General features: G+C 68.9%; 50 protein-coding genes (1 of these 50 only partly in view). 36 read left to right on the top strand and 14 right to left on the bottom strand.

Annotation, left to right across the window (positions count from 1 at the left end):
* Positions 1–204 carry the 3' end of a cytochrome d ubiquinol oxidase subunit II gene (gene cydB / locus AC1DR7_RS11895; protein WP_457318467.1) on the top strand. The gene continues 810 nt to the left of window position 1, outside the view, so 204 of the gene's 1,014 nt are visible here — the last part of the coding sequence; its start codon lies off the left edge, out of view; it ends in the stop codon at positions 202–204.
* 613 nt (positions 205–817) lie between these two features.
* Here cydB and AC1DR7_RS11890 read toward each other — a convergent pair.
* A complete protein-coding gene (locus tag AC1DR7_RS11890) occupies positions 818–1,843 on the bottom strand; it encodes a chorismate transformation FkbO/Hyg5 family protein (protein WP_256777360.1) in 1,026 nt (341 codons plus the stop codon).
* Between the two features lie 231 nt (positions 1,844–2,074).
* Here AC1DR7_RS11890 and AC1DR7_RS11885 point away from each other — a divergent pair, with 231 nt between their 5' ends.
* The 21 genes from AC1DR7_RS11885 (at position 2,075) to AC1DR7_RS11785 (ending at position 23,162) form a co-directional block, all read left to right on the top strand.
* Positions 2,075–2,809 (top strand): beta-ketoacyl synthase chain length factor, encoded by a 735-nt coding sequence (locus tag AC1DR7_RS11885; protein ID WP_256777359.1) that lies wholly within the window; start codon positions 2,075–2,077, stop codon positions 2,807–2,809.
* Entirely contained in the window at positions 2,802–3,605 is an 804-nt protein-coding gene (locus AC1DR7_RS11880; RefSeq protein ID WP_256777358.1) for a lysophospholipid acyltransferase family protein, read from the top strand. Before AC1DR7_RS11885 ends, AC1DR7_RS11880 begins: the two co-directional genes overlap by 8 nt.
* A complete protein-coding gene (locus tag AC1DR7_RS11875) occupies positions 3,592–3,852 on the top strand; it encodes a phosphopantetheine-binding protein (protein WP_228886160.1) in 261 nt (86 codons plus the stop codon). Before AC1DR7_RS11880 ends, AC1DR7_RS11875 begins: the two co-directional genes overlap by 14 nt.
* A 19-nt stretch (positions 3,853–3,871) precedes the next feature.
* Complete coding sequence (locus tag AC1DR7_RS11870) at positions 3,872–4,129, top strand: acyl carrier protein (RefSeq protein ID WP_256777357.1); 258 nt, start codon at positions 3,872–3,874, stop codon at positions 4,127–4,129.
* A 22-nt stretch (positions 4,130–4,151) separates the two neighbouring features.
* Positions 4,152–4,703: a COG4648 family protein gene (locus AC1DR7_RS11865; RefSeq protein WP_256777356.1), complete on the top strand. Its 552-nt coding sequence runs from the start codon at positions 4,152–4,154 to the stop codon at positions 4,701–4,703.
* On the top strand, positions 4,696–6,381 hold the full coding sequence (locus tag AC1DR7_RS11860) for an ApeI family dehydratase (RefSeq protein ID WP_457319014.1): 1,686 nt from the start codon (positions 4,696–4,698) through the stop codon (positions 6,379–6,381). The genes AC1DR7_RS11865 and AC1DR7_RS11860 overlap by 8 nt, the downstream gene beginning before the upstream one ends.
* Entirely contained in the window at positions 6,374–7,162 is a 789-nt protein-coding gene (locus tag AC1DR7_RS11855; protein ID WP_457319013.1) for a glycosyltransferase family 2 protein, read from the top strand. The genes AC1DR7_RS11860 and AC1DR7_RS11855 overlap by 8 nt, the downstream gene beginning before the upstream one ends.
* Entirely contained in the window at positions 7,159–8,106 is a 948-nt protein-coding gene (locus tag AC1DR7_RS11850; RefSeq protein ID WP_256777353.1) for an LpxL/LpxP family acyltransferase, read from the top strand. The genes AC1DR7_RS11855 and AC1DR7_RS11850 overlap by 4 nt, the downstream gene beginning before the upstream one ends.
* On the top strand, positions 8,096–9,643 hold the full coding sequence (locus AC1DR7_RS11845) for an HAL/PAL/TAL family ammonia-lyase (protein ID WP_457319010.1): 1,548 nt from the start codon (positions 8,096–8,098) through the stop codon (positions 9,641–9,643). Before AC1DR7_RS11850 ends, AC1DR7_RS11845 begins: the two co-directional genes overlap by 11 nt.
* Positions 9,630–10,052, top strand: coding sequence for an acyl-CoA thioesterase (locus AC1DR7_RS11840; protein ID WP_457319009.1), 423 nt, complete (start codon positions 9,630–9,632; stop codon positions 10,050–10,052). The genes AC1DR7_RS11845 and AC1DR7_RS11840 overlap by 14 nt, the downstream gene beginning before the upstream one ends.
* Positions 10,049–10,678, top strand: coding sequence for an outer membrane lipoprotein carrier protein LolA (locus AC1DR7_RS11835; protein ID WP_457319008.1), 630 nt, complete (start codon positions 10,049–10,051; stop codon positions 10,676–10,678). The genes AC1DR7_RS11840 and AC1DR7_RS11835 overlap by 4 nt, the downstream gene beginning before the upstream one ends.
* Positions 10,656–13,040, top strand: coding sequence for an MMPL family transporter (locus AC1DR7_RS11830; RefSeq protein ID WP_457319007.1), 2,385 nt, complete (start codon positions 10,656–10,658; stop codon positions 13,038–13,040). The genes AC1DR7_RS11835 and AC1DR7_RS11830 overlap by 23 nt, the downstream gene beginning before the upstream one ends.
* Before the next feature lie 52 nt (positions 13,041–13,092).
* On the top strand, positions 13,093–14,334 hold the full coding sequence (locus AC1DR7_RS11825) for an NAD(P)/FAD-dependent oxidoreductase (RefSeq protein ID WP_478051200.1): 1,242 nt from the start codon (positions 13,093–13,095) through the stop codon (positions 14,332–14,334).
* A complete protein-coding gene (locus AC1DR7_RS11820) occupies positions 14,322–14,873 on the top strand; it encodes a DUF3261 domain-containing protein (protein ID WP_457319005.1) in 552 nt (183 codons plus the stop codon). The genes AC1DR7_RS11825 and AC1DR7_RS11820 overlap by 13 nt, the downstream gene beginning before the upstream one ends.
* A complete protein-coding gene (locus AC1DR7_RS11815) occupies positions 14,870–16,063 on the top strand; it encodes a beta-ketoacyl-[acyl-carrier-protein] synthase family protein (RefSeq protein WP_457319004.1) in 1,194 nt (397 codons plus the stop codon). Before AC1DR7_RS11820 ends, AC1DR7_RS11815 begins: the two co-directional genes overlap by 4 nt.
* A complete protein-coding gene (locus AC1DR7_RS11810; RefSeq protein WP_256777345.1) occupies positions 16,060–16,521 on the top strand; it encodes a hotdog family protein in 462 nt (153 codons plus the stop codon). Before AC1DR7_RS11815 ends, AC1DR7_RS11810 begins: the two co-directional genes overlap by 4 nt.
* Complete coding sequence (fabG, locus tag AC1DR7_RS11805) at positions 16,518–17,249, top strand: 3-oxoacyl-ACP reductase FabG (protein WP_256777344.1); 732 nt, start codon at positions 16,518–16,520, stop codon at positions 17,247–17,249. The genes AC1DR7_RS11810 and fabG overlap by 4 nt, the downstream gene beginning before the upstream one ends.
* Positions 17,249–18,490, top strand: a complete 1,242-nt coding sequence (locus AC1DR7_RS11800) for a beta-ketoacyl-ACP synthase (RefSeq protein ID WP_256777343.1) — start codon at positions 17,249–17,251, stop codon at positions 18,488–18,490. The genes fabG and AC1DR7_RS11800 overlap by 1 nt, the downstream gene beginning before the upstream one ends.
* A gap of 70 nt (positions 18,491–18,560) precedes the next feature.
* Positions 18,561–18,998: an excinuclease ATPase subunit gene (locus AC1DR7_RS11795; protein ID WP_256777342.1), complete on the top strand. Its 438-nt coding sequence runs from the start codon at positions 18,561–18,563 to the stop codon at positions 18,996–18,998.
* 563 nt (positions 18,999–19,561) lie between these two features.
* Positions 19,562–19,831 (top strand): YcgL domain-containing protein, encoded by a 270-nt coding sequence (locus AC1DR7_RS11790; RefSeq protein WP_457317817.1) that lies wholly within the window; start codon positions 19,562–19,564, stop codon positions 19,829–19,831.
* A complete protein-coding gene (locus AC1DR7_RS11785; RefSeq protein WP_457317818.1) occupies positions 19,824–23,162 on the top strand; it encodes an ankyrin repeat domain-containing protein in 3,339 nt (1,112 codons plus the stop codon). The genes AC1DR7_RS11790 and AC1DR7_RS11785 overlap by 8 nt, the downstream gene beginning before the upstream one ends.
* An 82-nt stretch (positions 23,163–23,244) precedes the next feature.
* Here AC1DR7_RS11785 and AC1DR7_RS11780 read toward each other — a convergent pair whose 3' ends face one another.
* Positions 23,245–25,050, bottom strand: coding sequence for a monovalent cation:proton antiporter-2 (CPA2) family protein (locus tag AC1DR7_RS11780; RefSeq protein ID WP_457317819.1), 1,806 nt, complete (start codon positions 25,048–25,050; stop codon positions 23,245–23,247).
* A 303-nt stretch (positions 25,051–25,353) separates the two neighbouring features.
* On the opposite strand from AC1DR7_RS11780, the gene mgtE reads away from it, so the two are divergent.
* The 3 genes from mgtE to AC1DR7_RS11765 all read left to right on the top strand — a co-directional run bounded on the left by mgtE (position 25,354) and on the right by AC1DR7_RS11765 (position 31,070).
* The gene (mgtE, locus tag AC1DR7_RS11775; protein ID WP_457317820.1) at positions 25,354–26,724 is read left to right on the top strand and encodes a magnesium transporter; all 1,371 of its coding nucleotides are present in this window, start codon (positions 25,354–25,356) and stop codon (positions 26,722–26,724) included.
* Positions 26,725–27,593: 869 nt separating this feature from the next.
* Positions 27,594–30,323 (top strand): bifunctional acetate--CoA ligase family protein/GNAT family N-acetyltransferase, encoded by a 2,730-nt coding sequence (locus AC1DR7_RS11770; RefSeq protein WP_478051089.1) that lies wholly within the window; start codon positions 27,594–27,596, stop codon positions 30,321–30,323.
* A 48-nt stretch (positions 30,324–30,371) separates the two neighbouring features.
* Entirely contained in the window at positions 30,372–31,070 is a 699-nt protein-coding gene (locus tag AC1DR7_RS11765) for an alpha/beta fold hydrolase (protein ID WP_457317822.1), read from the top strand.
* 260 nt (positions 31,071–31,330) lie between these two features.
* On the opposite strand, the gene dkgB is transcribed toward AC1DR7_RS11765, so the two are convergent.
* Positions 31,331–32,134, bottom strand: a complete 804-nt coding sequence (dkgB, locus tag AC1DR7_RS11760) for a 2,5-didehydrogluconate reductase DkgB (RefSeq protein WP_457317823.1) — start codon at positions 32,132–32,134, stop codon at positions 31,331–31,333.
* Between the two features lie 138 nt (positions 32,135–32,272).
* A complete protein-coding gene (locus tag AC1DR7_RS11755; RefSeq protein WP_457317824.1) occupies positions 32,273–33,487 on the bottom strand; it encodes an MFS transporter in 1,215 nt (404 codons plus the stop codon).
* 128 nt (positions 33,488–33,615) lie between these two features.
* Between AC1DR7_RS11755 and AC1DR7_RS11750 the strand changes: the two genes are divergently transcribed.
* Positions 33,616–34,560 carry a LysR substrate-binding domain-containing protein gene (locus tag AC1DR7_RS11750; RefSeq protein WP_478076496.1) on the top strand — a complete coding sequence of 315 codons (945 nt, stop codon included), beginning with the start codon at positions 33,616–33,618 and terminating at the stop codon, positions 34,558–34,560.
* Here the strand turns inward: AC1DR7_RS11750 and AC1DR7_RS11745 are convergent.
* Positions 34,487–36,619: a methyl-accepting chemotaxis protein gene (locus tag AC1DR7_RS11745; RefSeq protein ID WP_478051092.1), complete on the bottom strand. Its 2,133-nt coding sequence runs from the start codon at positions 36,617–36,619 to the stop codon at positions 34,487–34,489. The genes AC1DR7_RS11750 and AC1DR7_RS11745 overlap by 74 nt on opposite strands.
* Positions 36,620–36,793: 174 nt before the next feature.
* On the opposite strand from AC1DR7_RS11745, the gene AC1DR7_RS11740 reads away from it, so the two are divergent.
* Together AC1DR7_RS11740 and AC1DR7_RS11735 are read left to right on the top strand one after the other, a co-directional pair.
* Positions 36,794–37,246 carry an Rrf2 family transcriptional regulator gene (locus AC1DR7_RS11740; RefSeq protein ID WP_457317827.1) on the top strand — a complete coding sequence of 151 codons (453 nt, stop codon included), beginning with the start codon at positions 36,794–36,796 and terminating at the stop codon, positions 37,244–37,246.
* A complete protein-coding gene (locus tag AC1DR7_RS11735) occupies positions 37,236–38,141 on the top strand; it encodes an NAD(P)/FAD-dependent oxidoreductase (protein ID WP_457317828.1) in 906 nt (301 codons plus the stop codon). The genes AC1DR7_RS11740 and AC1DR7_RS11735 overlap by 11 nt, the downstream gene beginning before the upstream one ends.
* A gap of 93 nt (positions 38,142–38,234) precedes the next feature.
* Here the strand turns inward: AC1DR7_RS11735 and AC1DR7_RS11730 are convergent, their stop codons facing one another.
* Complete coding sequence (locus AC1DR7_RS11730; RefSeq protein ID WP_457317829.1) at positions 38,235–39,194, bottom strand: aldo/keto reductase; 960 nt, start codon at positions 39,192–39,194, stop codon at positions 38,235–38,237.
* Between the two features lie 171 nt (positions 39,195–39,365).
* Here AC1DR7_RS11730 and AC1DR7_RS11725 point away from each other — a divergent pair, with 171 nt between their 5' ends.
* On the top strand, positions 39,366–40,229 hold the full coding sequence (locus AC1DR7_RS11725) for a class I SAM-dependent methyltransferase (RefSeq protein ID WP_478051100.1): 864 nt from the start codon (positions 39,366–39,368) through the stop codon (positions 40,227–40,229).
* A gap of 171 nt (positions 40,230–40,400) precedes the next feature.
* Positions 40,401–40,940: a pseudouridine synthase gene (locus tag AC1DR7_RS11720; RefSeq protein WP_457317843.1), complete on the top strand. Its 540-nt coding sequence runs from the start codon at positions 40,401–40,403 to the stop codon at positions 40,938–40,940.
* A gap of 133 nt (positions 40,941–41,073) precedes the next feature.
* Here the strand turns inward: AC1DR7_RS11720 and AC1DR7_RS11715 are convergent, their stop codons facing one another.
* Together AC1DR7_RS11715 and hrpB are read right to left on the bottom strand one after the other, a co-directional pair.
* Complete coding sequence (locus AC1DR7_RS11715; RefSeq protein ID WP_256774846.1) at positions 41,074–41,463, bottom strand: hypothetical protein; 390 nt, start codon at positions 41,461–41,463, stop codon at positions 41,074–41,076.
* Between the two features lie 184 nt (positions 41,464–41,647).
* Positions 41,648–44,152 carry an ATP-dependent helicase HrpB gene (gene hrpB / locus AC1DR7_RS11710; RefSeq protein ID WP_457317830.1) on the bottom strand — a complete coding sequence of 835 codons (2,505 nt, stop codon included), beginning with the start codon at positions 44,150–44,152 and terminating at the stop codon, positions 41,648–41,650.
* A 102-nt stretch (positions 44,153–44,254) separates the two neighbouring features.
* Here hrpB and AC1DR7_RS11705 point away from each other — a divergent pair, with 102 nt between their 5' ends.
* Positions 44,255–45,070: a TatD family hydrolase gene (locus AC1DR7_RS11705; protein WP_478051093.1), complete on the top strand. Its 816-nt coding sequence runs from the start codon at positions 44,255–44,257 to the stop codon at positions 45,068–45,070.
* A 334-nt stretch (positions 45,071–45,404) separates the two neighbouring features.
* Here the strand turns inward: AC1DR7_RS11705 and AC1DR7_RS11700 are convergent, their stop codons facing one another.
* From AC1DR7_RS11700 to AC1DR7_RS11685, 4 genes are read right to left on the bottom strand one after another with little or no spacing between them, the layout of a single operon-like run.
* Positions 45,405–46,307, bottom strand: coding sequence for an NAD-dependent epimerase/dehydratase family protein (locus AC1DR7_RS11700; RefSeq protein WP_457317832.1), 903 nt, complete (start codon positions 46,305–46,307; stop codon positions 45,405–45,407).
* Positions 46,308–46,309: 2 nt separating this feature from the next.
* Positions 46,310–47,248: a 2-dehydropantoate 2-reductase gene (gene panE, locus AC1DR7_RS11695; RefSeq protein WP_457317833.1), complete on the bottom strand. Its 939-nt coding sequence runs from the start codon at positions 47,246–47,248 to the stop codon at positions 46,310–46,312.
* Positions 47,248–48,048, bottom strand: coding sequence for an ABC transporter permease (locus AC1DR7_RS11690; RefSeq protein WP_256774841.1), 801 nt, complete (start codon positions 48,046–48,048; stop codon positions 47,248–47,250). The genes panE and AC1DR7_RS11690 overlap by 1 nt, the downstream gene beginning before the upstream one ends.
* Positions 48,045–49,004, bottom strand: coding sequence for an ABC transporter ATP-binding protein (locus AC1DR7_RS11685; RefSeq protein ID WP_256774840.1), 960 nt, complete (start codon positions 49,002–49,004; stop codon positions 48,045–48,047). Before AC1DR7_RS11685 ends, AC1DR7_RS11690 begins: the two co-directional genes overlap by 4 nt.
* A gap of 104 nt (positions 49,005–49,108) precedes the next feature.
* Between AC1DR7_RS11685 and AC1DR7_RS11680 the strand changes: the two genes are divergently transcribed.
* A complete protein-coding gene (locus tag AC1DR7_RS11680) occupies positions 49,109–49,858 on the top strand; it encodes a ferredoxin--NADP reductase (RefSeq protein ID WP_256774839.1) in 750 nt (249 codons plus the stop codon).
* 47 nt (positions 49,859–49,905) lie between these two features.
* Here the strand turns inward: AC1DR7_RS11680 and AC1DR7_RS11675 are convergent, their stop codons facing one another.
* Positions 49,906–51,066, bottom strand: coding sequence for a lytic polysaccharide monooxygenase auxiliary activity family 9 protein (locus AC1DR7_RS11675; protein WP_478051096.1), 1,161 nt, complete (start codon positions 51,064–51,066; stop codon positions 49,906–49,908).
* Positions 51,067–51,325: 259 nt separating this feature from the next.
* On the opposite strand from AC1DR7_RS11675, the gene AC1DR7_RS11670 reads away from it, so the two are divergent.
* The 4 genes from AC1DR7_RS11670 (at position 51,326) to AC1DR7_RS11655 (ending at position 56,035) form a co-directional block, all read left to right on the top strand.
* Positions 51,326–52,492 carry a GGDEF domain-containing protein gene (locus tag AC1DR7_RS11670; RefSeq protein WP_478051097.1) on the top strand — a complete coding sequence of 389 codons (1,167 nt, stop codon included), beginning with the start codon at positions 51,326–51,328 and terminating at the stop codon, positions 52,490–52,492.
* A 107-nt stretch (positions 52,493–52,599) separates the two neighbouring features.
* Positions 52,600–54,111 carry an alpha/beta hydrolase gene (locus AC1DR7_RS11665; protein ID WP_478051098.1) on the top strand — a complete coding sequence of 504 codons (1,512 nt, stop codon included), beginning with the start codon at positions 52,600–52,602 and terminating at the stop codon, positions 54,109–54,111.
* Positions 54,108–54,854: an ABC transporter ATP-binding protein gene (locus AC1DR7_RS11660; protein WP_457317837.1), complete on the top strand. Its 747-nt coding sequence runs from the start codon at positions 54,108–54,110 to the stop codon at positions 54,852–54,854. Before AC1DR7_RS11665 ends, AC1DR7_RS11660 begins: the two co-directional genes overlap by 4 nt.
* Positions 54,851–56,035, top strand: coding sequence for an ABC transporter permease (locus tag AC1DR7_RS11655; RefSeq protein WP_256774834.1), 1,185 nt, complete (start codon positions 54,851–54,853; stop codon positions 56,033–56,035). Before AC1DR7_RS11660 ends, AC1DR7_RS11655 begins: the two co-directional genes overlap by 4 nt.
* Before the next feature lie 264 nt (positions 56,036–56,299).
* Here AC1DR7_RS11655 and AC1DR7_RS11650 read toward each other — a convergent pair.
* The coding region (locus AC1DR7_RS11650; RefSeq protein ID WP_478076495.1) for an energy transducer TonB at positions 56,300–56,607 on the bottom strand (308 nt) is incomplete at its 5' end.

Here is a 56,607-nt window from a genome sequence, read left to right as displayed (position 1 = left end):
CTGGGCTTCATCGGCCTGGTGCTGGGCATGTGGCCCTACCTGCTGCCGCCGAGCATGACCTTGTGGCAGGCGGCCGCGCCGGCCTCGTCGCTGGGCTTCAGCCTGATCGGGCTGGTGGTGCTGCTGCCGGTGATCCTGGGCTACACGGCCTGGTCCTACCGAGTGTTCCGCGGGAAGGTGCGGGCGGATGTGGGGTATCACTGAGGGAGCGGCAGGGGCTGCAGCCCGTCATTGATCCGCTTGGGTCGCGGGGTGCCAGCGCATGCCGGGACACGCCGTGAACCCCGCTCCGTGGTTCGGCCCAGCCGCCGGCGGCTGGACGTTCGGGCGCATGCGAGGCAGTGCCTCGCAATCGATGCGCCCTCACCCATGCGGCTCGTTCGCCGCATCCATGCGGCGCACGGTCCCGGCATGGGCTGGCACCCCCGACCTGCGGGCGCTTGGAGTCAGTGGGAACAGGCACCCGCGGAAGAAGGGTCAAGAGCAGCCGACCATGGGTCGGCTCTACCGGGGCGGGTTCCGTCTTTGAGTGGCGGTAGCGTGKTCGYCAKGCGCRCGGCCAGATGCAGACGGCTGTTGACYGTTCCATGCGCACCAGCCAGCTGTGGAGGGGCGGTGTGGGTGGGTGGGCGGGACCGTCGTGCGCCATGGATGGCGCACGCGAGCCTCCACGGATGGATTTACGGCGTGTCCCGCCMACCCACCCACACCGACCCCAATCAGCATGTGTTGAGCGTTGAAGGGTGTTGGCAGACATGCAGCCGACCAACGGTCGGCTCTACGGTCGAACCATGGTGCGTTCCGCGCAGGACGCGGCTCAGCCGTGCAGGCCTTCGATCTCGACCAGCAGTTCGGCGCGACAGACCTCGGCGTGCAACACCACGAAGGCCGGCGCGCCCGGCAGCGCGGCCATCTGCGCGGCTACCGCCGGCATGTCCTCGGCGCGACGCACGTAGACCTTCAGCACCGATCCGGCCCCCAGCGTCGGTGACAGCGACGGCCGTTGCCGGCGGGCCGCGTCCACCAGACTCTGCAGATTGGTCAACGTCTCGCGCAACTGTTCATCCACCGCCCCGGTGTGCTGGGACACATGGCCCACGATCGCTGCCGTTCCCGACTGCAGCAACGGCAAGCCCGTCGCCGCCGGCGCCAGCAGCGCCCGCGAAAAACTCGGCGACTGCGGGCCATACTGGCGTGGATAACGGAACGCGCTCACCTGGCGCGGATTTTCCAACGGCAGCCCGGCGTCGCGCCCTGCCAGCCAGTACACCTGCAGACGCCGCTCGCCGTCGAAGCGCCCGATGCACGTCGCCGCCGGCAACGCTGCCTCGTCCAGTTCGCGCAGCCCCTGCACCCGCCCCACGCAGAAGCGCCGGTACCGCTCCTGGTCGCCGTCGCCCTCGGTCACCGCATCCAGGTAATTCCACGTCCGCAGCAGGTGCGGGAATCCCGAACTGGTCAGAAAGCTACTCATTCTTGCGTAGGCATCTGCTGCGGCCGACGCGATATCCCCGTCCACTTCTTCAATTTCCAGTACCCCGAACAGCACCGTCTCGTTGTGCGACCACCGTACCCCGTCGGTCACCCCGCAGCGCACCGGCGTCGGCGAACGCCATACCTCCACCTGCGCTGGACCGTGCTCGGCCAGCGGCACCTGCAGCCAGCGCGGATCCCCGTCCAGCCGCGCATCACGCGCGCCGAAACCGAAGATCGCCAGCGTGCAGGGATCGGCCAGGGCCGCATCGCGCAACGACGCAGGCGCATAGCCCACGCTGAACAAGGCCGGTCCGGTCGGATGGGAAGCGACCGCCGGGGCCGATGCGTCGTGGATCGTGCTGCTCATTTCAGATTGTGAATGCTGCCAGTGCCAAGGGTGTCATGATAGCGTGCGCTCCTTTTTACGGCGGTGCGTTGGGATGTCCCAGCCGCGCCACCGGGAAGATCGCGTCGCCACGCGCCTGCTGCCCACTCCACCCACGGGGAAGTGTCTGCGGGTCGGGCAGGCCCTGTCCAAGGCGTCGGCGCACCCCTTTCAAGCACTGCGCCCCGGGTGCCCATCAACATGTTGGCGTGAATGATCGAGTTTTCAGTGGTGGATTGGTCGGCCTGGGCACCGGGCCTGACCTCGAAGGAAGCCTGGCAGGCCTGGTCGCAGGCACCGGCATTGCCGCAGGGCGATGACACCCCGGCGTTGTCCGAAGTGCCCGCCATGCAGCGCCGGCGCATCGAGCGGCTCGGGCGCATGGCCATCCAGGCGGCCTGCTGGTGCGAGCAACCCGATGACGGTGGCCAGGTGCCGCTGGTGTTTGCTTCCCGGCATGGCGATGTCGCCCGGTCGATGGAGCTTCTGGACAACCTGTGTGCCGATAACGGCATGTCCCCGACCGCCTTCGGCCTGTCGGTGCACAACGCCGTGGCCGCGCTGTACTCCATCGCCCGCGGCCACCGCGGCAACTACCTGGCCCTGGCCGCCGGCCGGGCCACGGTCGAGACGGCCTGCGTGGAGGCATATGGCCTGCTGGCCGACGGCGCCCCGGAAGTGCGCGTGGTCATCTACGAATCGCAGTTGCCACCGGTCTACGCCGGCTTCGCCGACGAGCCGGACCCGTACTACGCCTGGTGCTGGCGCCTGGCCAGGGCCGACCGTCCCGGCGCCCGGCTGTCGCTGAACTGGAGCGCTGCCGACGCCGACAGCCCGGCCGCCGCGCTACCGCACGGCCTGGAGGCGATGCGCTTCCTGCTTGCCGGCGATGCGAGCCTGCAGCTGGCCGCCGACGGCCAGCAGTGGACCTGGCAGCGCCATGGCTGAGCGCTGGCCGGCCCGTCTGAATCATGCCTGGCGCGTGTTCGGCACCGGCGTCAGCTTTGCCGTGTTCGGTCTGGGCGGCCTGCTGCTGGGCGGGGTGCTGTTCCCGCTGCTGTTCCTGGTCCGCAACCCGCTCCGGCGCCGCGCACTGGCCCGGCGCCTGGTCCAGCTCAGCTTCGCCAGCCACGTCGGCCTGATGCACCGTCTGGGGGTGATGACCTATGAAATCCGGGGGGCCGAGCGCCTGCAGCGCACTGGGCTGCTGATCCTGGCCAACCATCCCACCCTGATCGACGTGGTCCTGCTGATCGCCCAGCTCCCCAACGCCGACTGCGTGGTCAAGCGGGCCGTGGCCTGCAACCCGTTCATGCGCGGCCCGGTGCGGGCGGCCGGCTACGTCTCCAACGACGACGGCGCCGGGCTGATCGACGACTGCATCGCCGCCGTCCAGGCGGGCGGCAACCTGGTGATCTTCCCCGAGGGCACCCGCACGGTCCCCGGCCAGCCGCTGCGGCTGCAGCGCGGGGCGGCCAACATCGCCGTGCGCGGCCGGCTGGACATAACCCCGGTCAGGATCACCTGTACCCCGCCTACCCTGACCAAGGGCCAGAAATGGTATCGTGTGCCATCACGGCGTTTTCACGTTCAGCTGGAAGTCGGGGAAGATCTCCCGATCGCCCCGTTTCTGGTCGTAGCCGGCGACACGCCCAGGGGGGATGCCTTGGCGGCCCGACGCGTGACCGATCATCTTGCCCATTACTTTGACTTCGCTGGAGAACCAAGCCGTGCAGGCACTTGAGCACGAGATCAAGGAATTGATCATTTCATCGCTTTCACTGGAAGACATCACTCCCGAAGACATCGATCCCGCAGCACCCCTGTTTGTCGAGGGACTGGGCCTGGATTCGATTGACGCGCTTGAACTTGGTTTGGCCCTGCAGAAAAAGTACGGTGTCAGCCTGTCCGCGGATTCGGAAGAGACCCGTCGCCATTTCTCCAGCGTGCGTGCCCTGAGCGAGTTTGTCGCCGCACGCCAGCCGTCGTAACGGCGCGTCAGGATTTGCCATGACCAAGAACGAACTTTTCGATCGCATCGTCAAGATCCTCAAGGACAGCTTTGAGATCGAGCCGACGCGCATCACCCCCCAGGCCCGTCTGTACGACGACCTGGACATCGACAGCATCGACGCGGTCGACCTGATCGTGCAGCTCAAGCCGTTGCTCGGCCGCAACCTGCAGCCGGAGGCATTCAAGTCGGTGCGCACCGTGCAGGACATCGTCGACGTGGTGCACGGGCTGTTGCCCGGTCAAGCAGCCGCCTGACGGCTGCCGCAGGACACTGACCATGGTCCGGGTGCGCGTCGCGGCGTTTGCGTTGCTGTCGTTGGCATACCCGCTGGTGGTGTACCTGTCGCTGGGCCGGTTCGAGCCGCGCTGGCTCTCGCTGCTGTTGTTCGGGATGGCCGCGCTGCGCGCGCTGACCACCCGCCAGCCGGTGTGGTGGGTGGCCGCGCTGGGCACCGGCGTGCTGGCGCTGGTGGCCACCGCCTTCAACCAGGCCCTGCCGCTGAAACTGTACCCGGCGCTGGTGAACGCGGTGATGCTGGTGATCTTTGCCACCAGCCTGCGCTTCCCGCCCAGTGCGGTGGAACGCCTGGCGCGGTTGAGCGAACCGGACCTGCCGCCGTTCGCGGTGATCTATACCCGCCGTGTCACCTGGGTGTGGTGCGGTTTCTTTGTTCTCAACGGAAGTCTGGCCCTGGCCACGGCGCTGTGGGCGTCCAACCAGGTCTGGGCGCTCTACAACGGATTGTTGGCGTACGTGATGATGGGTGCTCTGTTTGGCGGGGAATGGCTGGTGCGGCGACGGGTGAAAGCGGCGCACGCCCATGGCTGACTGGATCGCACTGGACCGGCTGGCAGTGTCGCCCTTGCCCGGCCGCATCGTGGGTGAAGCGGCGCACGGCGCCGTGGGCCATCCCGAATTCAGGCAGCAGGTCCTGCGCTGGCAGCAGGCGTTCGCGCGCGCGCCGGGCAGCGACTGGGCGCTGTATTTTGATGACGCCCTGGCCTTTGCCGCCGCCCTGCTGGGCGCCTGGCATGCCGGCAAGCGCGTGTTCCTCGGGGGCGACAACCTGCCGGCCACGCTGGAAGGACTGCGCCCGCGCGTGAGCGGTTTTGCCGGTGATGTGCCCGCCCGCCATGCACCGCTGCAGCCGGACGCCGACGTGCGGACCGATGCGCCGCTGCTGCCGCTGGACGAGAACCAGCTGGAACTGGTGGTGTTCACTTCCGGCAGCACCGGCGCGCCAAGTGCGATCGTCAAGCGCATGCGCCAACTGACCCGCGAAGTGGATGCCCTGCAGGCCGCCTTCGGCGAACAGCTGGAAGGTGCGCAGGTGCATGGCACGGTGTCGCACCAGCATATCTATGGGCTGCTGTTCCGCGTGCTGTGGCCGCTGGCGGCCGGGCGCGCGATCCAGCCACGGCGGTTCTTCCACGAAGACCTGGTCAGTGCGCTGGCGCAGCAGCCCTCGGTGCTGGTGGCCACCCCGGCCCACCTCAAACGCCTGCCCGAACAACTCGACTGGTCCTCGCTCCAGGGCCAGCTGCGCGCGGTGTTTTCCTCCGGTGGCCCCTTGCCGGAAGACGCGGCGCTGCAGGTGCGTGCGCTGTTGGGCGTGGCACCGACCGAAGTCTTTGGCAGCAGCGAAACCGGCGGCATCGCCTGGCGCCGTTGGAGCGCCGACCAGCCGCAGTGGCATCCGCTGCCTGGCGTGGCCTGGCGGGTCGACGATGGCTGCCTGTCGGTGCGCTCGCCGCACCTGCACGACGAGGACTGGTGGCAGACCCAGGACCGCGTAGACGCCGATGCCGGGCGCAGCTTCCGCCTGCTCGGGCGTGCCGACCGCATCGTCAAGATCGAAGAGCGGCGGGTGTCGCTGGATGCGCTGGAACAGCAGCTGCGCCTGCATCCACACGTGCAGGACGTGCGCGTGCTGGTGCTGCCGGGCGCGCGCGAACAGCTGGCGGCCGTGGTCGTGCCACAGCCGGCCGATGTGGCCGGCTGGGACGATGCGCAGCGCCGCCGCCATGCGCAGGCGCTGGGCGCGCACTTGGCCAGCAGCCACGATGCGGTAACGCGTCCACGGCGCTGGCGCTTCGTCGACGAACTGCCGCTCAACGCGCAGGGCAAGGTCACCGCTGCGGCGCTGGCGGCGCTGTTCCGGCCGTTGTTCCCGGTGGTGCAGTGGCAACAGCGCGATGCCGACGCCGCGCGCCTGCTGTTGCCGCTGGATGCGGACCTGATCGCCTTTGACGGGCATTTCCCGCAGGCCAAGATCCTGCCAGGCGTGGTCCAGCTGGACTGGGCGATCCACTACGCGCGCGAGGTCTTCGCCATGCCGCCGCGTTTTGCGCGCATGGATGCGCTGAAATTCCAGCACGTGGCCCGGCCCGGCGATTGCCTGCAGCTCACCCTGGGCTGGGATGCGGTCAAATCGGTGCTGAGCTTCCGCTATGTCTCCGACCACGGCGTGCACGCCAGTGGCCGGGTGGTGTTCGGCGATGCATGAAGCCGCGCGACGTGGCAGGCCGGCGGCGCCGTTCACGCCACTGGTGGTGATTCCGGTCTATGACCATGAACACGCCATCGGTGCGGTCGTGCGCGGCGTACTCGCCAGCGGGCTGCCCTGCCTGCTGGTCGACGATGGCTCGCATGCCGGCTGCGCGCAGGTGCTCGATGCACTGGCCGCCGACCCTGCGGGACAGGTGGCGCTGCTGCGCCTGCCGGTCAACCAGGGCAAGGGCGGTGCGATGCTGGCCGGGTTCGCCGAGGCGGCCCGGCGCGGGCACAGTCACGTGTTGCAGATCGATGCCGACGGCCAGCACGATCCCACCGACATCCCACGCTTCGCCGCCCTGGCGCAGCAGCATCCCGATGCGGTGATCTGCGGCATTCCTGCCTATGACGACAGCGTGCCCAAGGCGCGGCTGTACGGGCGCTATGCCACCCACATCTGGGTGTGGATCAACACCTTGTCGCTGCAGATCCGCGATTCGATGTGCGGCTTCCGGCTGTATCCGCTGGCACCGGTGACGCGGCTGGTGGGCGAGGAGACCATTGGCCGGCGCATGGATTTCGACAGCGAGATCCTGGTGCGCCTGTTCTGGCGCAACGTGCCGGTGATCAGCCTGTCGACCCGGGTCACCTATCCCAGCGACGGCGTGTCGCATTTCCACGTGTGGCGCGACAACGTCCGCATCAGCCGCATGCACACCCGCCTGTTCTTCGGCATGCTCCGGCGCGCGCCGCGGCTGCTGTGGCAGCGTGCTGCCGGAACGCGCGTCGCATGACCGCGCCGGCACCGGCCAACGCGCCGCACTGGGCCGACCTGGGTGAAACCACCTCGGCGGCCGGGGTGCTGTTCCTGTGCTGGGTGCACCGCTGGTTCGGGCGCTGGCCGTTCCGCCTGTGCGTGTACCCGGTGGTGCTGTGCCATTGGCTGGGCAATCGCGTGGCGCGGCAATCCTCGCGGCAGTACCTGCAGCGGCTGCAGGCGCATACCGGCGTGCTCGGCCGCGCGCCGGGGCGCTGGACCAGCCTGAAGCATTTCGCGCTGTTCGCCGACACCCTGCTGGACAAGCTGCTCGGCCTGGGCGGGCGTTATCCGCCCAGCCACCTCCGCCTGCAGCGCGACCTGATGCTGGAAAAGATCGCGCGTCGCGAGGGCGGGTTGATCCTCACCGCGCATATCGGCTGCCTGGAACTGTGCCAGGTGCTGGCCGAACAGGTGCCCGGCTTCCGCATCACCGTGCTGGTGCACACCGCGCATGCGCAGCGTTTCAACCGGCTGATGCAGCGGCTGGATCCGCTGGCCTCGGTGGAGCTGATGCAGGTCACCGACATGGGCCCGGCCACGGCGGTGGAGCTGCAGCGCCGGGTCGGCGAGGGCGGCTTTGTGGCCATCGTCGGCGACCGCGTGCCGCTGCGTGGCGGCCGCACCGTGCCCGCGCCATTCCTCGGCCACGTGGCGCAGTTCCCGATCGGCGCGTATGTGCTGGCCTCCGCGCTGGCCTGCCCGGTCTACACGATGGCGTGCCTGCACGAGGGCAATGGCTACCGCGTGCGCTTCGAGCACTTCAGCGATCGCATCGTGCTGCCCCGCGGCTCGCGCGATGCCGCGCTGACCGCGCAGGCCGAACAGTTTGCCCGTTGGCTTGAAGTACAGGTCACCCAGGCACCCTTGGACTGGTTCAATTTCTTCCCCTTCTGGGATCAGGCATCTCATGGCAAGTAAGTCGTCCCCCATTCGCTTCGGCGATGCACCGCTGACCATCGAAGACGTGGTCGCGCTGTCCCAGCGCAAGGCCGAGGCCGTCGTCACCGATGATCCGGCCTTCACCGCGCGCATCCAGCGCGGCGCCGACTTCCTCGACCGCCTGCTGCGCGAAGACGGCGTCATCTACGGGGTGACCACCGGCTACGGCGATTCGTGCACGGTGAACATTCCGCCGGCGCTGGTGGCCGAGCTGCCGCACCATCTGTTCACCTACCACGGCTGCGGCCTGGGCCGGTTCCTGGATGAAAGCGAGACCCGCGCGGTGATCGCCGCGCGCCTGGCCTCGCTGGTGCGCGGCATGTCCGGGGTCAGCCACCCGCTGCTGCAGGGCCTGGCCACGCTGCTGCGCCATGACGTACTGCCGCTGATTCCGGCCGAAGGCTCGGTCGGTGCCAGTGGCGACCTCACCCCGCTGTCGTACGTGGCCGCCGTGCTGTGCGGCGAGCGCGAGGTGATGTACCAAGGTGCGCGGCGCGCCGCCGCCGAGGTGCTTGCCGAGATCGGCATGACCCCGCTGCGACTGCGCCCCAAGGAAGGCCTGGCGATCATGAACGGCACGGCGGTGATGACCGCGCTGGCCTGCCTGGCCTATGACCGCGCCGACTACCTGACCCGGCTGGCCACCCGCCTGACCGCCTTCAACGTGCTGGCCAGCGACGGCAACGCGCACCACTTCGATGAAATGCTGTTTGCCGCCAAGCCGCACCCGGGCCAGATGCAGATCGCCGCACGCCTGCGCGAAGACCTGCACAGCGATCGTCCACCGCGCAACGAACAGCGCCTGCAGGACCGTTACTCGCTGCGCTGCGCGCCGCACGTGATCGGGGTGGTCCAGGACGCGCTTCCGTTCTTCCGCCAGTTGATCGAAACCGAACTCAACAGCGCCAACGACAACCCGCTGATCGACGCAGAGGGCGAGCGCATCCTGCACGGCGGACACTTCTACGGTGGCCACATCGCCTTCGCGATGGACGCGCTGAAGAACACCATCGCCAACCTGGCCGACCTGCTCGACCGGCAGATGGCGCTGGTGGTGGACGCGCGCTTCAACCATGGCCTGCCGGCCAACCTGTCGGCCGCCACCGGCGAGCGTGCGGCGATCAACCACGGCCTGAAGGCGCTGCAGATCAGCGTGTCGGCGTGGACCGCCGAGGCGCTCAAGCAGACCATGCCGGCCTCGGTGTTCTCGCGTTCCACCGAATGCCACAACCAGGACAAGGTCAGCATGGGCACCATCGCCGCGCGCGACTGCCTGCGCGTGATCGAACTGACCGAACAGGTCGTCGCCGCGTTGCTGATCACCGCCCGGCAGGGCGTGGCGCTGCGCCAGCGGGTAGGCATGAACGCCACCCTGCATGGCGATCTGGACGTGATGTACCAGGATCTGTGCGCGCGCATCGCCCTGGTCGAGGAAGACCGCGCGCTGGATGGCGAATTGCGCGGCCTGCTCGACGATATCCGCGGCCAGCGCTGGGAGTTGTATGTCCAGTCCTGACCTAAGCATCGAAGTGACGTTGTCGCCGACCTTCCACGACTGCGATCCGATGCACGTGGTGTGGCACGGCAACTACTTCAAATACTTCGAGATCGCGCGCTGCGCGCTGCTGCAGCGCTACAACTACGACTACCCGCAGATGCGCGACTCCGGCTATCTCTGGCCGGTGGTGGACGCGCGGGTGAAGTACATCCGCCCGCTGCTGTACGGGCAGGCGCTGCGCGTGCGCGCCACCATCACCGAGTGGGAAAACCGGCTGAAGATCGTCTACGAGATCCTCGATGCCGACAGCGGCACGGTCCTCACCCGTGCCTACACCATCCAGGTGGCGGTGGATGCGACCACCAATGAAATGCTGTACCTGTGCCCGTCCGTGCTGTGGGACCGTCTGGGAGTGGAAGTGAAATGAATGCTGTGCTGCGCACGCTGGTCGTGCTGTTGTCGTTGCTCGTGGCGGTGCCGGCGTTGGCCGCGCCCGCTACTGCCGATGTCGATCTGGTCAAGCAGCGCGTGGCCAAGGTTGGCGTGCTGCATGGGGAGTTCACCCAGGAAAAGCAGGTCGCCGGCTTCAAGAATCCGCTGCGTTCGCAGGGCCGCTTCGTACTGGCCCAGGACCATGGCGTGATCTGGACCACGCTCAAGCCGTTCCCGTCCGAGGTGGTGGTGACCCGCGACCGCATCCTCAGCCGGCAGCGCGATGGCAGCAGCCGGGTCGAACTGGATGGCCGCCAGCAGCCGGCGATGCGCTCGGTCAACGCGATCATGTTCGCGCTGATGAGCGGCGACGCACAGGCGTTGTCGGTGCAGTTCACGGTCAAGGTCGAGGCGCTGCCCGACAACGGCTGGAGAATGCAGCTCACCCCGCGCTCGACGATGCTCGGCAAGGTGTTCACCGCGCTCACCCTGAGCGGTGACCGCTACGTGCGGCAGGTGCAGATCACCGAAGCCAACCAGGATGTCACCCGCATCCAGTTCGCCGGCATGAGCGAGACCCCGGCACAGCTGAGCGCCGATGAGGGTCGCAAGTTTGAATGAGTCGCTGCGCAACCGGCTGGGCAATGCCTTGACCCCGAACGGGCGGCTGCAGCGCGTGTGGCGCTGGCTGGCCATCGTCTGGCTGCTGGTGCTGATCGGCCTGGGTGCACAGCAATGGCACCTGTGGAAAAGCCAGTCGCGGATCGACACCGACATCCTGGCGCTGTTGCCGCAGGATGCCAACGACCGGCTGCTGTCCGACGTCACCCGGCGCATCGCCGATGCCAACGCGCGGCAGATCGTGGTGTTGCTGGGCAGCGCCGACGCGGCGCAGACCAAAGCGGCCGAACAGGCCTTCCGCGCCTCGCTGCGCGACAGCGCCGAGGGCAAGGCGCTGCTGGTGGAAAGCGGGTCGATCGAAGGCTGGTTCGAACAGGCGCGCGCCTTTTACGCGCCCTACCGCGACCGTCTGCTCACCAGCGACCAGCGCCAGCGCCTGCAGGCCCAGCCGGTCGATGGGCTGGCCGAATCGGCACTGGCGGCGCTGTACGGCCCGATGGGCGCGCCCCGGCTGACCGAATGGCGGCAGGACCCGCTGTCGCTGTGGCCGCAGTGGTGGCAGGAGCGTGCGCTGGGGTCGGGCCTGCGCGTGGGCGATGACGGCCTCCTTGAAGCCGATGGCAAGCATTGGTCGATCGTGCAGTACGACACGGTCGGCTCGGCGTTCCAGCTCGATGGCGAGCGTCATATCGACACGCTGCTGGATGCGGCGACCGCCGCAGCCGACAAGCAGGCGCCCGGGCTGGAGGTACTGCGCGCCGGCGTGCCGCTGCATGCTGAAGCGGCCGCGGTACAGGCCAACCGCGAGATCAACACGATCGGCTGGGGCTCGCTGGCCGCCGTGCTGCTGCTGGTCTGGCTGGCCTTCCGTTCGCTGCGCCCGATCCTGCTGGTGGCCGCCTCGCTGCTGATCGGCTGCGGCGTCGCGCTGGCGGTGACGGTGCTGGTGTTCGGCAAGGTGCACGTGCTGACCCTGGTGTTCGGTGCGTCGCTGGTCGGCGTGGCCGAGGACTACGGCATCCACTGGTTCGCGTCGCGCCAGGCCGAACCGGCCGACCGCCGCTGGAAGCTGTTGCGCCACCTGCTGCCCGGCCTGTGGCTGGCCCTGCTGACCAGCGCGCTGGCCTACCTGGCGCTGGGCCTGGCCCCGTTCCCCGGCCTGCGCCAGATGGCGCTGTTCTCGGTGGTCGGGCTGGCAGGCGCGTTCCTGACCGTGATCTTCTGGTTCCCCTGGCTGGATGGCGGCGAAATCCGCGCCACCGGCTTCTCGCGCTGGCTGGGCAACACGCTGGAACGCTGGCCGCGCCTGCACGGGCGCAAGGCCGTGCTGTTCCTGGGTGTGGTGGCCGTGTTCTCGGCGGTCGGCATCGCGCGGCTGGGCAGCAATGACGACCTGCGCAGCCTGCAGTCCTCGCCCAAGACCCTGATCGACCAGCAGATCCGCATCAGCCAGATGCTGGGCATGCCCAGCCCGGCGCAGTTCTATCTGGTGCAGGGCGATGACGCCGAACAGGTACTGCAGCGCGAGGAAGCGCTGGTCGAACGCCTGCGCGTGCTGTCCACCAGGAAGCAGATCGGCGGCTACCGCGCGATCAGCGACTGGCTGCCGTCACGCCAGCGCCAGCACGCCGATGCCGCACTCACCGCCAAGGTCGAGCCGCAGGTGCTCGGCAAGGTGGGCCAGGCGGTCGGCGAACCGCTGGTGCGCCCGGATTACGCGGCGCAGGACCTGGACGCCGACGCGTTCCTGGCCTCGCCGGCGGCGATGCCGTTCCGGCATCTGTGGCTGGGCAAGGTCGGTGGCGGACTGGCGTCGGTGGTGATGGTGGACGACCTGTCCCGCACCGATGCCCTGACCTTGCTGGAAGCGCAGGCCGAAGGCATCCCGGGCGTGCGCTGGGTCGATCGCACCGCCGATTTCTCCAAGCTGCTCAAGCACTACCGCAAGCTGATGAGCGTGCTGCTGCTGGTCGGCATCGTGCTGGTATTCGCGGTGCTCTACTGGCGCTACCGCGCCCAGGCGTGGCGCGTGTTCGCCCCGACCCTGGTGGCCGGCGCGCTGACCCTGGCCCTGCTGGGCCTGTTCGGCCAGCCGCTGCAGCTGTTCAATGTGCTGGCGCTGATGCTGCTGCTGGGCATGGGCATCGATTACGGCATCTTCCTGATCGAGCACCGCGGCGATGCCAGTGCGTGGCTGGCGGTGTGCGTGGGCGCGGCCAGTACCTGGCTGTCGTTCGGCCTGCTTGGCCTGTCGGCCACGCCGGCGCTGCGTGCGTTCGGGCTGACCCTGTTGTTCGGCATCGGTCTGGTGTGGATGATCTCGCCGCTGTTCCGGCCGCCGCCGCACGACGCCCCGCAGTGAGTCGCCCGCCTGTCCTTCCTTCTCCCACGTTTTCCTGATCAAGGATGTATCGATGAACCCGCAAGTGGAAACAACCGAGATCCTCGTCATCGGCGCAGGCCCGGCCGGTTCCGTTGCTGCGGCCATGCTGCGCAGGCAGGGTCGTCAGGTGCTGATGCTGGAGCGCCAGCAGTTCCCGCGTTTCTCGATCGGCGAGAGCCTGCTGCCGCAGAGCATGGAATACATCGAAGCGGCAGGCCTGCTGCAGGATGTGGTGCAGGCCGGGTTCCAGTACAAGAACGGCGCTGCCTTCGTGCGCGGCGAGGCCAGCACCGAATTCGATTTCCGCGACAAGTTCTCGCCCGGTTGGGGCACCACCTACCAGGTACAGCGCGCCGACTTCGATGACGTGCTCGCGCGCGGCGCCGAGCGCATGGGCGCCACCCTGCGCTTCGGCGATGAAGTGCTGTCGGTGCAGCCCGGTCGCCCGGCGCGGGTGCAGGTACGCCGTCCCGATGGCAGCGAGTACACCATCGACGCCGGCTTCATCCTCGACGCCAGTGGTTTCGCACGGTTGCTGCCGCGCTTGTTGAACCTGGAATCGCCGTCGAACTTCCCGGTGCGCGGGGCGATCTTCTGCCACGTGCGCGACCACATCCCGGCCGGCGCGGGCTTTGACCGCAACAAGATCCTGATCACCACCCATCCCGAACACGTGGACGTGTGGTACTGGACCATCCCCTTCTCCAATGGCTGCTGCTCGCTGGGCGTGGTCGCCGAGCCGAGCTTCTTCGAAAAATACCCCGGTACCGACCTGGAGAAACTGCAGGCGATCGTCGGCGAAGACCCCAATCTGACCCGCCTGCTCAAGAACGCCGAATGGGCGGTGCTGCCGGTGCGTACCATCACCGGCTACTCGGCCAACGTCAGCGCGCTGTGGGGCGAGGGCTATGCGCTGCTCGGCAATGCCGGCGAGTTCCTCGACCCGGTGTTTTCCTCCGGCGTCACCATCGCCTTCAAGTCCGCGCAGCTGGCCAGTGACTGCCTGGCCCGCGAACATGCCGGTGAAGCCGTGGATTGGGAGCAGGACTTCTCCATCCCGCTGCGCGCCGGGGTGAAGACCTTCCGGCGCTTCGTCGAAGCCTGGTACGCCGGCGGCTTCCAGAAGATCATCTACCACCCCGCCCAGCAGCCCGAACTGCGCCGCATGATCTCCTCGATCCTGGCCGGTTACGCGTGGGACACCAATAATCCGTACGTGGCCGATGCAACCGGTCGCCGCCTGCGGGTGCTGGAGGAACTGTGCACCGTCTGATCGCCTCCCTGCTGCTGTGCCTGCTGCTGGCGTCCTGCGCCAGCACCCGCATGCCCGCGCCCCTGGTGCAGCTGCCGACCCTGCAGTTGGCGCCGTCGGCGCTGCCGCAGCCGCTGCAGTTGCAGCAGCGCCTGCAGTTCCGCTTCGGCACCCACGAACGCGAACTGGATGCGCTGCTCGAGGCCGATGGCAGCCAGGTACGGCTGGCGGTGCAGGCAATGGGCCAGACCGGCGTGCGCATGGTCTGGGACGGCACCACGCTGGAACAGACCCGTGCGCCCTGGCTGCCACCGCAGGTGCGTGGCGAGCGCGTGCTGGACGACCTGCAGTTCGCGCTGTGGCCGGCCGCGGCGATCCGCGCGGCGCTGCCGGCCGGCTGGACGCTGGTGGACGCCGGTGGCGAGCGTCGGTTGGAGCAGGGCGGCAAGGCGTGGTTGCTGTTGGAACCGCTGCCCGACGGCCGGGTGCGCCTGCGCAACCTGGCCGAAGGCTATGAACTGGTGATTGAATCGTTGGACATGGAACAGGCACCGCCGTGAGCAGTAGCAGCCGCGCGATCTATCTGAATGAACTGGGCGTGGTCTGCGCGCTCGGCGGCGACCGCGCGCAGGTGGGTCAGGGTCTGTTCGCCGACCAGCCTGGCGGCCTGCGCGACAACGACCAGCTGATCGCCGGGCGCACCCTGGCGCTGGGCGAAGTGGCCACGCCGCTGCCGGACCTGTCCGCGCTGCCGGTGGCGCTGCGCGGGCGCAACAACGCGCTGCTGGAAGCGGCCCTGGTGCAGATCCGCCCGGCGGTGGATGCGGCGATCGCCCGTTACGGCGCGCAGCGCGTGGCGGTGATCATCGGCACCAGTACCTCGGGCATCGGCGAATCGGAAAATGCCCTGCGCTGCCACCGTGACCACGGCCAGTGGCCGGACGACTTCCATTACGCCCAACAGGAAATGGGCACCTCGGCGCGTTTCGTGCGCGAGCGCATTGGCAGCAGCGGCCCGGCGTGGACGATCTCCACCGCGTGTTCGTCCAGCGCCAAGGCGCTGATGTCGGCCGCGCGCCTGCTGCGCGCCGGGGTGGTCGATGCGGTCGTCGCCGGCGGCGCCGATTCGCTGTGCCGCTTCACCGTGGCCGGATTCAGCGCGCTGGAGTCGGTCTCGGCCGCGCGCTGCAATCCGTTTTCGGCCAACCGCAACGGCATCAATATCGGCGAGGGCGCCGCGCTGTTCCTGATGACCGCAGAACCCGGCCCGGTGCGTCTGTCCGGCTGGGGCGAGTCGTCCGACGCGCACCACATGTCCGCCCCCGATCCGCAGGCACGCGGCGCCATCGATGCGATGCAGCAGGCGCTGGACCGCGCCGGGCTGTCGGCCGCACAGGTGGACTATGTCAACCTGCACGGCACCGCCACCGGCCACAACGATGCGATGGAAAGCCAGGCCGTTGCCGCCGTACTGGGCACGCGCGTGCCAGCCAGTTCGACCAAACCGCTGACCGGGCACACCCTGGGCGCGTCCGGGGCGATCGAGGCGGCGCTGTGCTGGATGGTCCTGGCCGACAACCCGCGCCAGCAGCTGCCCACCCACTGGTGGGACGGGCAGGCCGACGCCGCGTTGCCGGCACTGGCCCTGGTCGCGCCGGGCACCCTGGCCGCGCACCCGCCGCAGCATGTGCTCAGCCACTCGTTCGCCTTCGGCGGCAGCAACGCCGTGCTGGCACTGGCACGGGCATGAGCATGCCGCTGCCGCACAACATCGATGACGTGCTCCCGCACCGCGACAGCATGCGCCTGATCGACCGGCTGCTGGACTGGCAGCCCGAGTCGATCGTGGTCGAAGTGGACGTGCCCGCGCATGGCCTGTTCACCACGCCTGAGGGCGTCCCGGCCTGGGTGGGCGTGGAATACATGGCGCAGGCGATCGCGGCCTGGGCCGGGTGCAAGGCGCGCCAGGCCGGACGCGAGCCGTCCATCGGTTTCCTGCTGGGCACCCGCCGCTACACCGCGCACCAGCCGTACTTCGCGGCGGGCACCTGCCTGCGTGTAGAGGCACAGTGCGAGCTGATGGGCGAAAATGGCCTGGGCATGTTCGCCTGCCGGATCCTGGCAGGTGCTGACGAATTGGCGGTCGCCAACGTTTCCGTGTTTGAACCACGCGATGCGATGGCCTATCTGGAGAGTGGAGAGGCATGACAGGGAATCTGACGGTGCTGGTGACCGGCGCCAGCCGGGGCATCGGCCGCGCCGTGGCGCTGCGGATCGCGCGCGACGGCTTCGACGTGGTGGTGCATTGCCGCAGCCGCATCGAGGAAGCACAGGCGGTGGTCGCCGATATCCAGGCGCTGGGCCGGCAGGCGCGCGTGCTGATGTTCGACGTGTCCGACCGCGATGCCGCGCGTACCGCGCTGGAGGCCGACGTGGAAGCACACGGCGCCTACTACGGGGTGGTGTGCAATGCGGGCATCGCCCGTGACGGCGCTTTCCCGGCGATGCCGGCCGAGGACTGGGACGCGGTGGTGCACACCAACCTGGACAGCTTCTACAACGTGCTGCACCCGCTGGTGATGCCGATGGTGCGGCGGCGCAAGCCGGGCCGCATCGTCACCCTGTCCTCGGTGTCGGGGCTGGTCGGCAACCGTGGCCAGACCAATTACAGTGCGGCCAAGGCCGGCATCATCGGTGCCACCAAGGCGCTGGCACTGGAACTGGCCAGCCGCGCGATCACCGTCAACTGCGTGGCGCCGGGGCTGATCGAGACCGAGATGGTCAATCAGGAAGTGCTCGACCACGCGCTGAAACTCATTCCCGCCGGACGCATGGGTCAGCCGGACGAGGTCGCCCACGCCGTCTCCTTCCTGCTGTCCGAATCGGCCGGCTACATCACCCGCCAGGTGATCTCGGTCAATGGAGGCATGGTCTGATGCGTAGAACCGATCGTCGCGTGGTGGTCACCGGTGCCGCCGCGCTCAGTCCGCTGGGCCACGACTGGCCGAGCATCCGCGAGCGTCTGCACGCCCGCGTCAACGCGGTGCGTTACATCCCCGAGTGGGAAGTCTTCGACGGCCTCAACACCCGCCTGGCCGCGCCGGTACAGGACTATGACCTGCCGGCGCACTACAACCGCAAGACCACCCGCAGCATGGGCAAGGTGGCGGTGATGTCGGTGCGCGCCACCGAGCTGGCGCTGGAAGCGGCCGGCCTGCTCGGCCACCCGGTGCTGCGCAGTGGCATGGCCGGCGTCGCCTACGGGTCGTCCTCGGGCAGCCACGAGGCCACCGCCGAGTTCGGTCGCATGCTCCACGAGCACACCACCGAGGGCATCAGCGCCACCACGTACCTGAAGATGATGAGCCACACCTCGCCGGTCAACATCGGGGTGTTCTTCGGCCTGTCCGGGCGCGTCTACACCACCTCCAGCGCCTGCACCTCGGGCAGCCAGGGCGTGGGCGCCGGCTACGAGGCGATCCGCAGCGGCAAGCAACTGGTGATGGTCACCGGTGGCGCCGAGCAGCTCGATGCGACCGCCGCGGCGGTGTTCGACACGTTGTTTGCCACCAGCGTGCGCAACGATGCGCCGCAGACCACGCCGAGCCCGTTCGATGCCAACCGCGACGGCCTGGTGCTGGGCGAGGGCGCCGGTACGCTGATCCTGGAAGAGCTGGAGCACGCGCAGGCGCGCGGTGCCACGATCCTGGCCGAGGTGGTGGGCTATGGCACCAACAGCGATGGCCAGCACGTCACCCAGCCGAGCGCGGACACGATGGCCCAGGCGATGCGCCTGGCGCTGGAAGATGCGGGCCTGGACGCGGCGCAGATCGGCTACGTCAACGCGCACGGCACCGCCACCGACCACGGCGACATCGCCGAGACCCAGGCTACCGCGCAGGTGTTCGGGCCAGGCATGCCAATCAGTTCCTTGAAGAGCTACGTGGGCCACATGCTCGGTGCCTGCGGCGCGTTCGAGGCCTGGATGACGATCGAGATGATGCGCGAGGGCTGGTTCGCGCCGACCTTGAATCTGCACGCGGTGGACCCGCGCTGCGGCGCGCTGGATTTCATCCAGGGCGAAGGCCGCGCGCTGCAGACCGACTATGTCATGAGCAACAATTTCGCCTTCGGCGGGATCAACACGTCGTTGATCTTCCGTCGCTGGCAGGACTGATGTACCCGGCCCGGATCCGGGCCGGTTTCCCACGCACCACCCTGCGCCCCACCAACAAGGAGAAGTTTGAATGCGTCGTTTTGCCCTGATTGCCGCCACCGCGTTGCTCGCCGTCGCCAGCACCGCCCAGGCCCGTGATACCCGTGTCGAACAGTCGCTGCGTGAGCTGGTGAGCTCGCAGGCCGCACGCGATGCCGGGATCGACGGCAGCGTGCGTTTCTACCTGGCCGGCGAGAAGGTCAACGTCCAGCAGCGCTTCGGCGAGGACGTGACCAACAAGAAGACCAACGCGGCCAACAAGAGCGACGAGGAGGCCTGCCGCTGGGTGGCCCTGTCGGCGCTGCGCGCGCTGCAGGACGGCGCCAAGTCGCGTAACGCCAACGCGGTGGTGGACATCGTGAGCTACTACAAGAAGAACGAGTTCAAGAGCGCGACCAACTACGAGTGCTACGCCGGCACCATCATGGCCGGCGTAGCCCTCAAGGGCACCTACGCCAAGGTCAAGTAAGGTCGCAGTGCCACCGCTCTTGTTGAGCGGTGGCCGTGGATCCAGAAGCAACCGCTACAGCTACAGCTACAGCTACAAGCAGCTTTTGCTCTACTACTGTCGCTGGCAGGGCAGGCGTGTGTGGGTTKCCGGGGCACGCCGTAGATCCGTCCATGGAGGCTCGGTGTTGCCATCCATGGCAACACACGGCCCCGGCAACCCACACACGCCCGCCCTTCGACAGGTTCACGGTGTGCAAGGGAAAGCCCAAGCCCAAGCCGAAGCCCAAGGCCTGCTTCGCCAGCACCTACCGTGGATGGCGTGTGCGAGCCTCCACGGACGGATTCACGGCGTGTCCCGGCCACCCACCCGCCCCATCCCCCTAAACGGAAACGACGTGCTGCTTGGGGCTTCAGAAAAACGCGGCCAAAAAGACCAAACCCACCTGAACACCCCCRCGACATTGATGAACCTGAATCTGCCGCGCGCCATCAAACCGACGCCGGAAGCCGATCCCGGCTTTCCCCCTTGCGTGGTTTCCGACACAATCATCGTATCTACTCCAGGGCAGCGCCCCGCAGGCAATGCAAGCCTACGTCTACAAAAGCCAACGCAAGCAGGACACCTACGTCTACCTCGCCGCCCGCGATGACTTCAACGCCGTCCCCGACGCGCTGAAAGCCACGCTGGCGCCGTTTGAATTCGTGCTCGAAGTCGCCCTGACCCCTGACCGTCGCCTCGCCCTGGCCGACGTCGGGCAAGTGCGCGCCAACCTGGCCGAGCGCGGATTCCATCTGCAGATGCCCCCGCCACCGGTCGCCCCGGTGCGCGTCCCGCGTCGCCGCGATGACTGATCCCCTGCGCAGCCGCGCCATGGCCATCGCGTTCGCCGCCGGCGTCCTGCTGGCCCTGGCGGCCGCGCTCGGCGGCGTGCCTGCCGCCCTTGGCGTGGCGTTGGCGCAGCCGGCGTTCGCCCTCGGCATCGCCTGGTGGCGACGTACCCGCCCCGTGCATGCGCCCCCGCAGTTGCTGCGGCAGGACCTGCCTGCGCTGCTGGTTCCCTGGCTGGCCGGCCCGCTGCTGCTGGCCGCGCTGGTGGCCTGGCCGTTGAGCGCCCTGCACGACAGCGGCAGCCTTGCCGCCGTGCTCGGCCTGAGCGTAGCCGTCAGCGCCGCCCTGCTTGGCGTCTGGCGCACGTGGCCGCTGTGGAATGAAATCGAACGCACCGATGGCAGCCTGACCGGCCACTGGCAGGCCCTGTCCGGCCGTGACCTCAGCGCCTGGCGTGGGCTGGGCGTGGCTGCGTTGGTGGTTGCCCTCTGCGCGCTGGTGGTGCTGCCTGCCTGGCCCGGCCTGGTATCGGACGCACTGCGCTGGCCGCTGACCGCCGCCGTGGTGGTGCTGTCGCCGCTGGCGCACCTGCTGCTGCAGACCATCGCCCCGGCCACCGCGCTGGCCGTGCGCAACCCCTTCGATGTGGACGGCCACGGTGCCGATGCGCTGGCCAACCACGACGCCGAACCGCAGCCGCTGGAACACCTCGGCCAGCACGAACACCTGCCAGCGCTGTATGACGCCGCCCGCAGTGGCCGCGTCGACCGTGCGCTGCAATTGCTGGCCGCCGGCGCCGATCCGCATGGCCTGCCCGATCCGGCCTGGCGCGACCAGCGCAACCTGCCGGTGCTGGCCGCCGTGCTGCCGGACCTGCGCCTGCTGCGCGAACTGATCGCGCGCGGGGTGGACGTCAATGCACCGCACCGGGGCATGACCCCGTTGCTGGCCGCCACGCGTGACAGCTGGCACGGCCGACCCGAGGCGGTGATGACCCTGCTGGCCAACGGCGCCGATTCGCGCGCGGTCGACAGCGATGGCAACACGCCGCTGCACCACGCCGCACGCAGTTCCGATCCGGGCGTGGCCGCGCTGCTGCGCGATGCCGCCGCCGAAGTGGACGCACTCAACCAGGAAGGCTGGTCGCCGCTGGCGGTGGCCTGCCAGGTCGGCAACTGGCGATTGGCGCGGTTCCTGCTCGAGCGCGGCGCCAAGACCGAGCCGGCCGAGGGCACCCCGGTGCTGCTGGCCGCCGCCGGTACCGAAGAAGATGATCCGGCCGGCGTACAGCTGCTGCTCAAGCACAAGGCGCGCGCCGACGCGCGCGACCGCCAGCGCCGCAGTGCCCTGCACGAGGCCGCGCTGGCCGGCCATGTGGACATCATCGATGTGCTGCTGGCCGCCGGTGCCAACCTTGAATCGCGCGATGCACTTTCGCGCACCCCATGGCTGGAAGCGGCCCGGGGCGGTCGCGCGGCGGTGATCGAACACCTGCTGCCGCACCATCCCGAGCGCAATGCCGTCGATGGGGAAGGGCGCAACGCGGTGCTGCTGGCCTGCATGGCCGACAACGTGTCGCCGCTGCTGGTGCGCCGCCTGCTGGAACTGGGCATCGCCGCCGACATTCCCGATCCGCAGGGCCGTCGCGCCGTCGACATCGCCGCCAGCGCCGGGCGCTGGACCATCGTGTCGCTGCTGGACCGCAACTATCCGCTGCCGGCATCGGTCACCGACGGGCTGGTCGCGGTCGATACCGAGGCAGGCCCGGGCACGCCGTCGCTGCCGGACCGGCCGCCGCTGGACCTGCTGCGCGAAGCGCTGGGCTTCGGCAATTTCGACGGCATGGCCGCGCTGGCGCGGCTGTGCGCGCCCGACGAACTGGGTGGCCTGCTGCACGACGCCGAGCTGGCACTGGATCCGCAGGCGGTCGATTGGCTGATCGCCAACGGTGCCGCGCCGGAAGTCCTCGATGCCTGCGGCGACACGCCGATGTTCGCGCTGCTGGCGCGCGGCATCGATGCCGTCCCGGCGTTGCAGGTGCTGCTGCGCCGTGGCCTGTCCCCGGCCGGTCGTGGCGGCCTGGCCCGTCTGCTCAGCGCCTGCGCCCAACACGATCACGCCTCGCGCGGGTTGGAGCAACTGGCGCTGGAACTGCTGGAACGTGGCGCCGATCCGTTCGCGCCGTCGCCGGCCGGCGATCCGCCGCTGTCGCTGGCCGTGCGCCTGGGCTGGCTGCGGCTGCAGCATGCGCTGCTGGTGCTTGGCGTGGACCGTGAGGCGCGCGACAGCCATGGCATGACCGCCCTGCACCTGGCCACGGCGTTGGCCCGCGAAGGCTCGCTGAAACTACTGGTGCTGCAGGGCGCGTCCCCGGAAGCCCGCGCGGCCGATGGCCAGACCCCCCTGGGCGTGGCGCTGTCGATCGGTCGCCGCGACCTCGCCGACTGGCTGGACTGGCGGGTGTGGCCGCTGCCGCGACGTGCGCTGCGCGACGGCGACCTGCCGGCCGCGGCCATGTCTGGCGATGCCGATGCGGTGCGTCGCCTGATCGACCTGGGCTTTGCCGTCGACGTGGTCGACGCGCAGGGCTGCACCGCGTTGCTGCGCGCCGCGGGCGGTGGCCACCTGGCCGTGGTCGACCTGTTGCTGGCGCGTGGTGCGAACCCGCAGCACGCCGCGGCGAGCGGCGCCACGCCGCTGTCGGCAGCGGTGAGCATGCGCCAGATCGACATCGTCTCGGCGCTGCTCGATGCCGGCGCCGAACTCGAATACCGCCTGCCCGGTGGCGTCACCGTGCTGATGCTGGCCTCGGCGCTGGGCCTGCCCGACATCGTCGCGCGCCTGCTCACCGCCGGCGCCAACGTGCATGCCGGCGACGCGCAGCAACTGGGCCCGCTGCACTGCGCGGCGCTCTACGGCTTCAGCGCCCGCGACCGCTCGCGCCTGCTGGCCCTGCTAGACACCCTGCTGCTGGCCGGCGCCGAGCCCGACCAGGCCGCGGCCGGTTCGGTGACGCCGCTGTTGCTGCTGCTGGGCGCGCGCGCTGAACCGGGCACCGCCTGCGATGAGCAGGTCGTGCTGGCCGCGGTCGAGCGCCTGCTCGACGAGGACGTGTCGCTGGAGGTGCGCGATCCGCGCGGTTTCGGTCCGTTGCACCTGGCCGCCCTGCATGGGCTGCCACTGCTGGTGCAGCGCCTGCTGCGTGCCGGTGCCGACCCGGACGTGCGCGATGCCCTCAACCGCAGCCCGCGCGAGATCGCGGTCATGCGCGGTTTCATCGACGTGGCCGGCGAGTTCGAGCCGCGCGTGCCGGGCGTGTCCTCGATGGCGCGGTTCCTGCGCGACAACGGCTGATCCGGCGGACCACCCCGCGTAGCGCCGACCGTGGGTCGGCTCCCTTTCATCCCGTCGCCGCCAGCGCTTCCATCGCGCCGGTTCAACCGTGGCGGTCGCGATCCGACGCCTTTCCATCGCTCTCCGCATCGGCCTCGAACAGCTGCATCAGATCCGCGCGCGCATCGCGTGAGGTCTGGATCACCGCCGTCTCGTCGTCGTACACCAGGTACTGGTCGCGCAGCAGTTTTTCGTCATGTTCGCGGAAGCGCTGTACATGGCTGCGCGCGGTGTCCTTCGGGATGCCCAGCGCGATCAGCATCCGTTCGCTCAGCTCCAGGCTGGTGCCGAACACCTCGCGGAACGGTTCGGCGGCCATGTCCATCAACCGCCACGCGTGCTGGCGGTTGCGGGCGCGCACCAGCACCGCCGCATCGGGATAGTTGCGCCGGATCAGGCGCGTCGCGCGCATGTTCGCGTCCGGGTCGTCCAGGGTCACCACGTACACGCGGATATGCTCGCCGCCGGCCGCGCGCAGCATCTCCGGCCGGGTCGGATCGCCGTAGTACAGCTTGTTGCCGAACCGGCGCAGATCCGAGACCGTGTCCGGATTGGACTCCAACGCGACGAACGGGATCTTCTGCGCGGTCAGCAGGCGCGCCACCACCTGGCCGAAGCGGCCCATGCCGGCGATCATCACCTGCGGTGGCGCGCCGTCGGTATCCACCTTGTCGGCCGGCCGTTCGTCTGCCTGTGCCGCATCCTCGCTGCCCAGCAGCCGCATCAGCGCGATCATCAGCAGCGGCGTGATCGCCATCGACAGGCCGACGATCGCCACCAGGCGGTCGTGGTTGGCATTGCCCAGCAGGTTCGCGCGCTGCGCCTCGTTGAACACCACGAAGGCGAATTCGCCGCCCAGCCACAGTACGCTGCCCAGCATCAGCGCGTGCCGGGTACGCAGCCTGGCCAGCTTGCCGATGCCGAACAGCAGCCCGAACTTCACCACCAGCAGGATCGCCACGCCCGCGGCGATCATCGCCGGCTCGGCCACGATGCGGTCCAGGTCGATGCCCATGCCCACCGCAATGAAGAACAGGCCCAGCAGCAGCCCCTTGAACGGCTCGATCTGCGATTCCAGCTCGTGGCGGAATTCCGAATCGGACAGCAGCACGCCGGCCAGGAACGCGCCCAGGCTCGGGCTCAGCCCGGCCTCCTGCATGAACCAGGCGGTGCCCAGCACCACCAGCAGCGCCATCGCGGTGAACACCTCGGGGCTGCGCGTGCGCGCGATGATGTTGAACAGGCGGCGCAGCACGGGACGCCCGCACAGGATCACCACCGCCAGCGCACCCAGTGCCACCGCCACGTCCTGCCACTGCAGCGACTCGTTCTTGGCCCCACCCAACAGCGGGATCGCCGCCAGCAGCGGAATGGCGATCAGGTCCTGGAACAGCAGGATCGCAAAGCCCAGCCGACCGTAGTCGCTGTTGATCCCCTTGTGCTCGGACAGCAGCTGCAGGCCCACCGCCGTGGACGACAGCGCCAGTGCGATGCCCACGATCAGCGCGCTCTTCCACTGGAAATGATCGAGCAGCAACAAGCTGCCCAGCACGATCGCGCTGAGCGCCACCTGCAATGCACCGGCGCCGAACACCGAGCGCCGCATTACTTTCAGTCGTGCCGGCGACAGCTCCAGCCCGATCACGAACAGCAGCATCACCACGCCGATCTCGGCCGCGCCGAGGATGCGGTCGGCATCCTGCACAAAGCCCAGGCCATCGGGGCCCAGCACCACGCCGGCGGCCAGGTAGCCCAGCACCGCGCCCAGCCCCAGCTTCTTGAACACCGGTACCGCGATCACCGCCGCCAACAGCAGCACCAGGGCCAGCTCGAGCGCGCCGCTATGCATGGAGGGACCTGCTCATGGGAGTGTCGCCGGGCAATATCGAGGCCCATTATGCGACGCCGGCGTTGGCCCAACGTCAATCGCGGCCCAACACCGCAGCCGGCCACGGGTTGACCCGCCCTGCGCCCGGGTCCAGACTGCCCGCCGCTGCCGGCACGTCCGGCAGTACACCCTTGCGGAGTCCCCAAACCCATGTCCAGCGACAGTAGAAGTCGACCTTGCTCGACGCCAGTGATGGCCACCGCCTGACGAGGGACGGTTCGCCACTGCTGGCGTCGCGCATGGCGATCCCCACAGGCGAACCCGATGAACCAGAAAGACCTGCTGCGCCCGGTGGCCGATGCCGCCGCCCTGAGCGAACCGCTGGAGCACTTCAACACCGCCGACGCGGTGGAGTTCCTCAACACCCTGGAGCTGTCGCGCGCTGCCGACACGCTGGCGGCGTTGCCGTTGCCGCGTGCGGTGAAGATGCTCGAACAGCCCGAGCTCAACCGCAGCGGCGAGCTGGTCGGCCTGCTGCCGGTGGCCCGCGCCGCCGCCCTGCTCGGGCTGATGGCCGATGACCGCGCGACCGACATCGTCCATGAACTGGACGAAGACGAGCGCGCCCGCCTGATCCCGCTGCTCAGCGCCGAGGCACGCCACTCCATCCAGCAATTGCTCAGCTATCCCGCGCATACCGCCGGCGCGCTGATGACCACCGAGTTCGTCAGCGTGCCCGCCGACTGGACCGTCGGCCGCACCCTGCAGCACATCCGCGAAGTCGAGCGCACCCGCGAAACCGTCTACGCCATCTACGTGCTCGACCCGCACGCGCGCACCTTGGTGCAGGTGGTGACCATGCGCCGGCTGATCACCGGCCTGCCCGACGAGCCCATCCTCGAGGTGGCCCAGGTCAACCCGCCGGTCACCGTCGATGCGATGCTCGACCAGGAAGAAGTCGCCCAGCTGATCCGCCGCCACGACCTGCTTGCCATCCCGGTGGTGGACGCCCAGCAGCACGTGCTCGGCATCGTCACCGTCGACGACATCCTCGACGCCCTGATCGAGGAATCCACCGAGGACGCGCACAAGTTCGGCGGCATGGAAGCGCTCGAAAAGCCCTACATGCAGATCGGCTTCTTCGACATGATCCGCAAGCGCGCCGGCTGGCTCAGCGTGCTGTTCCTGGGCGAAATGCTCACCGCCAGCGCCATGCAGCACTACGAAGACGAACTCTCCCGCGCCGTCGTGCTTACCCTGTTCATCCCGCTGATCATGAGCTCCGGCGGCAACTCCGGTTCCCAGGCCACCTCGCTGCTGATCCGCAGCCTGGCCCTGCGCGAACTGCGCCTGCGCGACTGGTGGAAAGTCGCGCTGCGCGAAGTCCCCACCGGCCTCACCCTCGGCGCCATCCTCGGCGTGCTGGCGATGATCCGCATCGTGTCCTGGCAGCTGCTGGGCCTGCACGACTACGGCGAGCACTGGAAGCTGCTGGCCCTCACCATCGGCGCGGCGCTGGTCGGCATCGTCACGTTCGGCTCGCTGTCCGGCTCGATGCTGCCCTTCATCCTCAAACGCCTGGGTTTCGACCCGGCCAGCGCCTCGGCGCCGTTCGTGGCCACCCTGGTCGATGTCACCGGCCTGGTGATCTACTTCAGCATCGCCGCGATGATTCTCAGCGGCACGTTGTTGTAGTCCAACACGGTGAGTGCCAGCCACGCATGGCGTGGCTCTACCGGAATGCGCCGCTGTCCGCACGCGCGGCGGCATGCCCGTCGGGCACGGATGCCATTCCCGCCGGGCACGGATGCCATACGGTAGTGCCGAGCCATGCTCGGCAGAACAAAGAGGCATCAGCGAAGCCACACCAGCGCGTGGCCACACCGGAATGCGCCGGTGTCCGCACGCGCGGCGGCATGCCCCGCCGGGCACGGATGCCATTCCCGCCGGGCATGGACGCCATTCCCGCCGGGCACGGATGCCATACGGTAGTGCCGAGCCATGCTCGGCAGAACGAAGCGGCATCAGCGAAGCCACACCAGCGCGTGGCCACACCGGAATGCGCCGCTGTCCGCACGCGCGGCGGCATGCCCCACCGGACATGGATGCCATTCCCGCCGGGCACGGATGCCACACGGTAGTGCCGAGCCATGCTCGGCAGAGCGAACCGGCACCGGCGAAAACCACACGAGCGCGTAGCCACACCGGAATGCGCCACTGTCCGCACGCGCGGCGGCATGCCCCATCGGGCATGGATGCCATTCCCGCCGGGCACGGATGCCATACGGTAGTGCCGAGCCATGCTCGGCAGAACGAAGCGGCATCATCGAAACCACACGAGCGCGTGGCCACGTGCGGAACACAACGGCGCCAGTGCGTACGGCGGCGCAGTTCAAGCCGTGTCTCGGCCGGGCAGGGCGGCGCTGTCCCGCACGAGGAAAGGAACTACCGGTGGACGCGCTGTCGAGCTGCCTTGAATCTCGATCCCGCACCTGCGCCAGATCATCACACCCACCACTCCAGCCGTGTACCGTGTCACCCATGACCCGGCGACTGTGCGGCCCATGAGCACCTACCACCTGCAATCCGTTTTCCGTCCGCAATCGGTCGCCGTCATCGGCGGCAGCCCGCGCGAACGCTCCGCCGGCCGCGCCGTCATGCGCAACCTGCGCGCCACCGGCTTCCCCGGCAAGGTCGCCTGGATCAACCCGCGCTACAGCGACATCGACGGCATCCGCACCGTCAAACGGCTCAAGGATCTCGACTGGGTTCCCGAACTGGTCATCATCACCGCGCCGGCCAGCATCGTCCCCCAGGTGGTGGCCACCGCCGCCGAGCGTGGCGTCGCCGCCGCCATCATCCTCACCGCCAACCTGGGCCAGGGCCCCGGCTCGCTCGCCGCCCAGGTCGAAACCGCCGCCCGCGCCAAAGGCCTGCGCATTCTCGGCCCGCACTGCCTGGGCGTCATCGCCCCGCATGCCCGTCTCAATGCCAGCATCGCCGCCCACTTCCCGCAGGCCGGCGACCTCGCCCTGATCTCCGAATCCAGTGCGATTGCCGCCGCGCTCGTGGAATGGGGCGTCGCCCGTTCGGTCGGCTTCTCCGCCGTGGTCTCGCTCGGCGACACCCTCGATGTCGACTTCGGCGACCTGCTCGACTACTTCGCCACCGACTACCGCACCCGCGCGATCCTGCTCTACGTCGAACACATCGGCGACGCGCGCAAGTTCATGTCGGCCGCGCGTGCGGCCGCCCGTGCCAAACCCGTCGTCGTGGTCAAGTCCGGCCGCCACATCCGCATCGATCCCGACGCCGACACCCATGTGCAGGCCCTGGCCAGCAGCGACGCCGTCTACGGCGCGGCGTTCAACCGCGCCGGCCTGCTGCGCGTCAGCGCGCTGGACGAGTTGTTCACCGCCGCCGAAACGCTTGGCCGGCTCGGCACCTTCCCCGGGCGGCGGCTGGCCATCCTCAGCAACGGTGGCGGGGTAGGGCGGCTGGCGGTGGACCAGCTGCTGGCGCTGCGCGGCAGCCTCGCCGAGCTGTCGCCGGCCACCGTCGCCCAGCTCGATACGGTGCTCCCGCAAGGCTGGTCGCGCAGCAATCCGGTCGACATCGTGGTCGACGCCGACGGCGAGCGCTACGCCGCCGCCATCGACGCGCTGATGTCCGACAGCGAAAACGACGCGGTGCTGGTGGTCAACGTGCCCACCGCGTTCACCTCCTCGGCCGACGCCGCGCAGGCGCTCACCCGCACCCTTGGCCTGCGCCCGCGCCACCACCGCGACAAACCGGTGTTCGCGGTCTGGCTGGGCAACGACGACCGCGCCACTGCCACCCTCAACGCGGCACGCGTGCCGACCTATCCCACCGAAGCCGAGGCCGTGCGCGGCTTCCAGCATCTGGTGCGCTACCGCGACGCGCAGGCCGCGTTGATGGAAACCCCGCCCAGCCTGCCCGAGGATTTCGTGGTCGACACCGTCGCCGCGCGGGCGCTGGTCGAGCGCGCGCTCGCTGCCGGCCAGCAGTGGCTGGACCCGATCGCCACCCACCAGCTGCTCACCGCCTACGGCATTCCCTCGGCGCCGGTGATGCAGGCGCGCGACGCGCACGAGGCGATGGACCTGGCCCAGCCGCTGCTGGAGCAGGGCGCCACGGTCGCGGTGAAAGTGTTCTCCGCCGACATCCCGCACAAGTCCGACGTCGATGGTGTGCGCCTCAACCTCGGCACGCTGCAGGCGGTGCATGCCGCCGCCACCTCGATCATCGCGCGGGCGCATGAAAAGCGCCCGGATGCACGCATCGACGGCGTGCTGGTGCAGCCGACCATCGTCCGCCCCAAGGCGCGCGAACTGATCGCCGGCATCGCCGACGACCCGACCTTCGGCCCGGTGATCGTGTTCGGCCGCGGCGGCACCGCGGTGGAAGTGATCGACGACAAGGCGCTGGCGCTGCCGCCACTGGACCTGCGCCTGTCGCACGAACTGATCGGCCGCACCCGCGTCTCGCGCATCCTCAAGGCGTACCGTGACGTGCCGGCCGCCGACGAACGCGCGGTTGCGCTGATCCTGGTCAAGCTGGCCCAGCTGGCCGCCGACATCCCCGAGATCCGCAGCCTGGACATCAATCCGCTGCTCGCCGACCGCGACGGGGTGATCGCGCTGGACGCACGCGTGGCCATCGCGCCCTCGCGCAAGCTGCACAAGGGCCGTGGCCATCCGCGTTTTGCCGTGTTCCCGTACCCGAAGGAGTGGGAGCGCACCATTACCCTGTCCGACGGTGCGCCCGCCTTCGTGCGCCCGGTGCGCCCGGAGGACGACGCGCTGTTCCGCGCGTTCTTCGCCCGCGTCACCGACGACGATCTGCGCCTGCGCTTCTTCCAGTCGGTCAAGCATTTCAGCCACGAGTTCATCGCCCGCCTGACCCAGCTCGATTACGCCCGCTCGATCGCGCTGGTAGCCATCGACCCGCGCAGCGGCGACATGCTCGGCGCGGTGCGCCTGCATGCCGACGCCGATTACGACCGCGGCGAATACGGCATCCTGATCCGCTCGGACCTCAAGGGGCACGGCATTGGCTGGCGCTTGATGAGCATCATGATCGAGTACGCGCAGTGGCTGGGCCTGAACATCATCGAAGGCCAGGTGCTGCGCGAGAACAGCACCATGCTGGCGATGTGCCAGAGCCTGGGCTTCAAGACCCGGCTCGATCCAGACGATTCCACCGTGATGGTGGTGACCCTGCCGGTGCAGGACGTGCAGGTGCCCGTGCCGCCAGATACCGCAACGCACTGAGCCGTTGGCGGCATGGCTCGTGCACGCCGGCGGGGCGACACTATCGCCATGACCGACCGCCTCCCCCTGCTTCTCCTCCCCGGCCTGCTCAACGACGCTGAACTCTGGCGGGCGCAGATCGCCGACCTGTCCGATATCGCCGACTGCAGTGTGGGCGACCAGACCCGTGGCGAGACGCTGCAGGCGGTGGTCGATGACGTGCTGGCGCAGGCACCGGCGCGTTTCGCCCTGGCCGGTTTCTCGCTCGGCGGCTTCGTCGCCCAGCAGATCCTGCGCACGGCACCGGAGCGGGTGCTGCGGCTGGCCCTGATCGATACGTCGATCCATGCCGATTCGCCCGAGCGCGCGGCCCAGCGCCGGTCGCAGCGCGCCAGCGTGCGCCTGCCCGGCACCTTCCACGGCTTTGGCGACACACTGATGCGCAGCTACATCGACGCCTCGCGGCGGGACGATTACGTGCTGGTGCAGCGCGTGCGCGACATGACCGCGCGGCTCGGTGCCGAGGTGTTCCTGCGCCAGAGCGCACTCGAACGTGGCGACGGCCACGACGCCCTGGCCAGCTACCGCGATCCGCTGCTGATCGTGTGCGGTGCCAACGACCGCATCACCCCGCTGGCGATCAGCGAGGAAATGCACGCGCTGGTGCCGGGATCGACACTGGTGGTGGTGCCCGATTGCGGGCACCTGGCGCCGATGGAGAAACCGGACGAGGTGAGCGCAGCGATGCGCGCATGGTTGCAGGCCTGATTCAATACTGTTGCCGCGGCCGCGGCCGCGGATGCTGGTAGGGCCGCATCCCGATCAACTGCCGTGAAATGCGCCAGGTTCCGGCAATGGCATGACCCGCGTCGACGCACGGGCTCCTGCAACGGCTCATGCGTTCGCCGCGCCGATCCACATGGTCGACGGTCGATACGGATCCGACCCTACCGCCGCCTATATCGGGAACACGGCCAGCAGGCGCGAAGGAAGAACACCACCGCGACTGCCGACCAGGCCCGCCTGCCTCAATCCCAGTCCGGCGCGATGCCTTCCGGGTTGGCCAGGCGCTGCCCACGGTCCAGCGTGGCGATCTGCGCCATGTCCGCATCGCTCAGGCGCAGGTCGGCGGCGAGCAGGTTGCTGGCCAGGTTCTCGCGCTTGGTGGAGGAGGGGATCACCGCGTAGCCCTGCTGCAATGCCCATGCCAATGCGACCTGCGCGGGGGTGGCCTGGTGGCGCTCGGCAATGGCCTGGATCACCGGGTCCTTGAGCACCTCGCCGTAGGCCAGGCTCATGTACGCGGTGACGTGGATGCCCTGTTCCTTCAGGAACGCGATCAGCGCGCGGTTCTGCAGGTACGGGTGCACTTCGATCTGGTTGGTGGCGATGGCATCGGCACCCAGGATCTCGATCGCCTGGCGGGTCTGGGCGATGGTGAAGTTGGAGATGCCGATCTGCCGGGTCAGGCCCAGCGATTTTGCTTCCGCCAGTGCGCCCAGGTACTCGGCCATCGGCACCGCATCCTTCGGCGAGGGCCAGTGGATCAGGGTCAGCTCGACATGGTCGGTGCGCAGCTTGCGCAGGCTCTCGCGCAGGCTGTCCAGCAGGGCATCGTGGCTGAAGCTGGCGATCCACACTTTGGTGGTCAGGAACAGATCGTCACGGGCCACGCCGGATTCGGCGATGGCCTGGCCAACCTCGGCCTCGTTGTCGTAGATCTGTGCGGTGTCGACGGCGCGGTAGCCCACGTCCAATGCGTTGCGGACCGAGTCGATGACGGTCTGGCCCTTGAGGCGGAACGTGCCGAGGCCGAATGCGGGGATGCTCATGAAAATTCCTTCAGGGGGGAGGCAGTGCAGGCTACGCCGTGCACCGTAAAGCGACGTAGAGCCGACCGTTGGTCGGCTGCTGTTGCGTGAAACGAACCGTTGGTCGGCTGCCGTTGTGGAGGTCCGCCACACGATCCATCAATGCGCACTCACCGCGATGCCGTCGGCGCGGTCGGCCACGCCATCGCGACGATCCAGGCGACCACTCAGCACGGTCAGACCCAGCGCGCCCAGTACCACCAGCGCACCCAGCCACGGGGTATGCATCAGCCCGAGGTGATCCACCACCAGCCCGCCCAGCGACGCACCGAGGGCGATGCCGACGTTGAAGGCGGCGATGTTCAGGCCCGAGGCGACGTCGGCGGCCTGCGGGGCGAAACGCTTCGCCTGCTTGACCACGTACACCTGCAGCCCCGGCACGTTGCCGAAGGCCACCGCACCGAGTGCGAGCACGGTCAGCAGCACCAGCCAGCTGTTGTAGGCGGTGAAGGTGAGCACGAACAGCACCGCGGCGAGCAACGCGAAGATCAACGTCAGCGCCGGGATCGGACCGCGACGGTCGGCCAGGCGGCCGCCCCACAGGTTGCCGATGGCCACCGACACGCCGTACACCAGCAGCACGCCGCTGACCGCGTTGGCCGAAAAGCCGCTGACGTCCTGCAGGATCGAGGCGAGGTAGGTGAAGGACAGGAACGTGCCGCCGTAGCCCAGCGCGGTAATCGCATACACCAGCAACAGACGCGGCTGCGCCAGTACCGACAACTGCTGGCCGAACGTGGCCGGCTCGCTGCGCTGCAGATTGCGCGGCACGAACAGCAGGCTGCCGATCAGCGCGATCACACCGAGCGCGGCCACGGCCAGGAAGGTCGCACGCCAGCCCAGGTGCTGGCCGATGAAGGTGCCCAGCGGCACCCCGGTGACCAGGGCCACGGTGAGCCCGGTGAACATGATCGCGATCGCGCTGGCGGCCTTCTCCTTGGGCACCACCGAGGTGGCGATGATCGAGCCGATCGAGAAGAACACGCCATGCGCCAGGCCGGTGAGTACCCGCGCCACGATCAGCGAGCCGTAGCCCGGCGCCATCCAGGCGATCACGTTGCCCAGCGTGAACAGCACCATCAGCGCCACCAGCAGGGTCTTGCGCGGCACGCGGCCGGTGAGGGCGGTCAGCACCGGCGCGCCCACCGCCACGCCCAGGGCGTACAGCGAGACCAGCAGGCCGGCCGAGGGCAGGGACACGCCGAGGTCGGCGGCGATGGTCGGGATCAGCCCGACGATGACGAATTCGGTGGTGCCGATGGCGTACGCACCAAGCGTGAGCGCCAGCAGGGCCAAGGGGATGCCACGGGACATGGTGGGTTACCGGTGGGAGGTGAGGCTGCGCAGTCTGCGCGCCGCACTCTTGCCGAAAAAGCGGCCTTCACGCCAATCACTCTTGCCCCATGATCAATAATAGGCCTCCCGCGTGCCGGCTCACCGCCATGAAAACCACCCTCGACGAAATGCAGGCCTTCATCGCGGTGATCGACAGCGGCTCGATCACCGCCGCCGCCGAAACCCTGGGCCAGACCACCTCCGGGGTGAGCCGGGCGCTGGCGCGGCTGGAGCAAAAGCTCGGTACCACGCTGCTGACCCGTACCACGCGGCGCCTGCAGCTCACCGAAGAAGGGGCCGCTTTCCTCGAACAGTCGCGCGCCATCGTGGCCTCGGTGGAGGCAGCCGAAGAGCAGATTGCCGCCCGCCGCGACCGTCCGGCCGGGCGCCTGCGCGTGGATGCGGCGATGCCGTTCGTGCTGCATGCGATCGCGCCGCTGGTCGCTGAGTACCGGGCGCGCTACCCGGACGTGCTGTTGGAACTCAACAGCAGCGAGCGCTACATCGACCTGCTGGAACGGCGCACCGACGTGGCGATCCGGATCGGGCCGCTGGCCGATTCCACCCTGCATGCACGGCCGCTGGCGCACAGCCGCCTGCGGGTCCTGGCCAGCCCGGCGTACCTGCAGCAGCACGGCACGCCCACACGCGTGGCCGAGCTGCGCGGGCACACGCTGCTGGGCTTCAACGAACCGGACTCGCTCAATCATTGGCCATTGCCCGGCGACACCGACGCACTGCTGCACGTGCGCCCGGCCATCGCCGTCTCCAGCGGCGAAACCCTGCGCGCGCTGGCACTGGAGGACGTCGGCATCGTCTGCCTGTCCGACTTCATGACCCATCGTGATCGCGACGCCGGGCGGTTGGTCCAACTGCTGCCGGAACTCACCGTGGAGGTGCGCCAGCTAGTGCCGGCCGCTGGCCGGCAACCGCGCGATGCCGGGTTCATGGGGTTGCCGGCCAGCGGCCGGCACTACCTCAGGCCGCCTGCGGCAATCCGCTCCGGGCAGCCCTGCCGGCATCCAGCACGAACACATCCACCGCCTCGTTGAGGGCGATGGCCTGTTCTTCCATGCTGCGTGCCGCCGCCGTTGCTTCCTCGACGAGCGCGGCATTCTGCTGGGTAGCTTCATCCATGTGCACCACGGTCTGGTTGACCTGTTCGATGCCCGCGGACTGCTCCTGCGACGCGGCGGAAATCTCGGCCATGATGGCGGTCACCTGCTGCACGCCGCTGACGATCTCGCCCATGGTCTGCCCGGCCTGCTGCACCAGCCGCGCGCCGCTGGCGACATCGCCGACGGAGAGGTCGATCAAGGTCTTGATCTCCTTGGCGGCCCCGGCCGAACGCTGGGCCAGCGTGCGCACTTCGCTGGCGACCACGGCAAACCCGCGGCCCTGTTCGCCGGCACGCGCCGCTTCCACCGCCGCGTTGAGCGCCAGGATGTTGGTCTGGAACGCGATGCCATCGATCACCGAGATGATTTCGGCGATGCGCCGGGACGAGGTCTGGATCGCGCCCATGGTCTGCACCACCTGGCCGACGACCTCACCGCCCTCGGCAGCCACCGCGTGCGCGCCGATCGCCAGCTGGTTGGCCTGTCGCGCGTGTTCGGCGTTCTGGCGCACGGTGGAGGTCAGCTCTTCCATCGAGGCGGCGGTTTCCTCCAGGTTGGCCGCCTGCTGCTCGGTGCGCTGGGACAGATCGTTGTTGCCTGTGGCGATCTCCCCGGCCGCCGCCTGGATCGACTGCGCGGCGCGCTTGATGTCGCCGACGATGCCGGTCAGCTGGCCGGTGGTCAGCGCCACATCGTCGCGCATGCGGGCGAACACCCCGTGGAACTGGCCGTGCATGCGCGCGCTGAGATCGCCGCGTGCGATCGCCTGCAGCACGGTCGACACCTGCTCCAGATCCTGTTCGGTCGTCTGCATCAGCCGGTTGAGACCACCGACCATGTCGCGGAAGTCGTACTGGTAACGCGCTTCGTCGCCACGCTGGCTGAAATCGCCGGCCGCCGCTGCCGTGGCGAGGCGCTTGATCTCGGCATTGATCGCGCCCAGGTTGACCTTGGCGGTATCCAGCGCCTGGGTGATCACCGCCTTTTCGCCGGGCAGACGTTCCATGTCCAGCGACAGATCGCCCACCGCATAGCGGCCCATGATCTCGATCGCGCGCATCTTCACCTGGATATGCGCATGCACCAGCGCGTTGCTGTCGCGGACCATCTGGCCGTAGCCGCCAGGGAAGGCAGTGTCGTCCATGCGGTAGCTGATCTGGCCGGCGTCATGGCGCTCGGCCATGGTGGCCTGCGCGGCCAGCACCTCCTTGAGCGTGCGGGTCACCGCGCCCATCGCCTGGCCGAGGCGGCCGATCTCGTCGCGGCTGTGCACCTGCACGCTGTGGTCCAGCTCACCGCGAGCTACCGCACGTGCGGCCGCTTCCACCGCCACCACCGGGGCGATCACCGCACGACGCAGCCACACGGCCAGCACGCCCATCAGTACCGCGGCGGCCAACGCGGTCAACACGGCACAGAGCAGCAGCGTGCGGCGTGCCTGCGTCGAGCGCGATGTCACCGCCTGTTCGGCCACCTGCGCGGTCTGCTTGCCCAGCGCATCCAGCGTGGTGCCCAACGCACGGTCCTTGCCCCGCACCAGCGCATCGCCCTGCAACGGGCTGTAGCCGCTGGCGGCGAACGCCTCAAGTGCGCCGTGGTACTCCTTCTGCAGCGCGGCGTGCTGGGCCAGGAAGCGGGCGGCCAGTCGTGCGGTGTTGGCGTCGTCGCTGCCGGCCAGCGCCTTGGCCAGCGCGGCGGTCTTGCCGCCCTGGCTGTCGAACGCGGCCAGATGGCGCGTGCGCAGCGCTTCATCGCTGCCGCGGATCAGCACGTTCTTCCATTCCTGCACCTGCAGCCGGAACTCGCGCTGCAGCAATTCGGCCTGCGCGTTGCGCGCCACCGCTGGCGGAACGTCGGTGGACAGGTTCAACCAGGCCGAGGCAAGCCCGGCCAAGGCGCACAGCACCACGATGGCCAGACCGAGCGACAGCGCGCCCAGCAACTTGAACTGCAGGCTCAGGGCGCGCGTGGGCACGCTGGATGTCTTGTTCATGGGGAGGGAAAGTGAGGGAGGGCGATGCGGTATCGGTTCGCGGCAGCTCTTTCTGAAGTGGGATGTGCATCACATTTATGTCTCCATTTACTGAAATGAAAATGATGTGACAGTGCCCAACGGCATGCCCAGGCGGTGCTGGACACCCGGTCGATTTGTAACTATGGTTGTTACATGAAATCCAGCAACCAGTTCTCCGACGCCCTGCATGTGATGGCCCATCTGGTCGGTCAGGATGGCCCGCGCACTTCCGAGCAGCTCGCCATGTGCCTGCCCACCCACCCGGTGGTGATCCGGCGCCTGCTTGCCGCCCTGCAACGGGGCGGGCTGGTGCGCACGGTGCGCGGTCACGGCGGCGGCAGCCAGCTGGCACGTGAGCCGGCACAGATCACCCTGCACGACGTCTACATCGCCATCGGCGCGCCGGCCCTGCTGCACACCGGTGCGCGCGAGACCGGGCGTGGCTGTCCGGTGCAGCAGGTGGTCAACGAGGCGCTGGACGACAGCTACCGCCAGGCCCAGACCCTGCTTGAGCAGCGCCTGCGCGGCACCACCCTGGCCACCCTCGGCGAGGCCTTCGCCCGCCACCTGGCCCACCATGCAGCAGGAGTTCCCCATGCGATTTGACGCCGTGATCGTAGGCGGCAGTTTTGCCGGCCTGTCCGCCGCCCTGATCCTGGCGCGTGCGCGCCGCGACGTCCTGGTGATCGACAGCGGGCTGCCGCGCAACCGCTTCGCCGCGCATTCGCACGGCGTGCTGGGCCAGGACGGCATCGCCGGTAGCGAGATGCTCCGGCAGGCCAAGGCGCAGCTGCTGGACTACCCGACCGTGCGCTGGGTCAGTGACACCGTCACCGACGCACATGCCAGCGCCGATGGCTTCACGGTCACCACCGCCGACGGCGGCACGTGGGCAGCGCGCAAGCTGCTGCTGGCCACCGGTATCCGCGACGAATTGCCCGACATTGCCGGGGTGAGCGAACGGTGGGGCCACAGCGTGCTGCACTGCCCGTACTGCCACGGCTACGAGGTCGGCGGCGGCGCGATCGGCCTGCTTGGCGGTCACGCGATGTCGGTGAAGATGGCCGGCCTGCTCGCCGACTGGGGCCAGGTCACGCTGTTCGCGCACGGCATGGTCATCGACGACGACGAACGGGCGATGCTGCAGCGGCGCGGCGTCAGCATCGAAACCTCGCAGGTGGTCAAACTGGCCGGGCAGGCGCCGGACCTGAGCGGGGCGCTGCTTGCCGACGGCCGCCACATCGACCTGCGCGCGCTGTTTGTCGCGGCGCGCCAGCACATGGCCTCGCCGCTTGTCGAACAGCTCGGCTGCGTGCTGGAAGAAAGCCCAATCGGCGTGCTGGTGCAGGTGGACGCGCAGAAGCAGACCAGCGTGCCCGGCGTGTACGCCGCCGGCGATGCGAGCGTGGTGGGCAACATCACCCTGGCAAATGCCGAAGGGGTCCGCGCCGGGATCAGTGTGCATCACGCGCTGGTGGCCGAAGACAGCGCGGTGGCCTGAACGGAAACGGCCACCCGAAGGTGGCCGTAGCGTGTTGCCGTAACCGTTGATCGCCGGGCGTCCGTCACCGATGCGTCTGGCCGTCGGGGTAACTCAGCCCTGCTCGGCACTCGCTGCATCCAGCTGCGCCACATCTTCGGTCGACAGCGCGACCTGCGCGGCAGCCAGCACATCCTTCAGCTGCTCGACGCTGGTCGCGCTGACGATCGGTGCGGTGATGCCGGGGCGTGCGATCAGCCAGGCCAGCGCGACCTGCGCGGCCGTCGCGCCGTGCCCGGCGGCGATGTCATCCAGCGCGGCCAGGATGCGCAGCCCGCGTGGGTTGACGTACTTGCTCACCACGCTCTGGCCGCGCGCACTACTCTTGCCCGCATCTTCGGCACTGCGGTACTTGCCGCTGAGGAAGCCACTGGCCAGCGAGTAGTAGCTGATCACGCCAATGCCGTGTTCGCGTACCAGCGGCTCCAGCGCGGCTTCATAGCCGGCGCGGTCGTACAGGTTGTACTCCGGCTGCAGGGTTTCATAGCGTGGCAGCGTGTAGTCCGCCGACACCTTCAGCGCATCGGCCAGGCGGCGGGCACTGTAGTTGGACGCGCCGATCGCGCGCACCTTGCCCTGCTCGATCAGACGACCGAAGGCGGCCAGCGTGGTTTCCAGCGGGGTGGATTCGTCGTCTTCGTGCGCCTGGTACAGATCGATCACATCGGTCTGCAGACGGCGCAGCGAATCTTCCACCGCCGCGGCGATATTGTCGGCCGACAGGCCCGGGCGCTCTGCCCACTTGGCCACCTTGGTGGCCAGCACCACCTTGTCGCGCTTGCCGCTGTGCTTGAACCAGCGGCCGAGGATCGTTTCCGATTCGCCGCCGCTGTTGCCGGGTACCCACGCCGAGTAGACATCGGCGGTGTCGACCAGGTTGAAGCCGGCATCGACGAACGCATCCAGCAACGCGAACGAGGTCTTCTCGTCTGCGCTCCAGCCGAAGACGTTGCCACCGAAGGCGATGGGGGCGACATGGAGGCCGGAACGACCGAGTTCGCGTGTAGCAGTCATGGGTGATGTTCTCCCTGGGAATCGTTTCCACAGGATACGGCCGGCGTGGTGACAGCGTTGCGGCAGCAGGCACAAAACAGTGTTCCGGATTGCTGCGTCGCACTAACGTTTTGTGAACACCTGTGCACGCCTGGCTGCTAGTCTCGCGGCATCCCGCTACCGGAAGCTCCGCTGATGAAAGCCCGTTCGTTGACCTGTGCCTGCCTGTTCACCGTCTCCACCCTGATGCTCGCCGCGCCCGCGATGGCCATCAAGCCTGCCGGCCCGAACGCGCAGGTTGCCATTACCCCGGCCGTGCAGAAGGCCGTGCAGGACAGCCATCGCGATCCGGCCAACGTCAAGCGCGATGCGTATCGCCATCCTGCGCAGACGCTGTCGTTCTTCGGCGTGGCACCGGGCAAGACGGTCATCGAGATCACCCCCGGCAGCGGCTGGTACTCGGAAATCCTCGCTCCGCTGCTGCGCGGCAAGGGCAGCTACGTGGCCGCCGTGGTTGATCCGATGGCCGTGCCCGAGGGCCGTGGCCGCGATTACCAGCAGCGCAGCCGCGAGGGACTGGAGAAAAAGTTCGCCGGCAACGCGGCGGTGTACGACAAGGCCACGCTGGTTGCCTACAACCCGACCGCGCCGGTGTTCGGTGCGGCCAATTCCGCCGACGTGGTGCTGACCTTCCGCAACGTGCACAACTGGCGCAGCGCCAACCAGGCCGAAGGCATGTTCAAGGGCTTCTACAGCGTGCTCAAGCCCGGCGGCGTGCTCGGCGTGGTCGAGCACCGCGCCAAGGCCGACGTGCCCGCCGATGACAAGACCGGGTATGTGGGCCAGAAGGAGGTGATCGCGATGGCCGAGGCCGCCGGCTTCAAACTGGCCGGCAGCAGCGAGATCAACGCCAACCCGCGCGATACCAAGGACTACCCCAACGGGGTATGGACGCTGCCGCCGACCAACCAGCACGACGCCGCCGACGAGGCCAAGTACCAGGCCATCGGTGAAAGCGACCGCATGACCCTGCGCTTCATCAAGCCCAAGGGCTGATACCGGTCGCGGCTGCGCACGTACCGATCGCAGGTCGGTACGTGCAGGTCGTCCCGTGCGATGCCTGCCGCGCCGCATCGTCGATCAGGCGTCACTGCCGCAGCCATGGCGGCACGCCCGCCCGAGGCTACGGGATGGGACAATGGCGGCTCCATTGCCGCCCGCTCCGCCATGCTGATCGCCTTCAACAAACCCTTCAACGTGCTGTGCCAGTTCACCGACCGCAGCCAGCCGCCGCGCGCGACACTGGCCGGATTCGGCCTGCCGCCGGCGGTGTATGCGGCCGGACGGCTGGACTACGACAGCGAGGGCCTGCTGCTGCTCACCGATGACGGTGGCCTGGCGCACACCCTCACCGATCCGCGGCACAAGGCGGACAAAACGTATTGGGTGCAGGTGGAAGGCACGGTCAGCGACGACCAGCTGCAGGCATTGCGGCGTGGCGTACCGCTCAACGATGGGCCGACGTTGCCGGCGGGCGTGGAGCGTCTGGACCCTGCACCGACGCTGTGGCCGCGCGATCCGCCGGTCCGTTTCCGCAAGACCGTCCCCGATGCCTGGCTGGCGATCACCCTGCGCGAAGGGCGCAACCGCCAGGTGCGGCGGATGACCGCGGCCGTGGGCCTACCCACGCTGCGGCTGGTGCGGGTGTCGATGGGCGCGCATGCGCTGGATGACCTGCAACCCGGCCAATGGCGCGAGATCCGGTAGCGCCACCCCATGGGGGGCTGCGCGCTGTGCCGGGCGTAAAACGCAGCCACCCATGGGGTGGCTCTACCCCGCCCCAAAAAAAAMCGCCGGGCGTTGCCGGCGGTTTCGATGCGTCAACGCTGACCCGAAAGGATCAGGCGTCGCTGCCGATGTCGCTGTGTTCGTCCACCACGGTGCTGGCGCGACGGTTGCGGGCGCTGATGCGCTGCGCCTGGCCGTTCACCACCTCGCCGTTGGCGAGCTTCTTCTTCTGCTGCTTGCGGTACAGCGCGTAGCCCAGCAGGCCCACGCCGACGGCGGCAGCGGCGATGGTCACGGCCGGGTTGCGACGCACCACCTTGGCGGCCACCTTGCTGCCGGTCTTCACTGCGCCAAGCGCCGCGCCGGTCTTGATCCAGTCGGTCGCCTGCGGCCCGAAGTGGCGCAGGTTGCTGCCAGCATGCTTGAGGCCGTCACCGGCGGTGCTTGCCAGGTCCAGGGCGCGCTCGAGGGCGCGGTCGGTAATCACAGTCAATCTGCTCATGGGGGGTCCTTTGCCTCGGTTCTGGTCCAGTGTCGCCCTTGGGCCGTGTAGGGCGTGTTATCCGCCAGCCACGACCGGATGACGACTGTAGCCGCTCCTCAGGGCCACCGCCGTGGCACCGGATGACGCGGTCAGCCGCCAGCCATGAATGCGCCGGGCGCGTGAGGGCGCGCCGCCGGCGGCATCATGTCCCGCGCGGCTTGGCCCGATGGGTGGCGGTCGCCGTCCACGGATCGTCCGGCCACGGGTGCTTGGGATAGCGCCCCTTCATTTCCTTTTTTACGTCCGTGTAGGTGTTCGCCCAGAAGTTGCGCAGGTCCTGGGTGACCTGCAAGGGGCGTCCACCCGGCGAGAGCAGATGCAGGGTGAGCGGAATGCGTCCGTCGGCGATGCGCGGGGTGTCGGCCAGGCCGAACAGTTCCTGCAGCTTCACCGCCAGCACCGGAGGCTGCGGGGTGATGCCATCGGCATCGACGGCATAGTGGATCGCCCGCTCCATGCCCGACGGCACGGCGATGCGGACCGGCGCATGGCGATCGATCAACTGACGCTGCGCCCACGGCAACGGCGACTTCAATGCCTCGCCCAGGCTCGCCTCGTCCAGCGCATCCAGACGCGTCTTGCCGTTGAAGGCCGGCGTGAGCCAGCGCGGCAGGCTGTCCATCAAGGCCGCATCGGACAGATCGGGCAGTTCCAGCTCGGGCATCCACGCGCGTACCGCCAGCGCGCGCGCCTGCCACTGGCGCAGGCCGTCGGTCCACGGCAGCGCTTCGAGCCCCAGTTCGGCCACGGCCTCGGTCAGCGCCTGCGCGGCGTGGGCCGGATCCACGCGCCCGGCCGAACGGCTGTCGAGCACGATGCGGTCGAAGCGGGTCTCACGACGCGCCACCAGCGCGCGCTTGTCGGCGTCCCAGCGCACCACGTCTTCCTGTTGGAAGCGCTCGGGGAAATCACGCCGCAGCCGGTTTTCATCGACCGGCGCGGCGCGCAGCAGCAGCGCATCGCGTGCCTCGAAGCGCAGCTCCACCGCCACCAGCCACGGTTCGCCGCGCAGGTCGCTGGGATCGAACAGGCGCGCGCTGCGACCGTTGGCCAGCAGGTAGCGCAGCGGGTCGGTGGGGTGGCGCGCGGCGATGCGGTCGGGGAAGGCATGGGCGAGCAGATCGCCGAGCCGATGCGCCTCCACCGAGGCCGGCGGCGCGGTGTCGCAACGCAGGCGGCGTCGCCATTGTTTGCTGGCCGCATCGATGGCGGCCAAGGCGCCGCGGTTGGCGTCGTGCGGTGCGCGCCCCTGCCGGAACGCGGCCAGCGCACGCCAGCGGGCGGCCAGTGCATCGCCGCCCTGGCGCAGCGGATCGCGCGCTTCCACCAGTGCGGCCAGGTCGCAGGCCAGCGCCTGTTCGACGCCGCCTTCGGCTGCCAGCAGCATCGCCGCCAGCCGCGGGTGCGTGCCCAGGGTGAGCATGCGCCGGCCGAGCGCGGTCAGGGCGCCACCGTCGCGCATCGCACCCAGCCGCTGCAGCAATTCACGGGCGGCGGCCAGGGCGCCGACCGGCGGCGCGTCGACGAAGCGCAGGTCATCGCTGCCCCACGCGGCCAGTTCCAGTGCCAGCGACGCCAGTTCCACCTGCACCATCTCCGGCCGTCGCTGCGCTTCCAGCCGCTGCGACTGCGGCCACAACCGCCATGCCCAGCCGTCGGCAACGCGTCCGGCGCGTCCTGCGCGCTGGTCGGCCGAGGCCTGCGCGATGCTCACCACATCCAGACGCGCAAAGCCGCTGTTGGGGTCGTAGCGCGGTTCCCGCGCCACCCCGGCATCGATCACCACGCGCACGCCGGGCAGGGTGACCGAAGATTCGGCCACGTTGGTGGCCAGCACCACCCGGCGCTGGCCGTTCGGATCGGGCTGCAGCACGCGCGACTGCTGCTCCACCGGCAGCTCGCCGTGCAGCGGCAACACCTGCACCGTCGGCGGCAGCACCTGTTCCAGCGCCGCCTGGGTACGCGCGATCTCGCGCTGGCCGGGCAGGAACACCAGCACGTCGCCGGGATGTTCGGCCAACGCCTGCTCCACCGCGCGGCGCGCCTGCGCCTCCAGCGCTTCCTCGCGGCGTGCGGGGAAATGGCTGATGACCACCGGGAAGCTGCGGCCTTCGCTGCTCAGGCGCGGCGCCTCCAGGAACTGCGCCAGGCGCTCGCCATCCAGCGTGGCCGACATCACCACGATGCGCAGGTCCTCGCGCAGCTGCGCCTGCACATCCAGCGCCAAGGCCAGGCCCAGGTCGGCGGCCAGGTGGCGCTCGTGGAATTCATCGAACAGCAGCGCGCCCACGCCCTCCAGCATCGGGTCGTCCTGCAGCATCCGGGTCAGGATGCCTTCGGTGACCACTTCCACGCGCGTGCGTGCGGACACCTTGTTCTCGAAGCGGATGCGGTAACCGACGGTACCGCCGACCTCGTCGCCCAGCTGGCGCGCCATGAACTGCGCGGCACTGCGTGCGGCGACCCGGCGCGGTTCCAGCATGAGGATCTTGCGGCCCTGCAGCCATGGGGCGTCCAGCAGCGCCAGCGGCACCTGGGTGGTCTTGCCCGCACCGGGTGGCGCTTCCAGCACCAGCCGTGGATGGGTGGCCAGATGCGCGAGGATCTGCGGCAGCAGCGGGGAGATCGGGAAAATCGGCGTGCTCATGGGCCAAGGATACGGGCCGTGGGCGGGGGCGGCGAGACGTGTACGCCGGGGCCGTGCAGGCGGCACGCTAGAATGGACGGGTTCACTGTCCTGTAGCCCCCCATGCACCTGATCGATATCGGCGCCAACCTCACCCACGATTCCTTCGATCGCGACCGCGACGCCGTACTGGCGCGCGCGCGCGATGCCGGCGTGGTGCAGATGGTGATCACCGGCGCCAGCCGCGAGCACTCGCCGATGGCGTTGGAGCTGGCGCGCCAGCACCCGGGGTTCCTGTACGCCACCGCCGGCGTGCATCCGCATCACGCGGTGGAGTACACCGACGCGTGTGATGCGGAGATGCGTGCGCTGCACGCGCATGCCGAGGTGGTGGCGGTGGGCGAATGCGGGCTGGATTACTTCCGCGATTTCGCCCCGCGCCCGGCCCAGCACCGCGCGTTCGAACGCCAGTTGCAGCTGGCCAGCGACGTGCGGGCCGCCAATGGCGCGCGCAAGCCGCTGTTCCTGCACCAGCGCGACGCGCACGCCGATTTCATGGCGCAGATGAAGAACTTCGACGGCAAGCTCGGCGCGGCGGTGGTGCATTGCTTCACCGGCGAGCGCCAGGAACTGTTCGATTACCTGGACCAGGACTGGTACATCGGCATCACCGGCTGGCTGTGCGATGAGCGCCGCGGTGGCCACCTGCGCGAGCTGGTCAGGCACATCCCGGCCAACCGCCTGATGATCGAGACCGACGCGCCGTACCTGCTGCCACGCTCGCTCAAGCCGATGCCCAAGGACCGCCGCAACGAGCCGATGTTCCTGTCGCATATCGTCGAGGAGCTGGCGCGCGACCGTGGCGAGGAAGTGGACGTCACGGCAGCCAATGCGACGGCGGCCACGCGCACGTTCTTCCGCCTGCCCGACGCAGCCTGACCCGCCCCGGCGTCGGTAGTGCCGAGCCGTGCTCGGCAACCGCGCAACGCGCGGCCCAGACCAGGCGTATCTATTGCCCGATCCGGTAGTGCCGAGCCATGCTCGGCAACCGCGCGACGCGCGGCCTACACCGGGCGTATTTATTGCCCGATCGGGTAGTGCCGAGCCATGCTCGGCAACCGCGCGACGCGCGGCCCACACCGGGCGTATTTATTGCCCGATCCGGTAGTGCCGAGCCATGCTCGGCAACCGCGCGACGCGCGGCCCACACCAGACGTATTTGTTGCCGGCCACCCGGGTACCGGAACGGAGAGCAGCCGAGCATGGCTCGGCTCTACCGGTTCGCGGTGACGCGCCCGTCGCCGGCCGCCCACGCATCGGTCAAGCCTTCGCGGTAGGTCGGGAACCGCGGCTGCCACTGCAATGCCTCGCGTGTGCCGCGACTGTCGATGCGCTTGTTGCTGCTATAGAAGCGCCGCAGAGAAGCAGGGACGGCCGGATCATCCCAGGCCTGCGGCGCAGGCAGCGGCAGGCCACTCAGGGCCGCCGCATAGGCCAGCACGTCCTGCGGCGGAGCCGGCTCATTGTCGGCCGGCAGATACAGCGCGTTACCCCGCGGCCGGCGCATCGCTGCGAGCACCGCAGTGGCGAGATCTTCGACGTGCAGCCGGTTGAATACCTGGCCCGGACGCACAACCTGCCGCGCCTTGCCCTGTGCCAACTGCACCAGCGCGTTGCGTCCGCGTCCGTACAGGGCGGGCAGCCGGAACACCGCCGAGGCGAGGCCGTGCGCCCGCGCGAAGGCCTGCCACTGCTGTTCGGCGCGCAGGCGCTTCAGTGCGGTGTCGTCGGTGGCATCGGCCGTCGCGTGCGTGTCGATCCAGCCGCCATCGCGGTCGGCATACACGGCCGTCGACGAAAGGTAGCCCACCCAGCGCAGCGACGGTGCATCCTGCAGCGCCTCGCCGAGCAGGCGCAGGGCGGGATCGCCGTCGGCATCGGGCGGGACACTGCACAGGATCGCATCGGCGGTTCGGATCGCCTCACGCAACGCCGCATCGAGGGCGCATCCCTCGGCCAGACGATGGCGTGGCACGCCGTCGGCCGGCGTGGTGGCGGGATCGCGCACGGTGCCGCTACAGGCAATGCCGTGTGCCTGCAGCAGCGCGGCCAGATGTCGCCCGCCGTAGCCCAGGCCCAGCACCAGCACGCGTGCCGGCGCGGTGTCGGCGGCCATGCTCAGCCCTTGCGCTGCTGCTGGTAGGCCTGCAGGTGCGCATACGCCACGGCCAGCAGGGGCGCCGCCTGTTCGGCGGCACGCGCGCGGACCAGCATGTCGCCGACGATCTGCTCGGCCTCGACCTGCTGGCCGGCTTCCAGGTCGCGCAGCATCGAGGCCTTCAGCACAGAACCGGCCTGGGTGGTCGCGGTCAGGGCGATCTCGCGCGCCTTGGCGGGAATCGGCTCACCGGCGGCGTCGGCCACGGCCAGGCATTCGTCGTACAGCCCGCGCACGATCGCCGCGCCATCATCGGTGGCCACGATCGTGCCGACATCGGCGCGCATCAGGCAGGTCGATGCGGCCAGGGTGGTCAGGAAGGTGTACTTGATCCACTGCTCCTGGCCGATCGCATCGCTGGCCACATGGTCCACGCCGGCCTGCACGCAGGCCGCCGCCAGCGCCAGCACCCGCGCGCTGCTGCCGGTGCCGTCGCGCTCGCCGAAGGTGAGCTTGGCCGCAGGCGCCAGATGCAGCACCGCGCCATCGGCGGCCTTGGTCGCGCTGATGAAGCACAGCCCGCCCAACACCGCATCGCGGCCGAAGCGCGCATCCAGAGCGGCGTAATGGCGCAGCCCGTTGAGGATCGGCAGTACCGTGGTGCGCGGCCCCATCGCCGGCGCGATGGCCTCGATGGCGCTGTCCAGGTCATAGGCCTTGCAGCTCAGGATGACCAGGTCGAACGGCTGCGCCGCCGCCAGCGCGGGCAATGCCTCGGCGCTGACGTGCTGCACCGCGAACGCCGCATCGCCCAGCGGGCTGCGGATCACCAGACCCTCGGCCTCCAGCTGGGCTGCACGCGCCGGACGTACCAGGAAGGTCACGTCCACGCCGGCCTGCGCCAGGCGACCACCGAAATAACCGCCGGTACCGCCGGCGCCGAGGATCAGGATGCGCATCAGCTCCGCATCCCCACACCACGCTTCAGCAGCCACAGCGCGAGCGCGGTGAGCGCCACCACGAAGCCGAGCATCAGCGCGTAGGCCACCCACAGCGGCACGTCGCTGGTGCCCAGCAGGCCGTAGCGGAACGCGTTGACCATGTAGAAGATCGGGTTGGCATGGGTGGCCGCTTCGGCCCAGGTCGGCAGCAGCTTCACCGAGTAGAACACGCCGCCCAGATAGGTCAGCGGGGTCAGGATGAAGGTCGGCACGATCGCCACGTCATCGAACTTCTTGGCGTACACCGCGTTGATGAAACCGGCCAGCGAGAAGATCGTCGCGCCCAGCAGCACCGTGGTCAGCGTCACCAGCGGATGCGGGATGCGCACCGGGGTGAAGAACATGGCGATGATCAGCACGATCACGCCGACCATCAGGCCGCGCAGCACCGCGCCGGACACATAGCCCCACAGGATCACCCAGTTCGGCATCGGGCTCACCAGCAGCTCTTCGACATGGCGGCCGAACTTGGCGCCGAAGAAGGACGAACTGATGTTGCCATAGCTGTTCTGGATCACGCTCATCATCACCAGGCCCGGCACGATGAACTGCATGTAGCTGTAGCCGCCCATCTCGCCCACGCGCGAGCCGATCAGGCCGCCGAAGATCAGGAAGTACAGGGTCATGGTGATCGCCGGCGGCACCAGGGTCTGGCCCCAGATGCGCAGGATGCGCGCCACTTCGCGGCGCACGATGGTCATCAGCGCGATGCGGTTGCGCTGGCCGTCGGTCAGGACCGGGGTCGGGGTGCTGCTCATGCCACGTTCTCCTGGTTGCCGGTGAGGCGCACGAACAGCTCCTCCAGGCGGTTGCTCTTGGTCCGCATCGAACGCACCCGGATGCCGGCGGCGTTCAAGGCGTCAAAGACCCGGTTGAGGTCCATCGCGCGCGGCATGTCCACATCCAGCGTGTGGCTGTCGGTGGCGATCAGGATGGCGCCTTCGATTTCCGGCAGCTGGGCCGGCAGGCTGCCGTCGATGTCGAACAGGAAGCCTTCCACGTCCAGCTTGGCCAGCAGTTCGCGCATCGGGCCCTGGGTGACGATCTGGCCGTGGTTGATGATGGCCAGGTTCCGGCACAGGTGCTCGGCTTCTTCCAGGTAGTGCGTGGTCAGGATGATCGTGGTGCCGGCGGCATTGATCTCCTTGAGCACGCGCCACATGTCGCGGCGGATCTCGATGTCCACACCGGCGGTGGGCTCATCCAGGATCAGCAGGCGCGGGCGGGTCATCATCGCGCGGGCGATCATCAGCCGGCGCTTCATGCCGCCGGACAGGGTACGGCTCATCACCTGCGCCTTCTCCCACAGATGCGCGCGCTTGAGCTCCTCTTCGGCCATCTTCTCGGCCTCGGCGCGGGCCACGCCGTAGAACCCGGCGTAGTTGACCAGGATGTCGAAGGGCTTCTCGAACAGGTTGAAGTTGATCTCCTGCGGGACCAGGCCGATCAGGCGCATGGTCGCACTGCGGTTGCGCACCAGGTCGCTGCCGAAGACCTCGACCTGGCCCTCGCTGAGGTTCACCAGCGAGCTGATGATGCCGATCAGGGTGGACTTGCCGGCCCCGTTGGGGCCCAGCAGGGCGAAGAAATCGCCCGGGAGGACGTCCAGCGAGACGCCCTTCAGGGCCTGGGTGCCGTTTTCGTAGGTTTTACGGAGGTCGCGGACCCGCAGGGCGGGGGCCGTACCGGTCGCGGGAGTGTTCTGGGAAGCCAAGCTCTTGCCTTCGCGCCTGCGGGCTGGCGCTGGATAGGGGCGGGGAGCGGCTATTATAGAAGACCCCGAGGGCTTGCCCCGGCTACACACTGTCCCGAAAAGTCGTGCCTGCCCAATTCCCCCTCAAACTGGTCGACCGGCGCATGCTGGCCCCGACCGTCGGCCACTACCAGTTCCTGCGTGATGACGGCCAGCCGCTGGATTTCCAGCCCGGCCAGTTCATCCAGGTCCATTTCGAGTACGCCGACGGCACCGCCACCAAGCGCAGTTACTCGCTGGCCACCATTCACAACCACGCCCTCGGCGCGGGCGAAGCGGTCGATATCGCGGTCAGCTTCGTCCCCGGCGGCGCCGCCACGGCCCTGTTCGAGGGCCTGGACATCGGCGGCCACGTCACCGCCAGCGGCCCGTTCGGCCGGTTCTGCCTGCAGCCGGGCGACCACAACGCGCGCTACCTGCTGATCGCCACCGGCACCGGGGTCACCCCCTACCGCTCGATGCTGCCGCTGCTGGCCACCGCCATGGCCGAGCGTGGTGTCGACGTGGTGCTGCTGCAGGGCGCCCGCACGCCGGCCGAACTGCTCTACAGCGACGACTTCCGCGCCTTCGCCGACGCCCACCCGGGCTTCCGCTACGTGCCGTGCCTGTCGCGCGAGCTGCCCGACAACCCGCACCCGGACGTGCGCCACGGCTACGTGCAGCAGCACCTGGCCGAATTCGCGCCCAACCCGGCCACCGACATCGCCTACCTGTGCGGCAACCCGGACATGGTGGATGCGACGTTCGAGGCGTTGAAAGAGGCGGGGCTGCCGACGCCGCAGGTGCGGCGGGAGAAGTACGTCAGTAGCAAGTAGGCCGCTGCGCTGACCGGGGGCAGCCAACGCCGCCCCCGGTGGTGCACTCAGTACGGAATCCAGGCGTCGCGCCAGGCCGATCCGGTCCCGGGGCGGTAGGCGTCGGCGTCGGTGTTGCACCAGGCGCCTTCCGGGAACGGCCGGCACGCATACAGCTGGCCATCGCTGCCCTTCACCACGGTCTGGCCCGGAATGTAGCGGCCGATACCGGCGGGGTAGACGAAATCGTAGTCACCCTCCGGCGGCGGCACTTCCGGTGTCCGTACATCGAGCTGGAACCGGTGGCCCGCCGAGAGGTACACGCGGTTGTCGGTGGCCGAGGCTATCGGCGTGACCACCCCATCGCGCATCACCCCCACCCGCGCGTGGGTGGCGCTGGCGTTGACCTGCCGGGCCAACTGCAGCGGCCACTGCGCAGGGGCGGTCTGGCCGCTGGCCAGCGTGGCCTGCACCGTTTCCACGTCCTGCCCGGCGGCAGTGAACACGCGCAGCGACAACACCGTTCCAACCGGCAGTTCGCCGCGTGCGGTAAGCGGACCGGCGTCCTGCCAGCCGGGCGGGGGCGTGCCGCCGTCGCCGTCGAAGCGCACGTCCATGCAGGTGTAGAACGCCTCGCCGGAATCGGCACGTTGCCAGGTGTTGTAGATCACATGCGGGCCAGTGCGCCTGGGCAACTGGCATTCCAGCGTGTAGGTGCCATCGGGCGACAGCGGCGTATTGCCCAGCGTGCAGAACTTCTCCAGGTCGCCCCAGCCCATCGGTGAACCGGGCTGCCAGCCCTCGCGCGTGACGAAGAACTGCCAGTCACGCGTTACATGCGGTGCCGAGGCCTTGAATACGAAGGTGAAGCGGCCATTGGCATCGGCCTGGATCGGCGTGCGCTGCCAGTCGCTGCGGTCCAGGTCCAGGCCACGGAAGGTGGGGTTGTTGCCACTGCACAGCGCCCCGTCCGGCACCACGGCCTGGTGATTGCCGTTGGCGTGGGCTTGGTTGATGCCCGCCCAGTCGTAGAACGCCTGGGCGCCACCAACCGCCTTGGCGGCGGCGCAGGCCGGGTTGGTCGGGTTTTCCGGATTGCCCTGGAAGCAGGCGTACACCCGGCTGATCGGCGTGGTCATGGTGCCGTGGGCGTGCGCGGTCGCGCCGGCCGCCAGGCCGCCCAGCGCCAGTGACAGCGCGATCAGGGAACGGGAATGTCGAGAGGTCATGGTGTCTCCGTAAGCAGGGATGAAAGGCGCGGCCGGCATCGGTGCGTCGGCGGGGGCGATGGGGCGCGCGCCGCCGAGTATCTGGCGCTGTCAGGAAATTCCTAATGGGATTTATTGCAGTGGATGCGCGTTGGGACAGTCATCAATGTGCGTCTGGGCAGCGCATCCCAGAACGTTGCGGAATGGCGTCGATACCGCGACGGCTTTGCCACGCCGCCGCGCACGCTAAACTGCGCGCCGTTCCGATGCCCGAGGCCGCATGTCCCTGGATTTCCCCACCGTCGCGGTCCTCGGCTACCTGCTGTGCCTGGGCATTGCGTTGGGCTTTTCACTCCTGCTGCTGGTCCTGCGCGGGCAACCGGCGCTGCGCCTGTGGACGGCCAGTCTGTGGCTGCTGGCGCTCAGCTTGACCTCGGTGGCGCTGCGTGCGCAGTTGCCGGTGGTGCCGCTGGTGATCTTCGGCAATGCGGTATTGGCGCTGTCGGCGGTGGCGATGCTGTACGGCGTGGCGCGCCACCTGCAGCGGCGACTGCCGAGCTGGCAGCCGGCGCTGCTGGCCGGTGCGTACGTAGCCGGCATCGTGGTGTTCGTGGTGCCGTTACCGAACCTGGCCGTCCGGCTCAACGTGGCCAGCCTGTTCTCTGTCCTGGTCAACAGCTGGATGGCCTGGATGCTGGTCCGACATGCACCGCCCGAGCAGCGCACCAGTTGCTGGCTGGCCGCGGCGATCTTCGGGGCTGAAGCGATGGTGTACCTGGTGCGGCTGTGGTTGCCGGTGGCGCCCGATGCCGGGCAGGACATCTTCCGGGCTGGCGCGCCGATGTTTGCCACTTACCTCGCGGGCATCTTCCTGGAACTGGCCCGCTGCTTCGCCCTGGTGCTGCTGCTGGTGGAGAAGATGCTGGTCGACCTGCGCCGCGCGGCACGCACCGATGGACTGACCGGCCTGCTCAACCGCGGCGCGGTGCTGGCCGATGGCCAGGCGTGCCTGCAGCAGTGCCAGCGGCAACAGCAACCGTTGGCCCTGCTGCTGCTGGACGTAGACCACTTCAAGCAGGTCAACGATCGCTGGGGGCACATCGCGGGCGACCAGGTCCTGCGCCACTTCGCCACGGTCCTGTCCAGCAGTCTGGCCGGGCAGCAGCCGTTGTTGGGCCGCTACGGCGGCGAGGAGTTCGTGCTGCTGCTGCCGGGCGCCGACCATGCCCGGGCCACGCAACAGGCCGACCACATCCGCGCGCAGCTGCAGGCTTGCCCCGCCTGCCTGGGCGATGTGCCGGTCATGGTCACCACCAGCATCGGGTTGGCTGTCGACACTGGGGCGCACGACCTGGCGGCCTTGCTGGCCGCCGCTGACCGGGCGCTCTACCAGGCCAAGGCCGACGGCCGCGACCGCACCGTCAGCGCGGTTCCAGTGACTGCCTGAGCCTGGCCGAGGCACGGCATCGGTACTCGCGGCAGTGTGCGCGTCACATCCAGCGCGCCCCGCCGTCATGGCATGCTGAGACCCTTCAATCCAGGATGCGATCGAACATGCGAGTTTCCTGCCGTCCCTTGGCGACCGGAGCAGCCTTGCTGCTGCTGGCCGCCTGCCAGGCCACCCCGGATACCCCGGCGGAGGGCGCGCAACGCCAGTACGGAACACTGACGTTCAAGCCGTGCACGCTGACCAGCACCCAGGCCAGCGACAACGTCGAAGCCCAGTGCACCACCCTGCAGGTGGCCGAGAACCCGGCCGCGCCCACCGGTCGCAAGATCGGCTTGAATATCGCGTGGCTGGAAACCAGCAACGAAGGCGAGGGCAAGCACGACCCGGTGTTCTTCCTGGCCGGCGGGCCGGGCCAGGCGGCTACTGAAGTGGCGGCGGTGATCAACCTGGCCCTGCGCGAAGTGCGCAAGCAGCGCGACATCATCCTGGTCGACCAGCGTGGCACGGGTAAATCCAATCCGCTGACCTGCGTGGGCGCCGACGGCAAGGAGATGGCGCTCGATGACGCCGCTACCCCGTCCACCCAGCTGATCGCCGATTTCGCCCGGCAGTGCGCCGCATCGCTGGCTGATCGCGCCGACACCCGTTTCTACACCACCACCCAGGCCATCGGCGACATCGATGCGGTGCGTGCGGCCCTGGGCGCGGACAAGATCAACCTGATCGGCGGCTCCTACGGCACCCGCGTGGCCCAGCAGTACGCCGCGCACTACCCGCAGCACACCCGTGCGGTGGTGATCGACGGCGTGGCCCCCAACGACGTGGTGGTGGGCGGTGATTTCGCCGACACCTTCGAAACGGCCATCGACCTGCAGGCCGAGCAGTGCCGCAAGGACGCCGCGTGCGCCAAGCGCTTCCCGGTCGATACCCGCACCCAGCTGAAGAACGTGATGACCGCGCTGGCCAAGGCCCCGGTCGAGGTCGAGTACCGCGACCCGGGCACCGCCGAGGCCAAGCGCGACGTGCTCACCGCCGACTCGGTCACCGGCCTGGCCTTCATGTTCTCGTACATGCCCGAGCTGTCCTCGCTGCTGCCGGTGGTGCTCGACGAGGCCGCGCACGCGCGCTACGCGCCGCTGATGTCGCTGAGCAGGATGGCCGGTCGCACGCTGGGGGTGCAGATGAACCGGGGCATGCAGTGGTCGGTGATCTGCGCCGAGGATGCCGACCGTTACCAGGAGCCGGCCGTCAATGATCGCCTGCTCGGGCCGGAAGTGGCGCGCATGTTCTTCGCCGCGTGCCCGGGCTGGAACGTCGGCACGCGCCCGAAGGACTTCACCGCCCCGCTGAAGAGCGACCTGCCGGTGCTGCTGCTGTCGGGCCAGTTCGATCCGGTCACCCCGCCGCGCTACGCCGAGCAGGTGCTCAAGACCCTGCCCAACGGCCGCCATCTGGTCGCCAAGGGCCAGGGCCACGGCACCCTCAACGCTGGCTGCATGCCGCGCCTGCTCGGCCAGTTCATGGACAAGGCCGACGCCACGTCGCTCGACGCCACCTGCCTGGACGCGCTGAGTCCGGTGCCGGCCTTCACTTCGTTCAACGGATGGGCACCATGATCGTCGCCGAGAACCTGCATAAAGCCTTCAAGACCAAGACCGGCCTGATCAAGGCGGTGAACAACGTCGGCTTCCATGCCGAGGACGGCCAGATCACCGGCCTGCTCGGCCCCAACGGCGCCGGCAAGACCACCACCATGCGCATGCTGTACACGCTGATGACGCCTGACGAAGGCCGGGTGATGGTCGATGGCATCGACGCGGCTGCCGACGCGGTGGCGGTGCGCCGCCGGCTGGGCGTGCTGCCCGATGCGCGCGGGGTCTACAAGCGCCTGACCGCGCGCGAGAACATCGCCTACTTCGGCCAGTTGCACGGCATGAGCGGGCCGCAGATCCGCGAGCGCACCCAGGTGCTGTCGCAGGCGCTGGACATGGAAGACATCCTGGACCGCCAGACCGATGGTTTCTCGCAGGGCCAGCGCACCAAGACCGCGATCGCCCGCGCGCTGGTGCACGACCCGCGCAACGTCATCCTCGACGAGCCCACCAACGGCCTGGACGTGATGACCACGCGCGCGCTGCGCGGCTTCCTGCGGGGTCTGCGCAACGAGGGCCGCTGCGTCATCTTCTCCAGCCACATCATGCAGGAGGTGGCCGCGCTGTGTGATCGCATCGTGATCATCGCCCACGGCACGGTGATGGCCGCCGGCACGGCCGATGAGCTGCGCGCACAGACCGGGGAAGACAACCTGGAAGATGCCTTCGTCAAGGTGATCGGTTCGGAAGAAGGATTGCACGCATGAGTTCGTTCGCCACGTTGTTGACCGTGATGCGCAAGGAACTGCGCGATCTTTCCCGCGACCGCCGCACCCTTGCGCTGACCCTGCTGCTCGGCCCGCTGCTGTACCCGATCCTGATCCTGGGCATGGGCAAGCTGGCCGAAAGCCGGGTCAAGACCCAGATCGACAAGCCACTGGACATCGCCACCATCGGTCGCGAGCACGCGCCCAACCTGGTGCGCTTCCTGGCCGCGCAGGGACTCAATGCGGTGGATGCCCCCAAGGACCTGACCGAGGCCATCCGCGACCAGCAGATCGACGTCGCGTTGCGGATCAGCCCGGACTTCGGCGAGGACTGGGCCGAAGGGCGTCCGGCGCTGGTGGAGATCGTCAAGGACAGCACCCGCCGCGCCGCCGACATCCCCAGCATGCGCCTGCAGACCGCGCTGGCCGGCTACAACCAGCAGGTGGGTGCGCTGCGCCTGCTCGCCCGTGGCGTGGATGCACAGGTGGCCCGGCCGCTGGAGCTGGCCACGCAGGACCTGGCCACCGCCGAGGCCAAGCGCGGTCAGGTGCTGTCCTACCTGCTGCCGGTACTGCTGACCATCACCTCGTTCCTGGGCGGCGCCTACCTGGTGATGGATACCACCGCCGGCGAGCGCGAGCGCCAGTCGCTGGAGCCGCTGCTGGCCACCCCGGCGCCGCGCAGTGCCATCGTCAGTGGCAAGATCGCCGCCGCCTGCATGGTGGGCATGGCCTCGCTGCTGCTGACATTGTTGGCGTTCAAGCTGAGTGCGCAGGTGTCCAGCAGCGGGGCAGGGCGACAGCTCAACATGGGCTTCCTGCCGATGCTGCAGATGCTGCTGATCATGCTGCCGATGCTGTTCATCGGCACCTCGCTGCTGACGTTCCTGTCGGCGGCGGCCAAGAGCATGAAGGAAGCCCAAAGCCACATGACCTGGCTGATGCTGCTGCCGATGCTGCCCGGGTATGCGCTGATGGTGTACCCGCTGAAGAGTGAGCTGTGGCAGTTCGCGGTGCCGTTCCTGGCGCAGAACCAGATGCTGCTGAAGATCATCCGCCATGAGCCGATCAGCGCGCAGATGTGGGGCGTGTACCTGGCCGCTGGCTTCGGACTGGCGGCGGTGCTGTGGTACGCGGCGGTGCGTCGTTACCACCAGGAGCGGTTGGCGATTTCGGGGTGAGTCGTGCGGGGCGATGGCGACGCTGCCATCGCCCCGCTATCGATGCTCGCGTTGGAGCCAAGGGCGCAATCCGCGGATGGGTTGTGATCCCCCGCCGATGGTTCAGGTGCTTGCGGTTGGTAGTGCAGCCACGCATGGCGTGGCTCTACCGGCCCCGAACCCGGGTAGAGCCACGCCATGCGTGGCTGCCTTGCAACGAGAAACACGGAACCAACAAAAAGCCCGGCGCACGCCGGGCTTTTTGTTACCGCGATCGGCCAGCGATCAACCGCCCGGCGCGAAGGCCAGCGTGCGACGCGTGGTCACCGGTGCACCGACCGGTTCGAACTTCCAGCGCTTGACCGCGTTGAGCGCTTCGCGATCGAACACGCGCGAGGGCGTGGCGCGCAGCACGCGGGCGTTGGTGACCGAGCCGTCGGTGCCGACGGTGATTTCCACCAGCACTTCGCCGGACGTGCCCGACCGCAGCGCCTCGGCCGGGTAGCGCGGGGCCGGGGTGCTGACCGGGCGCAGGCTGGGTGCGGCGGCGGCCGGTGCAGCGGCCTGGCGGGCAGCGGTGGCCTGCTGGGCGG

It is taken from the genome of Stenotrophomonas sp. P5_A9 (assembly GCF_056400525.1).
This window is presented reverse-complemented; position numbering and strand designations above follow the sequence as displayed.

Bases quoted from the DNA above. Each gene is read 5' to 3' on its own strand.
- AC1DR7_RS11655 (WP_256774834.1), top strand. From the start codon at position 54,851: ATGAGTTCGTTCGCCACGTTGTTGACCGTGATGCGCAAGGAACTGCGC.
- mgtE (WP_457317820.1), top strand. From the start codon at position 25,354: ATGAACCAGAAAGACCTGCTGCGCCCGGTGGCCGATGCCGCCGCCCTG.
- AC1DR7_RS11715 (WP_256774846.1), bottom strand. From the start codon at position 41,463: ATGAGCAGATTGACTGTGATTACCGACCGCGCCCTCGAGCGCGCCCTG.
- AC1DR7_RS11890 (WP_256777360.1), bottom strand. From the start codon at position 1,843: ATGAGCAGCACGATCCACGACGCATCGGCCCCGGCGGTCGCTTCCCAT.
- AC1DR7_RS11855 (WP_457319013.1), top strand. From the start codon at position 6,374: ATGCATGAAGCCGCGCGACGTGGCAGGCCGGCGGCGCCGTTCACGCCA.
- AC1DR7_RS11795 (WP_256777342.1), top strand. From the start codon at position 18,561: ATGCGTCGTTTTGCCCTGATTGCCGCCACCGCGTTGCTCGCCGTCGCC.
- panE (WP_457317833.1), bottom strand. From the start codon at position 47,248: ATGCGCATCCTGATCCTCGGCGCCGGCGGTACCGGCGGTTATTTCGGT.
- AC1DR7_RS11770 (WP_478051089.1), top strand. From the start codon at position 27,594: ATGAGCACCTACCACCTGCAATCCGTTTTCCGTCCGCAATCGGTCGCC.
- AC1DR7_RS11690 (WP_256774841.1), bottom strand. From the start codon at position 48,048: ATGAGCAGCACCCCGACCCCGGTCCTGACCGACGGCCAGCGCAACCGC.
- AC1DR7_RS11780 (WP_457317819.1), bottom strand. From the start codon at position 25,050: ATGCATAGCGGCGCGCTCGAGCTGGCCCTGGTGCTGCTGTTGGCGGCG.
- AC1DR7_RS11720 (WP_457317843.1), top strand. From the start codon at position 40,401: ATGCTGATCGCCTTCAACAAACCCTTCAACGTGCTGTGCCAGTTCACC.
- AC1DR7_RS11765 (WP_457317822.1), top strand. From the start codon at position 30,372: ATGACCGACCGCCTCCCCCTGCTTCTCCTCCCCGGCCTGCTCAACGAC.
- AC1DR7_RS11870 (WP_256777357.1), top strand. From the start codon at position 3,872: ATGACCAAGAACGAACTTTTCGATCGCATCGTCAAGATCCTCAAGGAC.
- AC1DR7_RS11670 (WP_478051097.1), top strand. From the start codon at position 51,326: ATGTCCCTGGATTTCCCCACCGTCGCGGTCCTCGGCTACCTGCTGTGC.
- AC1DR7_RS11800 (WP_256777343.1), top strand. From the start codon at position 17,249: ATGCGTAGAACCGATCGTCGCGTGGTGGTCACCGGTGCCGCCGCGCTC.
- AC1DR7_RS11745 (WP_478051092.1), bottom strand. From the start codon at position 36,619: ATGAACAAGACATCCAGCGTGCCCACGCGCGCCCTGAGCCTGCAGTTC.
- AC1DR7_RS11755 (WP_457317824.1), bottom strand. From the start codon at position 33,487: ATGTCCCGTGGCATCCCCTTGGCCCTGCTGGCGCTCACGCTTGGTGCG.
- AC1DR7_RS11840 (WP_457319009.1), top strand. From the start codon at position 9,630: ATGTCCAGTCCTGACCTAAGCATCGAAGTGACGTTGTCGCCGACCTTC.
- AC1DR7_RS11660 (WP_457317837.1), top strand. From the start codon at position 54,108: ATGATCGTCGCCGAGAACCTGCATAAAGCCTTCAAGACCAAGACCGGC.
- AC1DR7_RS11665 (WP_478051098.1), top strand. From the start codon at position 52,600: ATGCGAGTTTCCTGCCGTCCCTTGGCGACCGGAGCAGCCTTGCTGCTG.
- AC1DR7_RS11845 (WP_457319010.1), top strand. From the start codon at position 8,096: ATGGCAAGTAAGTCGTCCCCCATTCGCTTCGGCGATGCACCGCTGACC.
- AC1DR7_RS11865 (WP_256777356.1), top strand. From the start codon at position 4,152: ATGGTCCGGGTGCGCGTCGCGGCGTTTGCGTTGCTGTCGTTGGCATAC.
- AC1DR7_RS11730 (WP_457317829.1), bottom strand. From the start codon at position 39,194: ATGACTGCTACACGCGAACTCGGTCGTTCCGGCCTCCATGTCGCCCCC.
- AC1DR7_RS11825 (WP_478051200.1), top strand. From the start codon at position 13,093: ATGAACCCGCAAGTGGAAACAACCGAGATCCTCGTCATCGGCGCAGGC.
- AC1DR7_RS11810 (WP_256777345.1), top strand. From the start codon at position 16,060: ATGAGCATGCCGCTGCCGCACAACATCGATGACGTGCTCCCGCACCGC.
- hrpB (WP_457317830.1), bottom strand. From the start codon at position 44,152: ATGAGCACGCCGATTTTCCCGATCTCCCCGCTGCTGCCGCAGATCCTC.
- AC1DR7_RS11880 (WP_256777358.1), top strand. From the start codon at position 2,802: ATGGCTGAGCGCTGGCCGGCCCGTCTGAATCATGCCTGGCGCGTGTTC.
- AC1DR7_RS11790 (WP_457317817.1), top strand. From the start codon at position 19,562: ATGCAAGCCTACGTCTACAAAAGCCAACGCAAGCAGGACACCTACGTC.
- AC1DR7_RS11885 (WP_256777359.1), top strand. From the start codon at position 2,075: ATGATCGAGTTTTCAGTGGTGGATTGGTCGGCCTGGGCACCGGGCCTG.
- AC1DR7_RS11740 (WP_457317827.1), top strand. From the start codon at position 36,794: ATGAAATCCAGCAACCAGTTCTCCGACGCCCTGCATGTGATGGCCCAT.
- AC1DR7_RS11705 (WP_478051093.1), top strand. From the start codon at position 44,255: ATGCACCTGATCGATATCGGCGCCAACCTCACCCACGATTCCTTCGAT.
- dkgB (WP_457317823.1), bottom strand. From the start codon at position 32,134: ATGAGCATCCCCGCATTCGGCCTCGGCACGTTCCGCCTCAAGGGCCAG.
- AC1DR7_RS11700 (WP_457317832.1), bottom strand. From the start codon at position 46,307: ATGGCCGCCGACACCGCGCCGGCACGCGTGCTGGTGCTGGGCCTGGGC.
- AC1DR7_RS11835 (WP_457319008.1), top strand. From the start codon at position 10,049: ATGAATGCTGTGCTGCGCACGCTGGTCGTGCTGTTGTCGTTGCTCGTG.
- AC1DR7_RS11860 (WP_457319014.1), top strand. From the start codon at position 4,696: ATGGCTGACTGGATCGCACTGGACCGGCTGGCAGTGTCGCCCTTGCCC.
- AC1DR7_RS11675 (WP_478051096.1), bottom strand. From the start codon at position 51,066: ATGACCTCTCGACATTCCCGTTCCCTGATCGCGCTGTCACTGGCGCTG.
- fabG (WP_256777344.1), top strand. From the start codon at position 16,518: ATGACAGGGAATCTGACGGTGCTGGTGACCGGCGCCAGCCGGGGCATC.
- AC1DR7_RS11785 (WP_457317818.1), top strand. From the start codon at position 19,824: ATGACTGATCCCCTGCGCAGCCGCGCCATGGCCATCGCGTTCGCCGCC.
- AC1DR7_RS11850 (WP_256777353.1), top strand. From the start codon at position 7,159: ATGACCGCGCCGGCACCGGCCAACGCGCCGCACTGGGCCGACCTGGGT.
- AC1DR7_RS11735 (WP_457317828.1), top strand. From the start codon at position 37,236: ATGCGATTTGACGCCGTGATCGTAGGCGGCAGTTTTGCCGGCCTGTCC.
- AC1DR7_RS11830 (WP_457319007.1), top strand. From the start codon at position 10,656: ATGAGGGTCGCAAGTTTGAATGAGTCGCTGCGCAACCGGCTGGGCAAT.
- AC1DR7_RS11750 (WP_478076496.1), top strand. From the start codon at position 33,616: ATGAAAACCACCCTCGACGAAATGCAGGCCTTCATCGCGGTGATCGAC.